The sequence below is a fragment of the Leucobacter sp. OH1287 genome (assembly GCF_003859945.1).
Classification (GTDB): Bacteria; Actinomycetota; Actinomycetes; order Actinomycetales; family Microbacteriaceae; genus Canibacter.
The window spans coordinates 1-57,671 of record NZ_RQYM01000002.1; the positions used below are offsets into that span (position 1 = coordinate 1).

Annotated in this window: 58 protein-coding genes and 1 tRNA gene (1 of these 59 running past the window's edge); 57 read left to right on the forward strand and 2 right to left on the reverse strand. The window is 58.4% G+C overall.

What is annotated here, in order from left to right; genetic code table 11:
* On the forward strand, positions 1-403 hold a 403-nt coding region (locus EII30_RS09010; RefSeq protein WP_233569227.1), incomplete at its 5' end, for a hypothetical protein.
* A 54-nt stretch (positions 404-457) separates the two neighbouring features.
* Here EII30_RS09010 and EII30_RS01045 read toward each other — a convergent pair.
* Positions 458-545 (reverse strand) — tRNA-Ser (locus tag EII30_RS01045).
* A 73-nt stretch (positions 546-618) separates the two neighbouring features.
* Here EII30_RS01045 and radA point away from each other — a divergent pair.
* The 9 genes from radA (at position 619) to EII30_RS01090 (ending at position 13,104) form a co-directional block, all read left to right on the forward strand.
* Entirely contained in the window at positions 619-1,971 is a 1,353-nt protein-coding gene (gene radA / locus EII30_RS01050; RefSeq protein WP_124885486.1) for a DNA repair protein RadA, read from the forward strand.
* 1 nt (position 1,972) lies between these two features.
* Entirely contained in the window at positions 1,973-3,460 is a 1,488-nt protein-coding gene (locus EII30_RS01055) for a malate:quinone oxidoreductase (RefSeq protein ID WP_199731532.1), read from the forward strand.
* Between the two features lie 50 nt (positions 3,461-3,510).
* Positions 3,511-4,470, forward strand: a complete 960-nt coding sequence (locus EII30_RS01060; RefSeq protein ID WP_124885488.1) for a lytic transglycosylase domain-containing protein — start codon at positions 3,511-3,513, stop codon at positions 4,468-4,470.
* A 162-nt stretch (positions 4,471-4,632) separates the two neighbouring features.
* Positions 4,633-6,858, forward strand: a complete 2,226-nt coding sequence (locus EII30_RS01065) for an HtaA domain-containing protein (protein WP_124885489.1) — start codon at positions 4,633-4,635, stop codon at positions 6,856-6,858.
* Positions 6,859-7,214: 356 nt separating this feature from the next.
* Complete coding sequence (gene rpsL, locus EII30_RS01070; RefSeq protein WP_124885490.1) at positions 7,215-7,589, forward strand: 30S ribosomal protein S12; 375 nt, start codon at positions 7,215-7,217, stop codon at positions 7,587-7,589.
* Positions 7,589-8,059, forward strand: coding sequence for a 30S ribosomal protein S7 (gene rpsG, locus EII30_RS01075; protein ID WP_124885491.1), 471 nt, complete (start codon positions 7,589-7,591; stop codon positions 8,057-8,059). Before rpsL ends, rpsG begins: the two co-directional genes overlap by 1 nt.
* A gap of 90 nt (positions 8,060-8,149) precedes the next feature.
* Entirely contained in the window at positions 8,150-10,264 is a 2,115-nt protein-coding gene (fusA, locus tag EII30_RS01080; RefSeq protein WP_124885492.1) for an elongation factor G, read from the forward strand.
* Positions 10,265-10,426: 162 nt separating this feature from the next.
* A complete protein-coding gene (tuf, locus tag EII30_RS01085) occupies positions 10,427-11,620 on the forward strand; it encodes an elongation factor Tu (protein WP_124885493.1) in 1,194 nt (397 codons plus the stop codon).
* A gap of 470 nt (positions 11,621-12,090) precedes the next feature.
* Positions 12,091-13,104 carry an IS1249 family transposase gene (locus EII30_RS01090; RefSeq protein WP_124885494.1) on the forward strand — a complete coding sequence of 338 codons (1,014 nt, stop codon included), beginning with the start codon at positions 12,091-12,093 and terminating at the stop codon, positions 13,102-13,104.
* A gap of 152 nt (positions 13,105-13,256) precedes the next feature.
* Here EII30_RS01090 and EII30_RS01095 read toward each other — a convergent pair whose 3' ends face one another.
* Positions 13,257-13,457, reverse strand: a complete 201-nt coding sequence (locus EII30_RS01095) for an Rv0909 family putative TA system antitoxin (protein ID WP_124885495.1) — start codon at positions 13,455-13,457, stop codon at positions 13,257-13,259.
* A gap of 236 nt (positions 13,458-13,693) precedes the next feature.
* Between EII30_RS01095 and EII30_RS01100 the strand changes: the two genes are divergently transcribed.
* The 47 genes from EII30_RS01100 to rpsI form a co-directional block, all read left to right on the forward strand.
* A complete protein-coding gene (locus tag EII30_RS01100) occupies positions 13,694-15,412 on the forward strand; it encodes a nucleoside-diphosphate sugar epimerase/dehydratase (RefSeq protein ID WP_124885694.1) in 1,719 nt (572 codons plus the stop codon).
* A gap of 4 nt (positions 15,413-15,416) precedes the next feature.
* Positions 15,417-16,532 carry a UDP-phosphate alpha-N-acetyl-D-fucosaminephosphotransferase gene (locus tag EII30_RS01105; protein WP_233569228.1) on the forward strand — a complete coding sequence of 372 codons (1,116 nt, stop codon included), beginning with the start codon at positions 15,417-15,419 and terminating at the stop codon, positions 16,530-16,532.
* Positions 16,533-16,870: 338 nt separating this feature from the next.
* Positions 16,871-17,179, forward strand: a complete 309-nt coding sequence (gene rpsJ / locus EII30_RS01110) for a 30S ribosomal protein S10 (RefSeq protein WP_124885496.1) — start codon at positions 16,871-16,873, stop codon at positions 17,177-17,179.
* Positions 17,180-17,187: 8 nt separating this feature from the next.
* Positions 17,188-17,847 (forward strand): 50S ribosomal protein L3, encoded by a 660-nt coding sequence (gene rplC / locus EII30_RS01115; RefSeq protein ID WP_124885497.1) that lies wholly within the window; start codon positions 17,188-17,190, stop codon positions 17,845-17,847.
* A 2-nt stretch (positions 17,848-17,849) separates the two neighbouring features.
* The gene (rplD, locus tag EII30_RS01120) at positions 17,850-18,497 is read left to right on the forward strand and encodes a 50S ribosomal protein L4 (RefSeq protein WP_124885498.1); all 648 of its coding nucleotides are present in this window, start codon (positions 17,850-17,852) and stop codon (positions 18,495-18,497) included.
* A 3-nt stretch (positions 18,498-18,500) separates the two neighbouring features.
* On the forward strand, positions 18,501-18,797 hold the full coding sequence (gene rplW / locus EII30_RS01125; RefSeq protein WP_124885499.1) for a 50S ribosomal protein L23: 297 nt from the start codon (positions 18,501-18,503) through the stop codon (positions 18,795-18,797).
* Positions 18,798-18,824: 27 nt separating this feature from the next.
* On the forward strand, positions 18,825-19,661 hold the full coding sequence (gene rplB, locus EII30_RS01130; protein WP_124885500.1) for a 50S ribosomal protein L2: 837 nt from the start codon (positions 18,825-18,827) through the stop codon (positions 19,659-19,661).
* Between the two features lie 21 nt (positions 19,662-19,682).
* Positions 19,683-19,964, forward strand: coding sequence for a 30S ribosomal protein S19 (gene rpsS, locus EII30_RS01135; protein WP_124885501.1), 282 nt, complete (start codon positions 19,683-19,685; stop codon positions 19,962-19,964).
* A 27-nt stretch (positions 19,965-19,991) separates the two neighbouring features.
* Entirely contained in the window at positions 19,992-20,375 is a 384-nt protein-coding gene (rplV, locus tag EII30_RS01140) for a 50S ribosomal protein L22 (protein WP_124885502.1), read from the forward strand.
* Positions 20,375-21,136, forward strand: a complete 762-nt coding sequence (gene rpsC / locus EII30_RS01145; RefSeq protein WP_124885503.1) for a 30S ribosomal protein S3 — start codon at positions 20,375-20,377, stop codon at positions 21,134-21,136. Before rplV ends, rpsC begins: the two co-directional genes overlap by 1 nt.
* 2 nt (positions 21,137-21,138) lie before the next feature.
* On the forward strand, positions 21,139-21,558 hold the full coding sequence (gene rplP, locus EII30_RS01150) for a 50S ribosomal protein L16 (RefSeq protein WP_124885504.1): 420 nt from the start codon (positions 21,139-21,141) through the stop codon (positions 21,556-21,558).
* Positions 21,558-21,848: a 50S ribosomal protein L29 gene (rpmC, locus tag EII30_RS01155; RefSeq protein WP_124885505.1), complete on the forward strand. Its 291-nt coding sequence runs from the start codon at positions 21,558-21,560 to the stop codon at positions 21,846-21,848. The genes rplP and rpmC overlap by 1 nt, the downstream gene beginning before the upstream one ends.
* Before the next feature lie 2 nt (positions 21,849-21,850).
* Complete coding sequence (gene rpsQ / locus EII30_RS01160; RefSeq protein WP_124885506.1) at positions 21,851-22,123, forward strand: 30S ribosomal protein S17; 273 nt, start codon at positions 21,851-21,853, stop codon at positions 22,121-22,123.
* A 33-nt stretch (positions 22,124-22,156) separates the two neighbouring features.
* A complete protein-coding gene (gene rplN / locus EII30_RS01165; RefSeq protein WP_124885507.1) occupies positions 22,157-22,525 on the forward strand; it encodes a 50S ribosomal protein L14 in 369 nt (122 codons plus the stop codon).
* Between the two features lie 3 nt (positions 22,526-22,528).
* The gene (gene rplX / locus EII30_RS01170) at positions 22,529-22,903 is read left to right on the forward strand and encodes a 50S ribosomal protein L24 (RefSeq protein ID WP_124885508.1); all 375 of its coding nucleotides are present in this window, start codon (positions 22,529-22,531) and stop codon (positions 22,901-22,903) included.
* Entirely contained in the window at positions 22,893-23,468 is a 576-nt protein-coding gene (gene rplE / locus EII30_RS01175) for a 50S ribosomal protein L5 (protein WP_124885509.1), read from the forward strand. The genes rplX and rplE overlap by 11 nt, the downstream gene beginning before the upstream one ends.
* Positions 23,469-23,632: 164 nt before the next feature.
* Positions 23,633-24,031, forward strand: coding sequence for a 30S ribosomal protein S8 (gene rpsH, locus EII30_RS01180; RefSeq protein ID WP_124885510.1), 399 nt, complete (start codon positions 23,633-23,635; stop codon positions 24,029-24,031).
* Between the two features lie 6 nt (positions 24,032-24,037).
* Complete coding sequence (gene rplF / locus EII30_RS01185; RefSeq protein ID WP_124885511.1) at positions 24,038-24,574, forward strand: 50S ribosomal protein L6; 537 nt, start codon at positions 24,038-24,040, stop codon at positions 24,572-24,574.
* A gap of 2 nt (positions 24,575-24,576) precedes the next feature.
* Positions 24,577-24,951: a 50S ribosomal protein L18 gene (gene rplR / locus EII30_RS01190; protein ID WP_124885512.1), complete on the forward strand. Its 375-nt coding sequence runs from the start codon at positions 24,577-24,579 to the stop codon at positions 24,949-24,951.
* A 23-nt stretch (positions 24,952-24,974) separates the two neighbouring features.
* Positions 24,975-25,652 (forward strand): 30S ribosomal protein S5, encoded by a 678-nt coding sequence (rpsE, locus tag EII30_RS01195; protein ID WP_370266811.1) that lies wholly within the window; start codon positions 24,975-24,977, stop codon positions 25,650-25,652.
* On the forward strand, positions 25,652-25,840 hold the full coding sequence (rpmD, locus tag EII30_RS01200; protein ID WP_124885514.1) for a 50S ribosomal protein L30: 189 nt from the start codon (positions 25,652-25,654) through the stop codon (positions 25,838-25,840). The genes rpsE and rpmD overlap by 1 nt, the downstream gene beginning before the upstream one ends.
* A complete protein-coding gene (gene rplO / locus EII30_RS01205) occupies positions 25,837-26,280 on the forward strand; it encodes a 50S ribosomal protein L15 (RefSeq protein ID WP_124885515.1) in 444 nt (147 codons plus the stop codon). Before rpmD ends, rplO begins: the two co-directional genes overlap by 4 nt.
* Positions 26,281-26,430: 150 nt before the next feature.
* The gene (gene secY, locus EII30_RS01210; RefSeq protein ID WP_124885516.1) at positions 26,431-27,753 is read left to right on the forward strand and encodes a preprotein translocase subunit SecY; all 1,323 of its coding nucleotides are present in this window, start codon (positions 26,431-26,433) and stop codon (positions 27,751-27,753) included.
* Positions 27,753-28,346 (forward strand): adenylate kinase, encoded by a 594-nt coding sequence (locus EII30_RS01215; RefSeq protein ID WP_124885517.1) that lies wholly within the window; start codon positions 27,753-27,755, stop codon positions 28,344-28,346. The genes secY and EII30_RS01215 overlap by 1 nt, the downstream gene beginning before the upstream one ends.
* Before the next feature lie 142 nt (positions 28,347-28,488).
* On the forward strand, positions 28,489-29,325 hold the full coding sequence (gene map / locus EII30_RS01220; RefSeq protein WP_124885518.1) for a type I methionyl aminopeptidase: 837 nt from the start codon (positions 28,489-28,491) through the stop codon (positions 29,323-29,325).
* Positions 29,326-29,396: 71 nt separating this feature from the next.
* Positions 29,397-30,599, forward strand: a complete 1,203-nt coding sequence (locus EII30_RS01225; RefSeq protein ID WP_124885519.1) for a serine/threonine-protein kinase — start codon at positions 29,397-29,399, stop codon at positions 30,597-30,599.
* Positions 30,596-36,640: an Ig-like domain-containing protein gene (locus tag EII30_RS01230; protein WP_124885520.1), complete on the forward strand. Its 6,045-nt coding sequence runs from the start codon at positions 30,596-30,598 to the stop codon at positions 36,638-36,640. Before EII30_RS01225 ends, EII30_RS01230 begins: the two co-directional genes overlap by 4 nt.
* A 93-nt stretch (positions 36,641-36,733) precedes the next feature.
* A complete protein-coding gene (locus EII30_RS01235) occupies positions 36,734-37,696 on the forward strand; it encodes a MoxR family ATPase (RefSeq protein WP_124885521.1) in 963 nt (320 codons plus the stop codon).
* A 6-nt stretch (positions 37,697-37,702) separates the two neighbouring features.
* Positions 37,703-39,034 carry a DUF58 domain-containing protein gene (locus tag EII30_RS01240; RefSeq protein ID WP_124885522.1) on the forward strand — a complete coding sequence of 444 codons (1,332 nt, stop codon included), beginning with the start codon at positions 37,703-37,705 and terminating at the stop codon, positions 39,032-39,034.
* Complete coding sequence (locus EII30_RS01245) at positions 39,034-41,505, forward strand: transglutaminase domain-containing protein (RefSeq protein WP_124885523.1); 2,472 nt, start codon at positions 39,034-39,036, stop codon at positions 41,503-41,505. The genes EII30_RS01240 and EII30_RS01245 overlap by 1 nt, the downstream gene beginning before the upstream one ends.
* Before the next feature lie 48 nt (positions 41,506-41,553).
* A complete protein-coding gene (locus EII30_RS01250) occupies positions 41,554-43,449 on the forward strand; it encodes a DUF5684 domain-containing protein (RefSeq protein WP_124885524.1) in 1,896 nt (631 codons plus the stop codon).
* A gap of 12 nt (positions 43,450-43,461) precedes the next feature.
* Positions 43,462-44,457, forward strand: a complete 996-nt coding sequence (locus EII30_RS01255) for a hypothetical protein (RefSeq protein ID WP_124885525.1) — start codon at positions 43,462-43,464, stop codon at positions 44,455-44,457.
* Between the two features lie 165 nt (positions 44,458-44,622).
* A complete protein-coding gene (locus EII30_RS01260; RefSeq protein WP_124885526.1) occupies positions 44,623-45,123 on the forward strand; it encodes a YbjN domain-containing protein in 501 nt (166 codons plus the stop codon).
* A 51-nt stretch (positions 45,124-45,174) separates the two neighbouring features.
* Positions 45,175-47,037 (forward strand): HSP90 family protein, encoded by a 1,863-nt coding sequence (locus EII30_RS01265; RefSeq protein WP_199731533.1) that lies wholly within the window; start codon positions 45,175-45,177, stop codon positions 47,035-47,037.
* A gap of 23 nt (positions 47,038-47,060) precedes the next feature.
* Complete coding sequence (locus EII30_RS01270; protein ID WP_124885527.1) at positions 47,061-48,947, forward strand: hypothetical protein; 1,887 nt, start codon at positions 47,061-47,063, stop codon at positions 48,945-48,947.
* A gap of 148 nt (positions 48,948-49,095) precedes the next feature.
* On the forward strand, positions 49,096-49,317 hold the full coding sequence (gene infA / locus EII30_RS01275; protein ID WP_124885528.1) for a translation initiation factor IF-1: 222 nt from the start codon (positions 49,096-49,098) through the stop codon (positions 49,315-49,317).
* Positions 49,318-49,384: 67 nt separating this feature from the next.
* The gene (rpmJ, locus tag EII30_RS01280; RefSeq protein ID WP_003998809.1) at positions 49,385-49,498 is read left to right on the forward strand and encodes a 50S ribosomal protein L36; all 114 of its coding nucleotides are present in this window, start codon (positions 49,385-49,387) and stop codon (positions 49,496-49,498) included.
* A 145-nt stretch (positions 49,499-49,643) separates the two neighbouring features.
* Positions 49,644-50,012, forward strand: a complete 369-nt coding sequence (gene rpsM / locus EII30_RS01285; protein ID WP_124885529.1) for a 30S ribosomal protein S13 — start codon at positions 49,644-49,646, stop codon at positions 50,010-50,012.
* Positions 50,013-50,042: 30 nt separating this feature from the next.
* The gene (gene rpsK, locus EII30_RS01290) at positions 50,043-50,441 is read left to right on the forward strand and encodes a 30S ribosomal protein S11 (protein WP_124885530.1); all 399 of its coding nucleotides are present in this window, start codon (positions 50,043-50,045) and stop codon (positions 50,439-50,441) included.
* 99 nt (positions 50,442-50,540) lie between these two features.
* A complete protein-coding gene (locus EII30_RS01295; RefSeq protein ID WP_124885531.1) occupies positions 50,541-51,524 on the forward strand; it encodes a DNA-directed RNA polymerase subunit alpha in 984 nt (327 codons plus the stop codon).
* Positions 51,525-51,546: 22 nt separating this feature from the next.
* Complete coding sequence (rplQ, locus tag EII30_RS01300) at positions 51,547-52,071, forward strand: 50S ribosomal protein L17 (protein ID WP_124885532.1); 525 nt, start codon at positions 51,547-51,549, stop codon at positions 52,069-52,071.
* Between the two features lie 179 nt (positions 52,072-52,250).
* The gene (locus EII30_RS01305) at positions 52,251-53,111 is read left to right on the forward strand and encodes a tRNA pseudouridine(38-40) synthase TruA (protein ID WP_124885533.1); all 861 of its coding nucleotides are present in this window, start codon (positions 52,251-52,253) and stop codon (positions 53,109-53,111) included.
* A gap of 65 nt (positions 53,112-53,176) precedes the next feature.
* Positions 53,177-53,755, forward strand: a complete 579-nt coding sequence (locus EII30_RS01310; RefSeq protein ID WP_124885534.1) for a lipoprotein LpqH — start codon at positions 53,177-53,179, stop codon at positions 53,753-53,755.
* A gap of 201 nt (positions 53,756-53,956) precedes the next feature.
* The gene (locus tag EII30_RS01315; protein ID WP_124885535.1) at positions 53,957-55,288 is read left to right on the forward strand and encodes an MFS transporter; all 1,332 of its coding nucleotides are present in this window, start codon (positions 53,957-53,959) and stop codon (positions 55,286-55,288) included.
* 11 nt (positions 55,289-55,299) lie between these two features.
* Complete coding sequence (locus EII30_RS01320) at positions 55,300-56,985, forward strand: amidohydrolase (protein ID WP_233569229.1); 1,686 nt, start codon at positions 55,300-55,302, stop codon at positions 56,983-56,985.
* A 172-nt stretch (positions 56,986-57,157) separates the two neighbouring features.
* The gene (rplM, locus tag EII30_RS01325; RefSeq protein ID WP_124885536.1) at positions 57,158-57,604 is read left to right on the forward strand and encodes a 50S ribosomal protein L13; all 447 of its coding nucleotides are present in this window, start codon (positions 57,158-57,160) and stop codon (positions 57,602-57,604) included.
* Positions 57,605-57,634: 30 nt separating this feature from the next.
* Positions 57,635-57,671 carry the 5' portion of a 30S ribosomal protein S9 gene (rpsI, locus tag EII30_RS01330; RefSeq protein ID WP_124885537.1) on the forward strand. The gene runs 440 nt beyond the window's last position, so 37 of the gene's 477 nt are visible here — the first part of the coding sequence; its start codon is at positions 57,635-57,637; the stop codon falls past the right edge of the window.

Here is a 57,671-nt window from a genome sequence, read left to right on the forward strand (position 1 = left end):
GTTGAGTCGCCGGAACTTTAACCCCTCTACAGGGCATGGAAACACTGGGAAGCAGCGGAAGAAATGCCACACAATCTGTCCACTTACCCAAAAAGCGCTGCAGCACTCGTCAACGGTTAATGCTGCACGAGAATCAGCCGCTGAAATATATTTGCTGCGAACCGGTTTAGAAGAGCTATTTGCCAGCGATCTGGATGATAAAACACCGCTAGCTCTTATCTCGGGCGCTTTAACTATGCCGGGTGAGAGTAAAAAAATGCGCGGTATTATTCAGCGTGCGCACGAGCAGGCTGTTGCAAACCACGCGGGTTCTCGCTTTATAACGGCAGAGCGCTCAGGTCATAATGTTCCCATCACGGAACCCGCGGTGGTAGCAGAATCGGTTATGCGGTTCTTCAAATAGATACGGCTAATGTCCCACTACTTTTATAAACAGTGTAGTGGGACATTACAAGAGCGGTGGCGGTGGGATTTGAACCCACGGTGCAGGGTTACTACACACGACTTTTCGAGAGTCGCACCTTCGGCCGCTCGGACACGCCACCCTAACAAACCATTATATTGGGTGAAACCTGAATCGGTACCAAAACGTCCCTAGCTTCACCTATTCTGTTATACATGGCTAAACAGCGAGCTTCTTATGTTTGTGGTGACTGCGGTTACAAGGCTGCTAAGTGGATCGGCCGCTGCGCATCCTGCGGTGCGTGGGGCTCGATGGCTGCTGAGCAGGCTACGACGCAGCTCTCCTCGGGCGTGCGTACGCGGGCGGCAACTCCGCCGAGTGTGACGGCTGCCAGGCTGCGAGATGTTCCCGCGAGCACGGTGATGCGACGCCAGACCGGCATCGCCGAGTTCGATCGGGTGCTCGGCGGCGGTGTTGTTCCGGGCGCTGCAATCCTGCTGTCGGGGGAGCCGGGTGTTGGCAAGTCGACGTTGCTTTTGCGCGCCGCCGCGAGTGTTGCCGAGACAGGTGCGAGCGTGCTGTATATCAGCGGTGAGGAGTCGGCGGGGCAGATTCGGCTTCGGGCTGAGCGCACCGGCTGCCTGGCAGAGAACCTGTTTTGCGCATCCGAGACAGACCTGTCTGTTGCGCTCGGTTATATAGAGTCGGCGGATCCTGATTTTATTATTGTCGACTCGGTGCAGACGCTCGCAAGCCCCGACGTTGAGGGCATCGCGGGCGGGCCCGCGCAGGTACGCGAGGTTGCCTCGGTGCTGGTGCGGGTTGCAAAAAATCGCGGCACACCGATTATTATCGTCGGCCACGTCACTAAAGACGGCGCGGTCGCAGGCCCCCGCACACTCGAACACCTGGTTGATGTTGTCTGCCACTTCGAGGGCGACAAACAGACAACGCTGCGCTTCCTACGAACCCTCAAAAACCGCTTCGGCGCAACCGACGAGATCGGCTGCTTCGAGATGCGAGAAACCGGCATCGTCGAGGTGACGGATCCAAGCGAACTGTTCATCAGCGGCACCAACGCCGAGGTGAGCGGCACCTGCGTCGCCCTCGCAATCGAGGGGCGACGTGCAATCCCTGTCGAGGTGCAGGCGCTTGTCGCACCCAGCTCCGGGCCAAACCCGCGACGAGTCACCAGCGGGGTGGATCCAGCCAGGCTCGCCATGATTCTCGCGATCCTCGAAAAACGGGTTGGCATTAAACTGCACACACTAGACGTCTACGTCAGCACCGTCGGCGGGGTTAAACTGCTTGACCCGGGGGCGGATCTTGCAATCGCGCTCGCAATCGTCAGTGCGGCCTACGATTCCCCGCTGCCGCCCACCGTCGCCGCGGCAGGCGAGCTCAGTCTCGCCGGTGAGATTAGGGCGGTTATCGCCAAACACCAGCGCAAAAAAGAGGCCGAGCGGTTAGGGTATAAACACTTCATCGACCATACGGCGAGCACCCTCCAAGCAGCGTGCCAGCGGATCGCAAAATTAAAGACAGCAGGGCAGCCCGGAGAGGAGTAGAATGGCTAGAGTGAGTACAAAGACAGTTGATGTAGTATTAGTCGGTGGCGGAATCATGAGTGCAACACTCAGCGCCCTAATCAAAGACCTTGAACCAACCTGGTCAGTAGCGCTCCTAGAGTCACAGGGAGAAGTCGCAACAGAAAGCTCAAACGCGTGGAACAACGCGGGCACAGGGCACGCGGCACTCTGCGAGCTCAACTACATGCCAGAGGGTCAAGACGGCAGCCTCAATGCAGACAAAGCAATCGGAATTAACGAACAGTACACACTATCGCGCCAGTGGTGGGCACACCAGGTAAAGGCCGGTAAACTCAAAAACCCGAAAACTTTCATCAACACAATCCCGCACCTCACCTTCGTTGAGGGCGAAGCAAACGTCGACTATCTGCGTCGCCGCTACGAGATCCTGAAAAACGAGCCGCTGTTCGCAGACATGGAATACAGCGAAGACCCCGATCAGATCGCAGGGTGGGCTCCGCTGCTCATCGACCGTCGAGACAAAAGCCAAAAAATCGCGGCAACCCGCTCAATCAGCGGCACAGACGTGAACTTCGGTGAGATCACCCGGCAGCTGGTAGACAACCTCGCAGCCGAGGGCGGCGAAGTGTTCCTCAATTCACGAGTAAAAAAGGTTAAGCGCACAACAGATGGTAACTGGGAGTTGACAGTCGCAGACGCTTCCGGCGCTAAAAAAACCACACTGCGCGCCAAGTTCGTGTTCGTTGGAGCAGGCGGTGGTGCCCTCGCGCTGCTGCAGTCTGCAGGAATCCCTGAGATTTCAGGTTTCGGCGGCTTTCCGATCAGTGGTAAATTCCTGCGCTGCACCAACCCCGAGGTGATTAAACAGCACCGCGCCAAGGTCTACGGCAAAGCAAAAGTGGGCGCACCGCCAATGTCAGTTCCGCACCTTGATACCCGAATCATTGACGGCAAAGAAAGCCTACTGTTTGGCCCATACGCAGGCTTCAGCCCGAACTTCCTAAAAAATGGATCATATCTTGACCTGTTCAAATCCATTCGGGCACACAACCTCGGCCCGATGCTCAAAGTCGGCCTCACCCAGTGGTCACTCGAGAAATATCTGCTCGGTGAGTTGCTTGCCAGCAGGCAAAAACAGATCGAGACACTGCGTGACTACTTCCCTGCAGCAGACGCTGACGATTGGGAGATGATCACCGCCGGTCAGCGTGTACAGGTAATGAAAAAGGACCCAAACAAGGGCGGCATCCTACAGTTCGGCACCGAAATCGTCTCCAGCCAAGACGGCACAATCGCCGGTTTGCTCGGCGCATCACCGGGAGCATCAACCGCGGTTCACGCGATGCTTGACGTGCTCAAACGCTGCTTCCCGAACGAGTTCAACGGCAAATGGCAGAGCGCAATCCAAAAACAGGCCAGTGTTTACGGCGCAAACATCAACAGCAGCGCCGAAAAAACCGAGGCTGTGCTGGCAGAAACCGCTGCAGTGCTCGGGCTAGAAAGATAAAACGCTAACCCCACCAAAAACCAAGCAGGTAAACCGCCAACAACCAAGAAATGACACAGCCGCCGTCACCAGAAAACGCTCAGACCCCGACCAGCAAGCGACAACCAGCAGAAGCCAAAGGCTTCAACGCGCTAATCGCCGACGCAACAGCGTTAACCGGTGACGGTGGCTCTCAAGCACCAGCAGATAAAACCGAGACAGCAAAACCCTCAAAATACGCGAAACTCGCTATCGGCGTCACACTCGCCGTCGGTATCGCCGCAACCGGATACGCCGCATACGAAATCAACAACAACCTGCGCAGCCAAGCCGAAGCCGAACAGGCACTAGAAAAAGCACAAAAAGCCGCCGCCGTAAAAGCACAACAGCAGCAGCCACAGCCGGAAGTGCTGCCAGTAACCGAACCAGAACGGCCAGCGGGGGCGATTAAACGCAAACCGTTTATCGCGGTGATCGCGGATCCACAGTGGATCAAAGACACTGCCGCCGCAACCGGAGTGCCTGAGCGAGCCCTGCAAGCATACGCGGCAGCAACACTCACCGTAAACAAAGAACAGCCCGCGTGCGAGATGGGATGGAACACTCTAGCGGCGGTCGGTGCCGTAGAAACCCACCACGGCACTATCTCCGGCACGGCATTGAATCAGAAAGGCCAGGCGCTGCCACGCATCATCGGCGAACCACTCACCGGTGAACAGTTCATCGCCGCAAAAGACACTGACGGTGGCCTACTAGACGGCAACCCCGAATGGGATCACGCAGTCGGTCCACTACAGTTCATTCCCGAAACCTGGCGGCAATACGCGAGAGACGCCGACGGAGACGGCTGGGCAGACATCGACAGCATCGACGACCAGGCACTATCAGCCGCAACACTGCTGTGCGAAGCAGGCGGCACACTCACTCAGGCAAGCAACTGGATAACCGCGATCAAAGCCTACAACCCGAGCATCGACTACAACAACGATGTGGCGGCCGTAGCGGACCAGTATGCCGCCCGCGTTAGATAACTCACGCCGTAAGACCGCGAGAAAAAAATCAGAGAAAAACACAGGTTACGCGCTGTGTCTTAAAGCAATTGACCTTTCTGCGCAAGTAGTCCAAAATGGATTGAAGGTAAGTAATACCTTAGCTTAATCTGTTCGCGCGAAAACACAGAAAATAGGAGAGCAATGTCTCAAACAGCTAACAGCCCTAAAAAGCGGCTGCTGAGCGCTCTCGTTGCTGCGTCAGTTGCCTTCACCGGTGCAATCTTCTTGCCCAGCCAGGCAGCAGCCGCAGAGAACGAGAACGTTGCAGAAGCAACGCTTGAATGGGGAATCAAAGACTCCTTCCGCAACTATATTACCGGTGGAGCAAAGGGTAAAGTTGATACCATTGGAACGACAACCATCGGGACTGATGCCTACAATTGGAAAGGCGGTACCGGAACGGTTGCTGCTGACGGAAGCTCAGCCGATGTCAGCTTCACCGGCGGAGTTCACATGACTGGCCATAGTGGCTTGCTCGACCTGACAATCACCAACCCTCGTTTCGAGGCAACCACCTCAACCGCCGGAAATCTCTATGTGGATGTTCGTAGCCGTGTCCTGGCTACGGGCGATTACATCGAGCAAAAGGGTGTACTGTTTTCTAACCTCACTCTTGCTCAGCCTCAGGTAACAGATAAAAGTGTCAGCTATGTTGTTACCAAGAGTGCTATCACAGAAGAAGGCGCTAAAGGTTTTGCAGGATATTGGTCTCCAGGCACAGTGCTTGAAGCGAAATTCAATGTCACCCTGCCAATCAAAAAGGCAGTTGAGACCAACACAGCCCTCGCTGTTGACAAGGCAGATATTAAGTCAAACGAGTCTGCTGCTCTGACTGCAACCGTGACCCCCGCTGAGGCAGTTGGTACGGTGCAGCTGAAAGAGGGTGACAAGATCGTCGCCAGCGAGGCTGTAAACAACGGCACCGCTAAGTTCAACGTTTCTGGCCTCTCGGTTGGCGCGCACAACCTGGTTGCTGTTTTCGTTCCAACAGACACTAAGAACTTCAAGCAGTCTGCTCCATCAGCTGCTGTCACCGTAAACGTTGCCGAGGCTCCGCCAGCGGTTGTTTACACACCAAGGCTTGAGGTATTCAAGGCTGACGGCTCAACCCCGCTGGGTGACAGCGTGGTAAACCCTGGCGACACCATCGTTGTTAAGGGATCCGGCTTCGACCCAGAGGGAATCAAGGGCACCCGCCCACCACTCGCTGGCCAGCCAGCTGGTGCATACGTTGCATTCGGCCAGTTCGCTGAGCAGTGGAAGCCATCAACAGGTGCAGCAGCTGAGACACGCCCAGCTGAGCAGGTTCGCTGGGCTCTCACCGACGCAGCGTTTAACGCACTGTCAGCTGACCTGAAGCCACGCTTCCAGGGTCAGCGCATCACACTGGGCACCGACGGAACCTTCTCCTGGACCCTCACCGCACCTGAGATCACCAAGGGTGTAGAGGGCGGCAAGATCGGTGTATACACCTACCCAGCATCAGGCGCTGTTGCTCCGCAGCAGGAACTGTTCGTGCCGGTAAACCTGGTTAAGCCGGTTCCACCAGCCGCTGAGACAACCACCACCGTCACCGTTCCAGAAACCGCTGAGGAAGGATCGAACGTTGTTATCAAGGTAGCAGTGAAGCCAGTACAGGCACTCGGCACCGTTGAGATCTTCGTTGACGGCACCTCAATTGGCAACGCTGTTTTCGACAACGCTGATGGATACGAGCTGACAACCAACGCCCTCAAGGCTGGCGAGCACTCAGTGGTTGCCAAGTTCAAGCCGCTTGACGACACAAAGTACCTGGCATCGGAGAGCGCAGCCGCCAAGGTTACAGTAACCGCGAAGCCAGCAACCCCTGCTGAGCCAAGCACCCCTGCAAACCCTGCAACACCGGTGCCTGCGGCAGCGCTGAAGCTTTCAGTGAGCGAGGCTGTTGTTGGTGACACCGTTGAGGCGAAGGTTACCGGGCTGGTTCCAGGCACCGAGGTTGCGTTCGAACTGCACTCAACCCCTGTTGCCCTGGGCAAGGTAAAGGCTGACGCCAACGGCGTTGCAACCTTCAGCTTCAAGGTTCCAGAGAACACAACCGCTGGCACACACACTGTTGTCGCCAGGGCAGCTGCTCTGGAGCTGAAGCAGCAGCTCGTTGTTCGCGCTAAAGCAGCCGCTAGCGTTGTTCCTGGCATCACCGGTAACACCGGCGCTGACCAGAAGCAGCCTGCAGCTGGCGCACCAGCTGCAGGCGGTGCTAAGCAGCTGGCTAAGACCGGTTCAGAAACCCCAGCGTTTGGAGCGATTGCTGCGCTGGCGCTGATGCTCGCCGGTGCTGTTGTGATTACCCGTCGCCGCAGCGCGGGCGTTAGCGAAAACAGCTAAAGCTAAACGGTAAAACACCACAACAGAGGGCGGTCACCTAAAAGGGGCCGCCCTCTTGGTTTATCTTCTTGGTGTATCTGCTTGGAATATCTGTAGGGGAGTGTCACAGCTACTCGGCTTGCATTGCCGGTCAACAACCAGTAGGCTAGATAACGGTGAATTCTGCCAATGTTTTGTGGTGCATACGTATCACAAGCCACCTGAGTTTTCATCAGGGTCACTGACTCAAAGAGTTACACCCCCACGGCATACCTGCACCAGTTTGTTTTGCAAACAGCAGGTTGCAACTGCAAGCAGTTGCACGCTGAAATATTCAGTACAAGCTGTCACCGTGCAGCACTAACAAGGAGAACAAGTTGCCTACAATTCAGCAGCTGGTTCGCAAAGGCCGTAAGCCAAAGGTCTCAAAGACCAAGGCTCCCGCGCTGAAAGCGAACCCTCAGCAGCGTGGCGTATGCACCCGTGTGTACACCACAACCCCGAAGAAGCCTAACTCAGCTATGCGCAAGGTAGCTCGTGTGAAGCTTTCAAACGGAACCGAGGTTACCGCCTACATCCCTGGTGAGGGCCACAACCTGCAGGAGCACTCAATGGTGCTCGTGCGCGGTGGTCGTGTGAAGGACCTCCCGGGTGTGCGTTACCGCATTGTGCGTGGCGCGCTTGATACACAGGCTGTGAAGGGCCGCCAGCAGGCTCGCAGCCACTACGGTGCAAAGAAGGAGAAGAAGTAATGCCACGTAAAGGCCCTGCTCCAAAGCGCCAGGTAGTAGCTGATCCGGTTTACGGTTCACCGGTTGTGAGCCAGCTCGTAAACAAGATCCTGCTTGACGGCAAAAAAGGACTGGCAGAGCGCATCGTTTACGGTGCACTCGAAGCTGTAGCAGAGAAGACCGGTCAGGACGCTGTTAGCGTGCTCAAGAAGGCGCTCGACAACGTTCGTCCAACCCTGGAGGTTAGGTCACGCCGCGTTGGTGGTAGCACCTACCAGGTTCCGGTTGAGGTTAAGCCACACCGCGCTAACACTCTGGCGCTGCGCTGGCTGACCAGCTACGCAAAAGCACGTCGCGAGCACACCATGACTGAGCGTCTTACCAACGAGATCCTCGACGCATCAAACGGCCTCGGTGCCGCTGTGAAGCGCCGTGAAGACACTCACAAGATGGCTGAGTCAAACCGCGCGTTTGCTCACTACCGCTGGTAATCACTGTGACGGGGCGTCGTCACAAGCGGCGCCCCAGCAGGATCCACCAGCTAATCTAAAAACTTTCACTTCCAAAAAGAGGAGTACCCCGTGGCACAAGACGTGCTCACCGACCTGAATAAGGTCCGCAACATTGGCATCATGGCTCACATTGATGCCGGTAAGACCACAACAACCGAACGTATCCTGTTCTACACAGGTGTTAACCACAAGCTCGGTGAGACCCACGACGGTGCGTCAACAACCGACTGGATGGAGCAGGAGAAAGAGCGTGGTATCACCATCACTTCTGCTGCTGTTACCTGTTTCTGGAACGGCAACCAGGTTAACATCATTGACACCCCTGGCCACGTTGACTTCACCGTTGAGGTGGAGCGTTCACTGCGCGTCCTTGACGGCGCAGTGGCTGTGTTCGACGGTAAAGAGGGTGTAGAGCCACAGTCTGAGACAGTGTGGCGTCAGGCAGACAAGTACGAGGTTCCTCGTATCTGCTTCGTTAACAAAATGGACAAGATGGGCGCCGATTTCTACTTCACAGTAGACACAATCGTTAGCCGTCTTGGTGCAAAGCCACTGGTTATGCAGCTGCCAATCGGTGCAGAGGCTGACTTTGTTGGTGTTGTCGACCTGCTCTCAATGAAGGCCTTCGTTTGGCCAGGCGACGCCAAGGGTGACGTAACCCTCGGCGCCGAGTACGAGGTGCAGGAGATCCCAGCGGATCTCAAAGAGAAGGCCGAAGAATACCGCGCCCAGCTCGTTGAGACTGTTGCTGAGAGTGACGAAGCACTGCTTGAGAAGTACTTTGACGGTCAGGAACTGACAATCGACGAAATCAAGGGTGCGATCCGCAAGCTCGTTGTGAAGAACGAAATCTTCCCAGTGTTCTGTGGATCAGCGTTCAAGAACCGCGGCATCCAGCCAATGCTTGACGCGGTTGTCGATTACCTGCCTAACCCGCTTGATATCGGATCCATCCAGGCGCACGATGTGCGTGACGAGGAGAAGGTTATCGAGCGCAAGCCAGCAGCTGACGAGCCATTCTCTGCGCTCGCCTTCAAGGTTGCTGTGCACCCGTTCTTCGGTCGTCTCACCTATGTGCGTGTTTACTCAGGTAAAGCTGAGTCAGGTGCGCAGGTTGTTAACTCAACCAAGGGTAAGAAAGAGCGTATCGGTAAAATCTTCCAGATGCACGCCAACAAGGAGAACCCTGTTGACGAGCTGACCGCTGGTAACATCTACGCGGTTATCGGTCTGAAAGACACAACAACCGGTGACACCCTGTGTGATCCAAACAACCAGGTTGTGCTTGAGTCAATGACCTTCCCAGAGCCTGTTATCGAGGTTGCTGTGGAGCCAAAGACCAAGGGCGACCAGGAGAAGATGTCAACCGCGATCCAGAAGCTCGCGGAAGAGGATCCAACATTCCGCGTCAGCCTGAACGCAGAAACCGGCCAGACCGTTATCGCGGGTATGGGCGAGCTGCACCTCGACATTATTGTTGACCGCATGAAGCGCGAGTTCAAGGTTGAGGCAAACGTTGGTAAGCCACAGGTTGCCTACCGTGAAACCATTCGCGGCACCGTTGACAAGCACGAATACACTCACAAGAAGCAGACCGGTGGATCCGGTCAGTTCGCGAAGGTACAGATCGCGATCGAGCCACTTGAGGTAGAGGGTGACAACATCTACACCTTCGAAGACAAGGTGACCGGTGGTCGTGTGCCACGTGAGTACATCCCATCAGTTGACGCTGGTATCCAGGACGCAATGGAGTACGGTATTCTCGCCGGATTCCCAGTCGTTGGCGTGAAAGCAACCCTGCTTGACGGTCAGTACCACGACGTTGACTCATCTGAAATGGCCTTCAAGATCGCCGGCTCAATGGCGTTCAAAGAGGCAGCCCGCAAAGCAAACCCTGTTCTGCTCGAGCCAGTAATGGCTGTTGAGGTTCGTACCCCAGAGGAGTACATGGGTGACGTTATCGGCGACCTGAACTCACGTCGTGGTCAGGTGCAGTCGATGGAAGACGCATCGGGTGTTAAGGTAGTGCGCGCGCTTGTGCCACTGTCTGAAATGTTTGGTTACATTGGTGATCTCCGCTCAAAGACCAGTGGTCGTGCGGTGTTCTCAATGGTGTTTGACTCATACGCTGAGGTTCCAAAGAACGTTGCGGATGAGATCATTCAGAAAGCTCAGGGCGCTTAACCATCGCCCGGAAGCTGTGTGCCAGGTTAATTTTCCCTGGCACACAGCGGCTCTGTTGGCAATCGGCTGGCAGAGTTAGTATCATAAATACAAAATGCTGCATCGTTCCCGCGAAATCCGTCGTGGGGTGGCGATGCACGAGATGTCCTGAGGAGGACCATAGTGGCGAAGGCTAAGTTCGAGCGCACAAAGCCGCACGTAAACATCGGTACCATCGGTCACGTTGACCACGGTAAGACCACCCTGACTGCGGCTATCTCTAAGGTACTTGCTGACAAGTTCCCATCAGAGACCAACGTACAGCGCGACTTCAATACCATTGACTCAGCTCCGGAGGAGCGCCAGCGTGGTATTACCATTAACATTTCTCACGTAGAGTACGAGACCGAGAAGCGTCACTACGCACACGTTGACGCTCCAGGTCACGCTGACTACATCAAGAACATGATCACCGGTGCTGCTCAGATGGACGGCGCAATCCTCGTGGTTGCTGCAACCGACGGTCTGATGGCACAGTCAAAGGAGCACATCCTGCTCGCTAAGCAGGTTGGTGTTCCATACCTGCTCGTTGCACTCAACAAGTGTGACATGGTAGATGACGAGGAGATGCTCGAGCTCGTTGAGATGGAGGTTCGTGAAGAGCTTTCAAAGAACGGCTTCGACGGTGACAACGCTCCTGTAGTTCGCGTATCAGGCTTCCAGGCACTCGAGGGTGACGAGAAGTGGACCGAGTCAATTCTCGAGCTCATGAACGCTGTTGACGAGAGCATTCCTGACCCAGTACGTGACAAAGACAAGCCATTCCTCATGCCAATTGAGGACGTATTCACAATCACCGGTCGTGGAACTGTTGTTACCGGCCGTGCCGAGCGTGGTACCCTGGCTATCAACTCTGAGGTTGAGATCGTAGGTCTGCGTCCAACCCAGAAGACCACCGTTACTGGTATCGAGATGTTCCACAAGCAGCTCGACGAGGCTTGGGCTGGCGAGAACTGTGGTCTGCTGCTCCGCGGAACCAAGCGTGAAGATGTAGAGCGTGGCCAGGTTGTTGTACAGCCAGGCTCAATCACCCCTCACACCAACTTCGAGGGCAGCGCATACATCCTGAAGAAGGAAGAGGGCGGACGCCACAACCCATTCTTCACCAACTACCGTCCACAGTTCTACTTCCGTACCACTGACGTAACCGGTGTTATCTCACTCCCAGAGGGAACCGAGATGGTTATGCCTGGTGACACCACCGACATGAGCGTTGAGCTGATCCAGCCAATCGCTATGGAGGAGGGCCTCGGCTTCGCTATCCGTGAGGGTGGCCGTACCGTAGGTGCTGGTACCGTAACCAAGATCATCAAGTAAGGTCACTTACCCAAGATCTGAACTGTCAGGTTCATAAAAAGGGCTCCGTGCTTCGGCACGGAGCCCTTTCGCTATCCACTGGCGGGGCTGGGGTGTTAGCTGTCAGCGTGTGTGAGCTGCACGATAAGCTTTGGGATTAGTGTCATAAAGTGTGGCATAAATCCCGGTTCTGCCCTGTAATCACAAGCGAAACCAGGGGTGAATAATAGCCGAACCATTATTCAACGACTATTCAACACCAATAAGCGTTTTTATGCTAGTGACATTCTGACACCGTTAGAGGGTGACAACTAACCGACCTAAGAGCGATATCTGCAGCAAACCAATGCACAAAAACGGGGTACACCCAACAACGAAACGCACTCGTTGGACATGCCGAATCTGCGGCGCTTCAACCATACGCAGAAGAACAGACAAATCCTCTGCAGTCTTGTTTCAACTGTTTATAACCTGGATCAGTAAGAAAGCCCTTGCTTAACGAGCTAGCTGCAGCATCCGGCGTCTCACGCAGCACCCTTGCCCGTAAGTTCCAAATGTTTTGGTTTGTTACACCACCACGTCCCTTACAGACCGGTGAGATCTATGACCAAGTGATGATTGACGGCACCTATTTCGGTCGTTCTGACTGCCTGCTTATCGCCCGTAACAGTGAGCATGTGCTTGCCTGGCAGTGGTGTAAGCGTGAAAACAAGCTCAACTATCAACGACTGTTAGGCAGGATTGTTCCACCGGTGATGGTGATTACCGACGGTAACTATGGTGCTTTACGGGCTTTAGAAACTGATATGCCAGAGGTTGTAATACAACGTTGCTTGTTCCATATAAGAAGCCGGGTAACCCAGCTGGTAACGTTACGGCCTAGAACTCAGGCTGGCCGTGATCTGCAAAAGCTTGCCCGCTATCTGCTTCATATAACCACAATCGAGCAGGCTCAGGCATGGGAAATAGAGTTCAGGCGCGCCTACCATAAACACGCCAAATGGTTAAACGAGCGTACTTACCGTAACCAGGTGCGCAGGGAGGAAGTACCAAGATATGTTCGCAGTGATCAAAGGTGGTGGTTTACTCACAAGAACACGCGTGATGCATATAACTCGGTGATGACTCCGTTGAAAAGGGGGCATCTGTTCAAGTATTTACTGTTTGACAGGCAAGACAGTCCAGCAGCGGCGGCTAGTACTACAAACAGTGTTGAGAGTCTTAACTCGCTTATCAAACTGTTTAATCGTTTGCACCGGGGAAGAACGCCCGAGCATCGAAGGCGGGCTGCGGAATGGTTGCTTTACCTGCACACTGAGGGGTGTGAGGATCCGGTAGTAATCGCTGCTCGGCAGAACTACGGGAAAGACGCATACGAGCGGGCACGCGCGTTAGGTAAGCAGGAAGCGAAGAAAACCGAGCAAAAGTTAACAGTCCAGCACTTCCAGGACGAGGCGATGTTTGAAGAGGGTATTTGGGTTAGAAAAGGGTGGGCCGGGCGTTAGACACGCCCGGCCGATGCCACACATTTTGACACTTAACCCTAATTCGCGGGTGGATCCGGGGATCCACACACAAAAAGGCCCCGAGGTGTTAACCGCCCCGGAGCCTAAAGCCTCACCGATAGCTGGCAACTGATGCCAGCCAAACAGTTAGATTACTCGCCGATCTTGTCGTCGAGGTTCTTGCGAACGTCCTCGATTTTATCCTCGAACTTGCCGCCGGTAACCTTGTTAGCCAGGTTAGCTGCGCCGTCAAGCACGCTGTCAGAAACAGACTCTGCCTTGTCGCTCTTCAGCGCATCCTTACCCTTCTCGGTGAGGTCGCCAATCTTGCCTTTAATCTCTTCCAGACCCATAAGAGCCCCCCTTTCTCGTAGTGTGCCGCACCCAATTTGAGTGCCTAACACAGTGTGGGCACGCAAGCTTGCGTGATCCACCCACAAAACATTATTCCGCATAAACCCGGGTCTGCACCTAAATACAAGCTGAAAGCGCTAACATCTATAGGGTAAGGAAACCGGAGAGAAAAGTAGTGGCAACATTTAAACCCTCAGCACCGCCACCCGGTGCTGCGCGCAGCGGCGCACTATTTATGCTGGTAGACAGCGTTGCCTGGGCGCTAGCTATCTTTGTCGCACTAATTTTGCGCTTTGACTTTGATTTCGGGCGGATCAACCCACAGTGGACGGCGCTGGTAATCGGCGCTGCCGTGCTGCTACAGCTCGGGCTCGGTTGGCTGTTCTGGCTCTATCGTAGACGCTACGCGGTGTCGAGCTTCGACGAGGTGCGGGCGCTTGTGCTCTGCACGACAGCGGTGATGGTGCCAACCTGGGTGCTCGCCTACGCGGTCGGTTACGGGCACGGGATCCCGCGTAGCACCGTCATAATCGCGGCGCCGGTAGCCTGCAGCATTATGGGCTTCGTGCGCTACCTCACCCGCATTAACCACGAAAACCGGTTAAAGCCGGGCGCTGAGGCGGAACGCACCCTCGTCTACGGCGCCGGATACGCCGGCAGTATCACCGCTCGGAGGCTGCTCACCGACCAGGTTGCCGCCTACCTGCCGGTCGGCTTCCTCGACGACAGTGACACCCAAAAGAACGTTGAGGTGCGCGGTGTGCGCGTGCTCGGCAAACTGGAGGACGTAGCCGAGGTCGCAAACAAGTATCGTGCTTCAAAACTGATCGTCTGTATCGGAGACGCCGACGCTGCGATGCTCAGGCGCGTCAGCAACTACTGTGACGCGGCGGGCGTTGACGTCATGGTGATGCCGCCGGTGGACCAGATCCTCAACGGCACAAAAGCGTTCGAGGACGTGCGCGCGCTATCAATCGAGGATCTGATCGGCAGACACCCGGTGAGGCTCGAAACCTCCTCAATCGCGCACTACCTGCAGGGTAAGCGGGTGCTGGTGACGGGGGCGGGTGGATCCATCGGTTCTGAACTCTGCAGGCAGCTCACCCAGTTTGCTCCCTCCGAACTGATTATGCTTGACCGCGATGAGAGTGCGTTGCAGACGACCCAGATTTCAATCCGCGGTAACGGTCTGCTCGACACCAAAGAAGTTGTGCTCAACGATATACGTGACGCTGAAGCGCTTGAACAGATCTTCTTAGAGCGCCGCCCGGAGGTTGTGTTCCACGCGGCCGCGCTGAAACACCTGCCGATGCTTGAACAGTACCCGGAGGAGGCTTGGAAAACCAACATCCAGGGCACCCTCAACGTGCTGCGTGCAGCCCGCGCCGCCGGCGTTAAAACCTTCGTCAACATTTCAACCGACAAGGCCGCCAACCCGACAAGCGTGCTCGGGCATTCAAAGCGCGTCGCCGAGAAACTAACCGCCTGGATGGCCGGTGAAACCGGCGAGCGATACCTGTCGGTGCGCTTCGGCAACGTTATCGGCAGTCGCGGATCCATGCTCCCCACCTTCGAGAAACTCATCGCCTCGGGTGGTCCGATCACGGTGACCCACCCGGAGGTGACCAGGTTCTTTATGACCATCCCGGAGGCGTGTCAGCTGGTGATCCAGGCGGGCGGTATCGGGCGACCAGCTGAGGTGCTGATCCTCGACATGGGGGAGCCGGTGAAGATCCTCGACGTTGCTAAGCGGATGATCGCGCAGTCCGGCAAAGACATTGAGATCGTGTTCACTGGCCTGCGCGAGGGCGAAAAACTGCACGAGGAACTGGTTGGCCGCGGCGAGGGCGACGAGCGCCCCTTCCACCCGAAGATTTCACACGCTAAGGTTAAGTCCATAACCCCCGAGGTGCTCGACCACGACGGCTGGTTTGAGCGACTACAAAAGGCATAACACCGTGACCGCATCACTAACCACACCAACGCTGCTAACCGCCGCCGGCACGCTGATAATCAGCGCGCTGCTAACACCGGTTGTGCGGGCGCTGCTGGTGCGGTTCCGGGTGTTTGATGTGCCAAACGCGCGCTCCTCACACACCGTCACGGTTGTTCGCGGTCTCGGCATCGCGGTGTGGGCGGCGATGCTAATCGCCTCACTCGCGGTGATCGGCGCGGGACTGCTCAACATCGGGGTGTTCGGCGCGGTGTTCGGTGCGGTGTTTAGCACTGCGGGGTCAGGCGCCAGTGCCGCGGGTGGATCCTGGCTCCTCGCCGCCACGCTGTTTGCGGTGTTAAACCTCACCGTTGTGCTCGGCCTAATCGAGGACCTGCGCGGCCTCAGCGTGAAATCCCGCTCGGCGCTGCAGCTGCTCGCCGCGATTCTTATCGCTGTGTTACTGGTTGCGCTCGCGAGCCCGCCGCCGCTCGCCGCGATCCTGACGGTGCTGTTCGGAATCCCGTTCATCTCCAGTTTTATTAACGTCGCCAACTTCATGGACGGCCTCAACGGAATCAGCGCCCTGCACGGCATTATCGGCGGCGTCTGCTTCTGGCTGCTCGGCACCCACCTGCACAGCCCCGCGCTCGCAATCGCCGGCGCAATCACCGCCGCCGCGTTCCTCGGCTTCCTGCCGTGGAACCTGCTCGGCTACGGCTTCCTCGGCGACGTCGGCAGCTACCTCCTGGGAACCGTGCTGGTGAGCCTCAGCTTCGCGGCCCTGCTCGCCGGATCCCCGCTGCTCGCTGCAATCTCGCCGCTGGTGATCTACTTTGGTGACGTCGGATGGACGCTGGTGAGACGGATCCGCCGCGGCGCCAAATGGCATGAGGCACACCGTGAGCACGCCTACCAGCGCCTACAGCAGCTCGGCATGAGTCACCTTACCGCATCCGCGATCACCGCCGGGTTTACCGCGGCCGCCGTTGCGCTCGGTCTGCTCAGCGCCGTCTGGCAGGGGCCGCTTGCCTTTGCGGTGCTTTTGGCGGGTGGATCCGTGATCCTGCTGTGCTATCTCAACCTGCCGCGCCTGCTGCCCGCTGCGCTGCCAGCAGTGTTCCCGAAAAAACAGCGCTAGCAGCCGAAAAGTGGGCGACACGCCCGGGTTGCAAAGAAGCTTAAAGTTGTGGGAGAATAGCTAAGTTCAGTACTTCTGCGCCTGAATTTCTTTGGTGCGCTTGAATCACTGTGAGTTTGTGCGCTTTTTGTGCCGCTCGCAGCGGACGATGCCGCCCACGGGTAGACGCGCCAGGCAGCTGTTAATTTAACGGCCTGCTTGTTGCTGTGCTCGCGCGGCGGTCCGTGCCAGTCACGGATTGACAGAATCGGCTAGTTGCATAACGCAGCCAGCTGCCGTAAGACGTCCAATGCCACGCCCACAAGCGATGGTATGACGCGATAGAAAGAGAGAGTCACATGGCGGGACAAAAAATCCGCATTCGACTAAAGTCATATGACCACGAGGTCATTGACAGCTCTGCACGCAAGATCGTTGACACGGTTACCCGTGCCGGAGCTACTGTGATCGGCCCTGTGCCACTTCCAACAGAGAAGAACGTGATCGCAGTTATTCGTTCACCACACAAATACAAGGACAGCCGCGAGCACTTCGAAAAGCGCACACACAAGCGCGTGATCGACATCGTCGATCCAACCCCGAAGGCTGTTGATTCGCTGATGCGTCTCGACCTGCCGGCTGACGTCAACATCGAGATCAAGCTATAAGAGGAATCATGTCTGCAGTAACCAACAAGACTGTTAAAGGTCTGCTGGGCACAAAGCTTGGCATGACCCAGGTGTGGGATGAGAACGGCGCTGTTGTACCAGTGACCGTTATTGAGGTAGCTCCGAACGTGGTTACCCAGATCCGCACCCCAGAACTCGACGGCTACAGCGCTATTCAGATCGCTGCCGGCCAGATTGACCCACGCAAGGTAACCAAGCCAGCGGCTGGTCACTTTGCTAAGGCAGGCGTTACCCCGCGTCGCCACCTCACCGAGGTGCGCACCGCTGACGCTGCCGACTACGAGCTCGGTCAGGAACTGACCGTTGCTGAAACATTTGAGGCCGGCCAGAAGATCGACGTTGTCGGAACTTCAAAGGGCAAGGGCTTCGCTGGCACCATGAAGCGCCACAACTTCAAGGGCGTGGGCGCATCACACGGTCAGCACCGTAACCACCGTAAGCCTGGTTCTATTGGTGGCGCGTCCTTCCCAGGTCGCGTTTTCAAGGGACAGCGCATGGCTGGTCGTATGGGTGGCGAGCGAGTCACCGTACAGAACCTCACCGTTCACGCGGTTGACGCTGATAAGAACGTCATCCTGGTTAAGGGTGCTGTTCCGGGCCCGCGTGGTCGTCTCGTATTTGTCCGCAACGCTGTGAAGGGAGCCTAACTATGGCAACCGTATCAAAGCTTGACGTTCTTGACGCTGCGGGCAAGAAGGCCGGCGAGGTTTCGCTGCCTGAGAGCCTGTTCAACGTTGAGACTAACGTTCCACTTATCCACCAGGTCGTAACCGCGCAGCTCGCTGCGGCACGCCAGGGTACACACAAGACCAAGACTCGCGGTGAGGTTTCTGGCTCAGGCCGTAAACCGTTCAAGCAGAAGGGCACCGGTCGTTCCCGTCAGGGTTCTATCCGTCAGCCTGAGCACCGCGGCGGTGGTGTTGTGCACGGTCCAGTGCCACGTGATTACTCACAGCGCACACCTAAGAAGATGATCGCTGCTGCTCTCAACGGCGTACTGTCTGACCGCGTTCGCGGCGGCCGTCTGCACGTTGTTGACAGCTTCGGAATCGACGACAAGCCAAGCACTAAAACAGCTCGCGAGTACCTGCAGAACGTAACTGTTGGTCGTCGTGTGCTCGTGGTTGTTGAGCGCTCAGAGGACAACACTGTGCTGTCTGTGCGCAACCTGCCAAACGTGCACGTGCTGGCGTTCGATCAGCTCAACGCGTATGACGTGGTTGTGAGCGATGATCTCGTGTTCACCAAGGCTGCATTCGACGGTTTCGTTGCAGCGCGTGCTGCGAAGGAGGCGTAACCCATGAGCCTGAACAAGAATCCGCACGACGTAATCATTCGTCCAATTCTGACCGAAAAAAGCTACGGCCTGATTGACCGCAACGGTCAGTACACCTTCGAGGTGCAGCCAACAGCTAACAAAACAGAGATTAAGCTCGCGATTGAGTCAATCTTCAACGTAAAAGTTGACAAGATTAACACCCTCAACCGCCAGGGTAAAGCTCGCCGCACCCGTTTCGGAATCGGCAAGCGCAAAGACACCAAGCGTGCGATTGTTACCCTGAAGAGCGGATCCATCGACGTCTTTAGCGCGTCGTAATAGGTCGAAAGCGAACAAGGAAAAACTATGGCTATTCGAAAGTACAAACCGACGACTCCTGGTCGTCGTGGTTCGAGCGTTGCCGATTTCGCTGAGATCACCCGCTCAACCCCAGAAAAATCACTGCTGCGTCCGCTGCCAAAAACCGGTGGTCGTAACAACCAGGGTCGCATTACAACCCGTCACATCGGTGGTGGCCACAAGCGCCAGTACCGCGTGATCGACTTCCGTCGTCACGACAAGGACGGTGTAAACGCTAAGGTTGCTCACATTGAGTACGACCCGAACCGTACCGCTCGCATTGCGCTGCTGCACTATGTTGACGGCACCAAGCGCTACATCATCGCTCCTAACAAGCTGAAGCAGGGCGATATCGTAGAGTCTGGCGCTGGCGCTGACATCAAGCCAGGCAACAACATGCCGCTGCGCAACATCCCAACCGGTACCGTGATCCACGCGATCGAACTGCGCCCGGGCGGCGGAGCTAAGCTCGCCCGCTCAGCAGGCACCTCAGTTCGTCTCGTTGCGAAAGACGGTCCATACGCACAGCTGCGCTTGCCATCAGGTGAGATCCGCAACGTTGATGCACGCTGCCGCGCAACCATCGGTGAGGTGGGCAACGCTGAGCAGTCAAACATCAACTGGGGTAAAGCTGGCCGTATGCGCTGGAAGGGTGTACGCCCAACCGTTCGTGGTGTTGTAATGAACCCTGTTGACCACCCACACGGTGGTGGTGAAGGCCGCACCTCAGGTGGTCGTCACCCGGTTAGCCCGTGGGGTCAGAAAGAGGGACGTACCCGTCGCCCGAACAAAGAGAGCGATAAGTACATCGTCCGCCGCCGTCCAACTGGCAAGAAACGCTAATCAAGTAGGTAGGAGAATAAAATGCCTCGCAGTCTAAAGAAGGGTCCCTTCGTTGACAATCACCTGCTTGACAAGGTAATTGCACAGAACGAAGCCGGCACCAACAACGTCATCAAAACATGGTCACGCCGCTCAATGATTGTGCCAGCTATGCTCGGCCACACCATTGCAGTGCACGACGGCCGCAAGCACATTCCTGTGTTTGTTACCGAGACCATGGTCGGTCACAAGCTGGGTGAGTTCGCTCCAACACGAACTTTCCGCGGTCACGTGAAAGACGACAAGAAGGGCCGTCGCCGCTAATCGCGGTGACGTGAAGGAGGAAGAAAAATGGTGGAGTCGATCGCACGCGTGCGTCATATCCGCGTTACACCTCAGAAAGCCCGCCGCGTCGTGAACCTGATCCGTGGCAAGAACGCTCAAGAAGCACTCGCCATCCTCAAGTTCGCGCCGCAGGCAGCGTCTGAGCCAATCTACAAGCTTGTTGCCTCTGCTGTTGCTAACGCACGGGTAAAAGCTGATAACGAAAACCTGCGTCTCAACGAGGACGAGCTGGTAGTGGCTCGCGCCTTCGTTGACGAGGGAGCAACGCTGAAGCGTTTCCGCCCTCGTGCACAGGGACGGGCTTTCCGCATCAACAAGCGCACCAGCCACATCACAGTGGTTCTGGCAACTCCAGAATCAGCTGATGCAGCGAAGAAGGGAGCCAAATAATGGGCCAGAAAATTCATCCCTATGGCTTCCGCCTCGGGGTAACAACAGACCACGTTTCACGCTGGTTCTCTGACTCAACAAAGCCAGGACAGCGCTACGCTGATTACCTCGCAGAGGACGCTAAGATCCGTCAGCACCTTTCAAACACACTTGATCGTGCTGGTGTTAGCCGAATCCAGATCGAGCGCACCCGTGACCGTGTTCGTGTTGATATTCACTCAGCACGTCCGGGTATCGTTATCGGTCGCCGCGGCGCTGAGGCTGAGCGCGTTCGTGCTCAGCTGGAGAAGCTGACCGGCAAGCAGATTCAGCTCAACATCCTCGAGGTGAAAAACCCAGAGGCAGACGCACAGCTCGTTGCGCAGGGCATCGCAGAGCAGCTCGCTGCTCGTGTTGCATTCCGTCGCGCAATGCGTAAGGGTCTGCAGGGTGCTCAGCGCGCAGGTGCCAAGGGTATTCGTATCCAGGTGTCTGGCCGTCTCGGCGGCGCTGAGATGAGCCGTTCTGAGTTCTACCGTGAAGGTCGTGTGCCGCTGCATACTCTGCGCGCCAACATCGACTACGGTTTCTATGAAGCAAAAACTACCTTCGGCCGCATCGGTGTGAAGGTTTGGATCTACAAGGGTGACATCACCAACAAGGAGCTCGCACGTGAAGAGGCTGCTAAGAAGCCTTCGCGCGAGCGCGGTGATCGCCGTCGCGGACCTCGTCGTGAGAACGCGAAGAACGCTGCGCCTGCCGCAGCAGGAGCGGAGAACTAAGCATGCTGATTCCCCGTCGAGTCAAGTACCGTAAACAGCACCACCCAAAGCGCTCAGGCGCTGCCAAGGGTGGCACCAAGGTCAACTTCGGTGAGCTTGGAATCCAGGCACTTACCCCAGCCTATGTGACCAACCGTCAGATCGAGTCAGCTCGTATCGCGATGACACGTCACATCAAGCGTGGCGGTAAGGTGTGGATCAACATCTACCCAGACACCCCGCTGACCAAGAAGCCAGCTGAAACCCGTATGGGTTCCGGTAAGGGTTCACCAGAGTGGTGGGTAGCAAATGTTAAACCAGGTCGCGTGTTGTTTGAGGTGGCCGGTGTAGATGAGCAGCTCGCTCGCGAGGCTCTCACCCGCGCAATCCACAAGCTGCCGCTGAAAGCACGCATTATCAAGCGTGAGGAGGGTGATGCGTAATGGCTATCGGTAGCAAAGATCTCGCAATCACCGAGCTCGATACTTTCGAGAACGAGCGTCTGACCGAAGAACTGAAAAAAGCCAAGGCTGAGCTCTTCAACCTGCGTTTCCAGTCAGCGACTGGCCAGCTTGAGCACCACGGCCGAGTACGTCAGGTAAAGCGTGACATTGCACGCATTTACACCGTGCTCAACGAGCGTAAGCTTGGGATCCGTGCAACCCCTGGCGCAGTTACAGAAACCAAAACCAAAAAGCAGGCGGACGACGCCGCTGAGACGAAGGAGGCCTAAAGATGGCTGATGTCGCACAGGAACAGCGCCCGTACCGTAAATCGCTTCGCGGTTACGTGGTTAGCGACAAAATGGATAAAACCATTGTTGTAGAGGTTGAAGACCGCAAGAAGCACCCACTGTACGGCAAGGTTATGCGCACCACCAAAAAGGTGAAGGCACATGACGAAGCCAACACAGCAGGTATTGGCGATCTCGTGCTCATTCACGAGACCCGTCCGCTCAGTGCAACCAAGCACTGGCGACTGGTTGAAATCCTCGAGAAGGCGAAGTAAGCTTTAGGGCTTGCTCAATAAAGGAGTAACAAAGTGATTCAACAGGAATCCCGACTTAGGGTTGCCGATAACACCGGCGCTAAAGAGTTGCTCACCATTCGCGTACTCGGGGGATCAAGCCGCCGCTACGCAGGTCTTGGCGACACCATCGTTGCAACTGTTAAAGATGCAATCCCAGGTGGCAACGTCAAGAAGGGTGAGGTTGTGAAAGCTGTTGTTGTACGTGCCAAGAAGGCGACTCGTCGCCCAGACGGCTCATACATCAGCTTTGATGAAAACGCCGCCGTTATCTTGAAGAATGACGGCGAGCCACGCGGAACTCGTATCTTCGGCCCGGTTGGCCGTGAGCTTCGTGACAAGAAGTTCATGAAGATCGTTTCGCTCGCACCGGAGGTGATCTAACCCATGGCAAGTAAGATTCGCAAGGGCGATCTGGTTGAGGTTATTACCGGCGCTTCTAAGGAGCGCGGCGGTGACCGTGGCAAGCAGGGTCGTGTTATCGAGGTTCTGACCGAGAGCAACCGTGTGGTTGTTGAGGGCATCAACCTCGTTACCAAGCACAACCGTGTTGGCCAGTCAGACCGCGGCAGCAAAGAGGGTGGCATCGAGACCGTTGAGGCCCCGATTCACGTCTCAAACGTTGCCGTTGTAGACCCAGAAACAAAGAAGCCAACCCGCGTTGGTTTCCGCGAAGAAGTGGTTGAGCGAAACGGCGTTAAGAAGACCGTTCGCGTCCGCTACGCAAAGAAATCTGGAAAGGACATCCCGAATGAGCACTGATACAGCTGCTGCAAAAGTCCAGCCTCGTCTGAAGCAGAAGTACCGCAGCGAAATCATCGCTCAGCTCACCGAAAAGTTCGGCTACGCTAACCCACACCAGGTTCCAGGCCTTGTAAAGGTTGTTGTGAACACCGGTGTTGGTGACGCAGCTCGTGACGGTAAGGTGATTGAGGGCGCTGTCGCTGACCTGACCAAGATCACCGGTCAGAAGCCTCAGATCAACCGTGCACGCAAGTCAATTGCGCAGTTCAAACTGCGTGAGGGCCAAGCAATTGGTGCTCACGTGACACTGCGCGGTGACCGTGCGTGGGAATTCCTTGATCGTCTCATCAACCTGGCACTGCCTCGTATCCGTGACTTCCGTGGACTCAGCCCAAAGCAGTTCGACGGAAACGGCAACTACACCTTCGGTTTGACCGAGCAGAGTGTGTTCCACGAGATCGATGTTGATAAGATTGATCGAGTGCGTGGTTTTGACATTACAGTTGTAACCACCGCAAAGACCGACGACGAGGGCCGTGAACTGCTTCGCGCATTCGGCTTCCCGTTCAAGGCTGACGCATAAATAAATATCCAACGTTGGGCTGGGGTCACACAAAAACTGTTTTGTGTGACGCCAGCGTCAGCGTGTTTACGGGGTTAAACCCGTAGATTCGCCCCAGCTCCAACGACACACCAAGGTCGCCGACCGTGCACGGTCAGGCGAAACCAGGCGAGAAAGAAGAAACTATGACGATGACAGATCCGGTCGCAGATATGCTGACCAGACTGCGCAACGCCAACTCGGCACACCACGAGTCAGTTTCTCTGCCAGGCTCAAAACTAAAAGAGGGCATCGCAGATATTCTGAAGCGTGAGGGTTACATTGCTGATTGGAAGGTAGCTGACGCTCGTGTTGGCACCGAGATCACTCTGACCCTGAAATACGGACCTAACCGTGAACGCTCAATTGAGGGCATCAAGCGTGTATCAAAGCCAGGTCTGCGCGTTTACGCACGCTCAACCGAACTGCCAAAGGTACTTGGCGGCCTCGGTATTGCTATCCTGTCCACTTCCTCTGGTCTTTTGACTGACCGTGAGGCCGAGCAGAAGGGCGTAGGCGGCGAAGTTCTCGCTTACGTTTGGTAATCCGTTATGTCACGTATTGGAAAGCTTCCTATTGCTGTGCCAGCTAGTGTGACCGTTACCGTCAACGGCCAGCAGGTAGCAGTAAAAGGTCCGAAGGGTGAGCTCGTACTCAACGTTGCATCACCTATCGCAGTATCACTTGAAGACGGTCAGGTGCTGGTAACTCGTCCAAACGACGAGCGTGACTCTCGTGCGCTGCACGGTCTCACCCGCACCCTGATCGCTAACAACATCATCGGCGTCACCGAGGGCTACTCAAAGTCACTCGAGGTTGTTGGCACCGGTTACCGTGTGCAGCAGAAGGGAACAGGCCTTGAGCTTGCTCTCGGATTCTCACACCCGGTTGCTTTCGAGGCGCCTGAGGGTGTTACCCTGCAGGTTGAGGGCAGCAACAAGATCACAGTCTCAGGCATTGACAAGCAGGCTGTTGGTGAGGTTGCCGCTAATATTCGCAAGCTGAAGAAGCCAGAGCCATACAAGGGCAAGGGTATTCGTTACGCTGGCGAGGTTGTACGCCGCAAGGCTGGAAAGGCTGGTAAGTAACCATGGCCGTAGCAAAAACCCGTGCAAAGGGTCGTTCGGCAGCTCGTATCCGCCGTCACGCACGCCTGCGCAAGCGTATCGTTGGCACTGCAGAGCGTCCACGTCTCTCAGTAACTCGTTCAAACCGTCACGTGTTTGTCCAGGTCATTGATGACACCAAGGGTCACACCCTGGTATCAGGATCCACCATGGAAGCGGATTTGCGCGCCTTTGAGGGCGACAAAACCGCTCAGGCTCGTAAGGTTGGCGAGCTCGTAGCTGAACGCGCAAAGAGCGCAGGCGTAACCGCGGTTGTGTTTGACCGTGGTGGCAGCAAGTACGCGGGTCGCGTCGCTGCCGTAGCCGAGGGTGCTCGTGAGGCAGGTCTGAGCCTGTGAGCAACGAAACGAAGGAGCAGGAAGTGTCTGCAGAGGTCAAAACTGCTGAGCAGGGTGAAACCCAGCAGCAGGAGAACCGCGGTGACTCACGCGAGTCACGCGGTGGTCGTGAGCGTGGTCAGCGTGGTCAGCGCGGTGGCAACCGTGAGCGCACCGAAAGTCAGTTCCTCGAGCGCGTAGTTACCATCAACCGTGTTTCTAAGGTTGTTAAGGGTGGACGTCGCTTCAGCTTTACAGCACTCGTTGTTGTTGGCGATGGTGACGGCACCGTTGGCGTAGGCTACGGTAAGGCTAAAGAGGTTCCACTTGCAATCTCAAAGGGCGTAGAAGAGGCTAAGAAGAACTTCTTCCGCGTTCCGCGCGTTGGCAAGACCATTCCTCACCCTGTGCAGGGTGAGGCAGCCGCTGGCGTAGTGCTGCTGCGTCCGGCATCAGCTGGTACCGGTGTTATCGCCGGTGGTCCTGTGCGTGCCGTGCTTGAGTGCGCAGGTATTCACGACGTACTCAGTAAATCACTGGGTTCATCAAACACTCTTAACATCGTGCACGCAACCGTTGCTGCGCTGCGCCAGCTAGAAGAGCCACGCTCTGTTGCTGCGCGTCGCGGCCTCGACTTTGATCAGGTAGCCCCTGCTCACATCGTGCGCGCTGAGGCAGAAGCGGCAGCAGCAGCTGCCGCTGCGAAGAAGGCAGGTGCCTAATGGCAAAGAGCCTAAAGATTACGCAAGTAAAGTCAAAAATCAGCGAAAAACAAAACCAGCGTGACACCCTGCGCAGTCTCGGTCTGAAGCGTATCGGCCAGACCGTTGTGCGTGAGGACAACAAGCAGAACCGTGGCTACGTGCACACAGTTCGTCACCTGGTTACTGTTGAGGAGGTGGACGCGTGAGCGATCAGATTCTGAAGGCACACCACCTGCGTCCAGCCCCGGGTGCTAAAAAAGCTAAGACCCGTGTTGGTCGTGGTGAAGCATCCAAGGGTAAAACCGCGGGCCGCGGTACCAAGGGTACCAAGGCACGCTACCAGGTAAAGGCCGGCTTCGAGGGTGGGCAGATGCCACTGCACATGCGCACCCCAAAGCTGCGTGGATTCAAGAATCCATTCCGCACCGAATACCAGGTGGTAAACGTCGCAAAGCTTACAGAGCTTTACCCGAACGGTGGCGAGGTTACAACAACTGACCTCGTTGCTAAGGGTGCAGTCCGCAAGAACCAGCCGGTTAAGGTGCTGGGCGATGGCGACCTTAAGGTGAAACTTGTTGTGTCTGTAGACAAAGTGTCTGCAAGCGCTAAAAGCAAGATCGAAGCAGCCGGCGGCGAGGTTAAATAGCCTCTAGCCTGGAAGCTACTTCGGGGGCTGTGCGCAGAGAGTGCGCACAGCCCCCATTTTTATGTTTTATTTTTTAGCCGAAACAGTGTAGGCTATATAGGTTGATTCGTGTTATCACACACTATTGAACCCCACCTCGGAGGCACAGATTTGTTTAGCGCACTTGGCCGTATCTTCCGGACACCAGACCTGAGACGGAAGATCCTATTCACGCTCGCTATTATGATGCTGTTCAGGCTAGGGTCTGTCACCCCGGCGCCGTATGTGAACTACAACAATGTCAGGGCCTGTCTGGTAGACAGCAGTGACGCATCAGGGCTCTACCAGATGATTAACCTGTTCTCGGGTGGCGCGCTGCTGCAGCTGTCGGTGTTTGCGCTGGGTATTATGCCCTACATCACCGCGTCGATTATCATCCAGCTGCTCCGGGTTGTGATTCCACACTTCGAGACTCTCCACAAAGAGGGCCAGGCTGGTCAGTCGAAGCTGACACAGTACACCCGCTACCTGACAATCGGTCTGGCGATCCTGCAGTCAACAACCCTGCTGGTTACCGCGCGATCCGGTCTGCTGTTCGGCTTTAGCGGATCCGCTGCCTGTGAAAACCTCGTGTCACCAGAGTGGTGGGCGATGGTGATTCAGATCATCACACTGACAGCCGGCACCGGCCTGGTGATGTGGTTCGGTGAGATGATCACCGAGCGTGGCGTTGGTAACGGTATGTCACTGCTGATCTTCACCTCTATCGCGGCAGGCTTCCCGAGCGCGTTGTGGGCGATCCAGCAGTCACAGGGCTGGGAGCTGTTCCTGTTCATCATCGGTGTTGGTCTGCTCGTGATCCTCGCGGTTGTTTTCGTTGAGCAGTCACAGCGTCGCATTCCGGTGCAGTACGCAAAGCGCGTGGTCGGTCGCCGCACCTACGGCGGTAGCAGTACCTACATCCCAATCAAGGTGAACATGGCCGGTGTTATCCCGGTAATCTTCGCCTCATCGATTCTGTTCCTGCCAATGTTGGTGACCCAGTTCAACCAGCCAGCCCCGGGAGAAGAGCCTAAAGAGTGGGTTGTGTGGATCCAGAACAACCTGATGCAGGGTGACCAGCCGCTCTACATGATCGTGTTCTTCCTGCTGGTTATCGCGTTCGCGTTCTTCTACGTCAACATCACCTTCAACCCTGAAGAGGTTGCTGACAACATGAAGAAGTACGGCGGCTTCATCCCGGGCATCCGCGCGGGTCGTCCAACCGCTGACTACCTCGCCTACGTGATCACCCGTATCACCAGCGCAGGCTCGCTCTACCTCGGTATTATCGCGCTGTTGCCGCTGATCGCGCTGTCACTGTTTGGTGCAAACCAGAACTTCCCGTTCGGCGGCGCCTCAATTCTGATTATCGTTGGCGTTGGTCTTGAGACCGTCAAGCAGATTGATGCGCAGCTGCAACAGCGTCACTACGAAGGGCTCCTGAAGAAATAATGACTGACAGAAAAGCAACACACCTTCTGATTGTTGGCCCCCCGGGCGCGGGCAAGGGCACCCAAGCTGGCAAGATCGCGGAACGCTACGGCATCCCGGCGATTTCAACCGGCGACATCTTCCGCGAGAACATCAAGAACGGCACCCCGCTCGGCGTGGAGGTGCAGCAGATTATTGAGCGCGGCGAGCTGGTTCCTGACGAGCTAACCAACAAGATTGTTGCTGAGCGGATCGCGCAGCCCGACGCCGCAGCAGGTTTCCTGCTTGATGGCTACCCACGCACGGTTGAGCAGGTTGCGGCGCTTGACGCTGAGCTCGCGAAGTCGGGGGAGGCGCTTGAGGCGGCTGTGCTGCTTGAGGCGGACACCGACGAGGTGGTTGCCCGGCTGCTGAAGCGAGCAGCTGAGCAGGGGCGCGCGGATGACACCGAGGACGTGATCCGCCACCGCCAAACCGTTTACGCGGAGCAGACCGCGCCGTTGATTGAGCTGTTTGAAAAGCGCGATATTCTGGTGCGCGTTGACGGCCTCGGTGAGGTTGACGCGATTGCGGAGCGCATCGGTAAGGCGCTCGACAGCAAACTCGGCAGCTAGGCCAGTCCCTGTAAACAGTCGAACCCTGCTTTTGGGGTTAGGCTGGTCGGCCGGGCGTGAGTGGCTCCGGCGCGGGGTTTTTACGGCCCCGACCCCCGATTTAACCGCTGTCGAGCAATCGACAACTATCTAGGTGCGAAAAATGCGTAAGCTTCACAGGTCAATCTATAAGTCACCGGCGCAGCTCAAGCTGATGCTGGAGCCGAACCGTATCACCGCGCTGGCGCTTGCGGAGGCGAAGAAAGCAGCCGTCGCCGGCACCAGCCTGCTGGAGCTTGACGCGATCGCCGAGCAGACCATTCGTGACATGGGAGCTGAACCAAACTTTATGCTCGAACCCGGATACCGGCACACCATTTGCGCAAACGTAAATGACGTGGTTGTGCACGGTGTGCCAACCGACTATGTGCTGCAGCCGGGCGACATTATCTCAATCGACTGTGGCGCAATCTACAAGGGCTGGAACGGCGACTCCGCTGTGACGGTGGTTGTGCCGGATCCAGACCGCCCAGAACTGCAGCAGCAGCGGGAGGCGCTGAGCTACCACACCGAACAGTCAATGTGGCACGGGATCGCGAGCCTTGCGCGGACACAGTACCTCAACCAGGTTGGCGCGGACATCGAAAAATACATTGTGGAAAACTCCAAATACAGCATTGTGCAGGAGTATATTGGACACGGTATTGGGCGTTCGATGCACGAGGATCCACCGGTTTATAACTACGCGGTGGCGCGTAAAGGGCCGGAGGTTAAACCCGGCCTGGTTGTCGCGATTGAACCGATTATTGCCGCCGGTCGCAACGACACAACGGTTGACGCGAGCGACGGCTGGACAGTGAGAATGGCTGACGGACAAGACAGCTGTCAGTGGGAGCACAGCGTTGCCGTGCACAAGGACGGAATCTGGGTGCTGACCGCCGCAGACGGCGGTGCTGCGGGGCTGAAGCCGTTCGGGATCACACCGACACCGATCGCCTAACACCCACCTGCCCGGCGCTGCTATTATTGCTAGGTAGTGTCTTTGTAAAAGCTGTTTGAAAGGCGGAATTTGTGGATAATAGCCTCAAATTGACGCAGCCGGGTGATGCCCCGCTGAGTGCTCCGCCGCTACCCGGATTCAGCAACCCCGTCTGTATCGGGAAGGGTGGCAACGCTGAGGTTTACCGCTATCAACAGCACAGTCCGCGCCGCGCGGTAGCGATTAAGTTTATTCGCACGAAGCTGCCAAAAACCAACCTGCAGCAGGCGTCCATTTTCGGCGTTGAGGCCGATATGATGGCGCAGCTCAGCGACCACCCCTCGGTAGTTAACCTTCACGGCTCGGGTGTTGCGCCCGACGGCAGACCATACCTGATTATGGAGTACTGTCAGCGCTCCTTCGGCGACATTGTGAAACAGCAGGCGCTGCCGGTCGCCCAGGTGCTCGACACCGGTGTGAAAATCGCGGCGGCGCTGCAGTCCGCACATGACATCGGGATCCTGCACCGCGATATTAAACCGAGCAACCTGCTTGAGGGCGCAACCGGTGCGCCACTGCTGACCGACTTTGGTATCGCGGATCTGCTGCGCGCCGACGGCGACAGTGGCGCCGCCATCACGATGTCGGTGCCGTGGGCCGCGCCCGAGGTGATTCAAAAGCGCACAACCGGCACCGTGCAGTCTGAGGTGTGGTCGCTTGGCGCTACCCTCTACACGCTCGTCACCGGCAAACAGCCGTTCCCGCGCCCAACCGATCGCACCATGCCGCGCAACAAGCGACTGCAGAAACAGCAGCGCCTGATTATCGCCGCGAAGTATCTGCGAATCGAGCTGGAGGGCGACTGTGAGGCACTAAACCGGGTGCTAGAGCGGTCGATGCGCAAAAACCCGGCTGAGCGGTATGCCAACATGCGGGAGTTCGCCGTTGCCCTGCAACAGGCGCAGCTCGCCTATGGTTTGCAGCCGACCGCGTTTGATCCGATCCGCGCCAACAACCAAAAGTTTAAGAAAGCACCGAGCCAGCTCGCTGACCCGCGAATGCAGATTAGCGGTTTCCAAAGCAGGCAGGCGCAGGCGGAAGCGGTGCAGCAGCTGGAGGAGCAGCACACGGGCGACCGCTGGCAGCAGCGCGAAGAAGCCCACGGGGAAACCTGCTCGGGTGACACGGCCGAGGGTGGATCCCATGCCTGGCGCACAGTTTTGATCAGCGGCGCGGTCACCGCGGCGGTGCTGATTGCCGGGTTCCTGATCGCGAGATGGGGTGGTCTCTTGTGAGAAACAACAAGCGACGCACGAACCTGTTCGCGGCAATCGGCGGAGCGCTGGTTGTTGCGCTGGTGACAACCATCGCGATTGTTGCGAACGGTTTTGAGATGCGGCAAACCCCGCTCGAGGCGGTCTCCATCTGGACCTGGCGCGACACAGGTGCCGGATCCCAGTACGCGCGCGTTAACACCGTCACCGGTGAAATCGACACGGTGCGCGACGTTGAATCGCCGAGCGGCATTGTGCAGTACGCCGACGATGTGGCGCTGCTCGCGAAGGGTGACCGTGAGGTCTGGCAGGTAAACACCGCAAACCCGCAAAACATCAGCGACGCAGCATCACAGGCGAGTGCCGCAGCAGCCGCGGCAGCAACATCGACCGATGCGGCGGGCACCGAGTCCGGTGACGCCGCTGCGGGGGAGCAGGGTGGATCCACCCAACCCGCCGCGAGGCAGGTTGCGCAGCAGCTCCCCGCCGGCACCAAGAACGTTTTTGTCTCGGGCAACTGGGCGCTTGTGATCACCGAGTCGAATGAGGCCTTCGTCGCCGACCTGTCGCGCGGTGAAATCGCCTCTGCCCTGGCGCTGGCGCAGAAGATCGACTTTACTGAGGTGGCAACCGAGTCATCAAACCCGGAGTCGCAGAGCACCGCAGCGGTCGGTGACGGCGAAGAGGCGGCGGACGCTGACTCGGCTCCGGGCGCAACCGTGACGATCACCGCGGGCGCAATCGACGAGCGCGGTCGCGGCGTTATCTATTCGGCTGCGAGCAACCAGGTGTTCCGGTTTGACGCAAAAACCATGAAGGTGCGCCAGGCCGCTGAAGAAACCCCGCGTGTGCAGGACGCAACCAGCAGTGCGCAGCTCGCGCTGGTCGACAACAACTGGGCGATCCTCACCGATAACGGGCAGTTCCTGCACCAGGGCAGCGACCGGGCTATCACGGTGAAAACCGGGGCGAACCCGCTGCTGACTGCGAGCACCGCGGCGGCTGTGCCGGTTGCGATTGCCGACAGTGACGGTCTGCTGCTGCTCGCCGACGGCGAGTTTAACCGCCAGATTGAGGCGGACGGTGTGCCGTCTCGGCCGCGCGTGGTTGGTGAGCGGATGTTCACCGCCTGGGCGGGCCCGAACGGTGGCACGCTCTGGAAAGCGGATGTTGGATCCGTCGCACAAACAACCACCTCGCACCCGCTGCAGTACCCGAACAGCATCGGCGATTTGGCGGATCCGCAGCTGCGCATTCTCTACAACGGCAATCGCGCAATCCTCAGCGAGGCCAGCACCGGTATGCTGTGGACGCTGCCGGAGGGCAACATGATCCCGATCGAGCAGTGGGATCTGTTTGACACCCCGCGCGACAACACGGGAACCGTTGTGGTCTCCGATGTCACCGAGGCGGAGCCGCCGGCTGCGGTCGCAGACGAGTTTGGTGTGCGCGCGAGCGACAGCACTCAGCTGCAGGTGCTGCTCAACGACCACGACCCGAACAAGCGCGATATTTTAACGATTGATCCGGCCAGCATTGGTGGCCTGCCAGAGGATTTCGGCCGGATCGAGCTGCTGCCTGACGGGCAGACGCTGATGTTCTACCCGCAGCCGTCCGCAACCGGATCCGCGAGTTTCGACTACCGGATAACCGACGGTGCACTGAGCAGCAACGTCGCCTCTGTGACGCTCACCGTCGCACCCGAGAACGTTAACACAGCGCCCGAGTGGTGCCCGGTTAACGGCTGCCAGCGAACTTGGCCGGTCGCCGAGATTACCCCGGGCGGCACAACGGTTATGTCACTGCTCGATGCCTGGGTGGATCCGCAGGGCGACCCGCTGGTGATCACCGCCGCAGCGGTTGCGGACCCTGACACCCCGGTGCGCGCGGTTGTTTCAGACGATGACCGGGTTGCTGTGCAGCACACCCAGCCGGGTGTTGAAGGCGACTACACGGTGAAACTGACCGTCACTGACGCGCGCGGCGAGTCAACCCAGCGTGACCTGCGCGTGCACGCGGTCGCTGACGCGCAGCTGCGGTTTGAGGACGCGGCCCGCACCGCGACGGTTAACAAAAAGAGCAGTTTTAGTCCGCTGTCGCGTGTGGTTGGTGGATCCGGCTCCTACAGCCTGGTCTCGGCAACCAGCACCGTCGAGTGGATGAAGGCGGAGGCGAAAAGCACCTCCGAAACAGTTGACGTGATCGCGGATCGCGCGGGCAGCGGCATGGTCACGGTCACCGTTAAAGACAATGTCACCGAGGCGGAGGTGACCGGTAATATCCGGGTCACCGCAACAGATTCTGAGGGTGCGCTAACGCTCGGTCCGCTGAGGGCTTTTGTGCGCAGCAGCCAGGACACAACCCTGGATATTTTGGCGACCCTGCCGGGTGCGAGCAACCGCACACTGACGCTCAGCAGCGCTGAGGCAACACCGGCCGCGGGCGCGCAGTTGTACACCGACATTGTTGAGTATTCGAAGCTTAGGATTTCCGGATCCGCCAGCAACGGCACCTTCGGCAGGCTCGGCACGGTCGCCGTCACCGTCACCGAGGGGGATCGCAGCGCGAGCGGTTTTGTCACCGTCTATCAGGTGCCGTCGGGCACGCCTTCGGCGGCGATCGCGGTCGCGGACGGAGCTAAGGTGCGCGCGGGCGCGGTTGTTGATATTCCGGTTTTGCGCAACGATATTGCCCCGCCGGGTGACCGGCTCGTTTTGAACCCGGAGATTGTGGCAACCGAGAGCGACGGCGAGCTTGCTTTCGCGTCTGGCAGCACCCTGCGCTATCTGGCGCCAAAGAAGCCGGGTATTTATATGCTGCGCTACACAACCTCGGGTGCGAGCTCGCCCGAGCACAGTGACAGCGCTGACGTTATCGTCAACGTTGTGTCACCGGAGGGTAACCAGAACCCGCAGCCGGTTGCGCAGGTTGTGCGCATGGCGCCGGGCGATAAAACCACGCTGAATATTCCGCTGTCCGGCATTGACCCGGACGGCGACCGGGTGCGCATTGTCGGCGTTAACTCGGCGAGCAACGGCGATGTCACCTCGGTGCTCACCCGCAACGGCATCAAACTTGAGGCGGCAACCAGCGCCAAACGCGGGGTTGTGACGCTGCAGTACACGGTGCGCGATAATCTCGGCGGCGAGGGTGTTGCAGAGCTTCGGGTTGTGATTGTGGATCGCACATCCGGCGCCCCAATCGTCTACAGCGACTATATTCGCGCGACGCTCGAGGCGAAGGAGCCGGTGACGGTGCGACCGCTGGAGAACGATATTGACCCGCGCGGCGGCGAGCTGGAGCTTTTGAGCGTGGAACCGCAGCTGCAGGGCGGGGAGGAGCATCCGCTCTACCAGTCGCTGAAATCGAAGCTCGATTTGAAACAGCGCAAGGACGGCACGGTGAAGATCGCGCCTATCGGCGATGCCGGTTCGGTTTCGTTCCGCTACACGGTGCGCTCAAAAGAGAGCAAGAGCACCAGTGACGGCCTGATTGTTGTGCAAACCTCAAACCGCGTGCAGACGCAGGCGCCGGTTGTTACCGACACGGTTTTGTCGGTTGCGGATCGCGCAGACCTCGAAACATCGGGCATCGACGTTGTCACCCACAATGTGCGCTGGGCTTCGGGGGATCCATCAACGCTGCAGCTGAGCATGTGGGGCTCAAGCGCTGAACGCTACACCACCAGCGGGCAGAAGATTAAGGGTAAATACCGAGCAAACGGTGACGTTGCGGTTTTTAAGCTGAGCGGTGTTGGCGCGCAGGGTGAGCCGATTGAGACCTACGGCCTGATGATTGTGCCGCCGCTTGATGAGCTGCGGGTGACGCTAGCGGCCGGCTTTAACGGCCTCACAGTGGACGAAAACAGCTCGGTTAGCGCGCCAATTGACAGGGTTTTTGCGGTCGGTAAAACCGACAAACTAGAGTTTGCCGAGACGAAACTGCAGACTGTGCGCAGCAACGCCAGCTGCGAAATCTCGGGTGAGCATATCCGCTACACGGCAGGCGCCGGAGAACCGTGGCAGGATCGCTGCCTAACCCGCGTCAGAATCGCCGGTCAGGAAAGCTACACGGCGATTGCGGTGCCGGTGACAGTGCACCCGGACGTGCCAAAGGCGAAGCTAAATAACCTGACGCGGACGCTCGCACCGGGCGGCGCCGAGGATATTAAACTCACCGACATGGTCAGCTGGGAGGGTAACCGTGAGGGCAGGCTCGCGGACCTGCGCTTCACAATTGGCCAGGGCGACAGCAGAATCTCTGTCACCCAGCAGGGGTCGGTAGCGAAGGTTTCGGTTGCCGCTGATGCGCAGCCGGGCTCGCAGCTAAACATTCCGGTGACGGTTAACGACGACGCAACCGGGCAGCTGATTATCCGCGTCGGTAACGCGCCAGAGAGTGCGCCGCGCGGCGGCACCGTCACCCTGAAGTGCACCGTTGATACGCCGTGCGCGGGCAAAGCGGTTGGCATCCCGGGTGAGTACGATCCGTTCGCGGGCAGCAGCGGCGCGGGGCTGGAACTGCAGAGCGTCAGCTCCGGCACCTGTGACACCTACGGTAGCTTCAGCGTCAGCGGCGACCGGGTTGTTTTCACCGCGAAACAGAACGGCGCAGGCGGTCAGTGCAGCGCCGGTTTCACCGTCGTTGACGCCCAGGATCGCACCGGTTCAGGCATCATCGAGCTGGATCTGCAGGGCCGGCCAAGCGCCCCAACCAGCATCTCACAGGTGGCTTACGGCCCAAGCAACGTGGTTATCGGTGTTGAGCTCGGCGGCGGCCGCTCCTACCCGGAGGTTAACCGGGTGCGGATCACCAGCGACCTCGGCGCGAGCGCCAACTGCACCGCTGTTACCGCGATCAGTTACCGCTGTGAGGTTGGCGGGCTCGAAAACGGTGTAAAGCACACCTTCAGCGCAATCGCCTCCAACAGTGTCGGCGATTCCGCCCGCTCACCAGAGTTGGTTGCGTGGGCGTATCGCGCACCAAACGCGCCAACGCTGTTCACCGCGAAACAGATCGAGCGTGCCGCCGACTCTGGCCGCGTTGAAGTGCAGATCGAGGGCGGCGATGACGTTGACAGCTACGAGCTGAACATCGGCGGCAGTGTTGTTCGGGTTTCGGGCCCGAACTACCGGGGTATCCACGATGTGCCGGTGGGTCTACAGCAGCTGACCGCAACACCGCACAGCCGGTTTACGGCTCCGCAGGCTGCGGGCGGATCCGCCAGTGACAACACAGCAACCGCCACCGTGCAGGTTAACGGCCGCATCACGGCGGTTAACGCAACCGGTGTTGAGCGCGATGCGGCTGGCACCTCCGCAACCGTTACTATGCAGGCGGTTGGCGGAGCCGGGCAAACCCTCCGTTACGGCGCGGCAGCCTCGGGTGACTGTGTGCCATCGTCAGCAACCCCGACGGTCACCGTCACAGGTCTCGACAAGTACCGTGACGCGCTGATCAGCGTCTGTGTTAGCGGTTCACTGCCGGACGGATCCGGTGACTCCGTCGCCGGTGAGGCGATTCTGTCGCCGCGTGCGCCGGTTGCTGCCCCGCAAAACATCAGCTTTAGGATCACCCCGGAGGAGGTCGCTGGCCGCGGCTTCACCCTGCAGGCGAGATACACAATCGTTGAGGGCGAGCACGGCTGCCCTGGCACGCTGCAGTACCGGGCCGGATCCGGCAACTGGGGCACCAAGGAGCAGGCGCAGCAGGTGATTAACGGCGGCGATATTCTGTCGCTCTCGGTGCGCTGCATGGTTAATGAGGACGCTATCTCGGATCAGATCGCGGTTGGCGCGGCACCCGACAGTGCGACCGTGATGTACACCCTGTTTATCCCGGAGGCGGTGCAGACAATCAGCAGCGTTGACGAGATCCACACCCAGTCGGGAGTGAACATTAAACCGGCTTCGGGTGTGTTCCGGTTCAGTGTCTACCGTGGCCGGCTCGCGGTGCAGGTGCACGGATCCGACAGGATTTTTGTGACGCACGTGGAGATTCGGGAACCGCGGCCGCAGACGCAAACTGATAATGATCAGCGGCAGTCAACAGGAACCGAGTAGCGGGCTTTGCGCAAATAACTATAAAATAGTCTGGCTATAAAATAGATAGGATGCGGCCAAGAGTCGCTTAAACCTCGGATCAGGACGTTATATATGAATGCACCCCGGCTAAGCCAAAACCAGGTTGACTGGTGCCGTAACCGCTTTGATGCGATTGTTAGTGAGATCTCTGGATCCCTGATTGGCAAGCGGCCCGTCATCGAGTATGTTGTGGCGACGGTTATTGCGGGCGGGCACGTGCTGCTGGAGGATGTGCCGGGAACGGGTAAAACCGCGCTCGCTCGCGACCTGGCGACGGTTATCGGCGGTGAACACACCCGTGTGCAGTTCACGCCAGACCTGCTGCCGAGCGACATCACGGGAACGCTCGTGTTCGACCAGCGCAATGGCAGCTTCCGATTCCACAAAGGGCCGGTTTTCACCAATATTTTGTTGGCGGACGAGATCAACCGCGCCAGCCCGAAAACCCAGTCTGCGCTGCTGCAGGTGATGGAGGAGCACGAGGTTACGGTTGACGGTGTCAACCACGAGATCGGTAAGATCTTCACCGTTATCGCAACCCAGAACCCGATTGAGCAGGCGGGAACCTACCGGCTACCGGAAGCGCAGCTTGACCGGTTTATGATTAAAACCTCAATCGGCCGGGTTGAACAGAACGTGCTCATCCAGATTATTGGCGGTGTTGCCGTCAGCGAGGTCAGCCCCGACCTGATCGACCTGCGCTCACTCGAGAGTATGCAGCGGGTGGTTTCTGAGGTGACCGTTTCGGAGCCGGTTGCAGGCTACATCTCCGCGCTGGTTGAGGCGAGCCACAACAGCGAGTTTGTGCGGCTGGGTGTGAGCGTGCGTGGCGCGCTCGCGCTAACTCAGCTGGCTCGCACCTGGGCGCTTGTGCACGGCCGTGACTTTGTTGTGCCGCAGGACGTCAGCGATATGCTGCCGCTTGTGTTCGGTCACCGCATTCTGCTGCAGGCCGAGGCGGAGTTCGACGGTTTGACGGTTGACCGGGTGATTGCCGAGATCCTCGCCGCTGTGCCTGTTCCGCAGGGAGCCTAAAACCCAGTGAACAACACCCAGACCGATACGCGCTCGCGCACCCGCACTAAACCCCGGTTGCAGTCCATTGCCAGCCGGAAACAGCTGCTGGGTGTTGCCAGGCTGCGCGCGGAACGGTCGTGGGGGCAGTTCAAAACGCAGCGGGTTATCACCGGTTTCGGCATCGCGGTTGTGGCGATGACGGCGCTGTCGCTGCTCGCGGCTGTTTTCGGGCGGATCGCGGAAGCCTGGGTGCTCAGCTGCGTCGGCCTCGCACTGATTATCTGTGCGCTGCCGTGGCTTGTGGGCAAGCGCAGTCTCGCGGTTGACCTGCAGCTGTCGCGGGACCGGGTGACGGTCGGCGACGAAGCAACCGTTTCGGTGCTGATTAAAAACACCGGTCTGGCGCCTGCGCTGCCCGCTGACGCGGAGATTCAGGTGGGTGCCGCGATCCAGTCGACGAAGCTGCCGATTCTGCTGCCGGGCGCGAAGCGACGGGTTGAGTACGCGATTGACACGGCAAAGCGGGGAGTCTACACGATCGGGCCGTTTGCGGTGGTGAGGCGGGATCCGCTAGAGATTTTTCGCCGGGAAACCAACTGGGAGGCGAGCTACGAGTGCTATGTTTGGCCGTATGTTGCGAGAATGCCCGAGCACACAGCCGGTCTGGTGCAGGACCTGGAGGGGCAGACATCACGCCGGATCGTCAGCAACGATATTGCGTTCCACGCGGTGCGCGAGTACGAGTACGGCGATGAGCAGCGGCATATCGACTGGAAGGCAACCGCGAAAACCGGTCGCCCGATGGTTCGCCAGTACGAGCAGACGGAGACGGCGCGAGCCGCGATTCTGTTGGATGTGATCCCGGAGAGTTACGGCGATGACAGCGCCTCCGAGTACCGTTTTGAGACGGCGGTTTCTGCCGCGGCGAGCTTCGCGATGCAGGCGGTTTTGGAGGGGCGTGAGCGCTGCGTTGCCAGCGGCTTCCCGCTGCCGGGTAAACCGCCGAAGCAGAACGGTCTGCAGGAGCTTGCCGCGCACACCCCGAAGCAGCTGCTCGATAATCTTTCACGGGTGCAGGAGTTTCGGGAGGCGCCGCGCCTGCCGGAGCTGGTTAGGGCGCTGCTTGACGGGCAGCCGAACCTCACCCGCGCGGTGATTGTTACCGGTGACAGGCTGCCGCTTGACCAGTTGAAGCAGACGGTTGCGCAGCTTAACACCGTCGCAGATGTCACGGTTGTGCGCACAACCGCGCTGAATGTGCCGTTGACAACCCGCTCTATCTGGGGTGCCCGCGTTTGCACGATTGCCGCGCCAGCCGACGTTGCCGGCCTGCTTTTGAAGCGAGGTGTTAACTAGTGCAGCAGAAACTGAAACAGCACGGTTTAGCACTGCTGTTTGTTTTCGCGATCGTCGCCACCGGATGCTATCTTGCCTGGCCGATCTACCAAACCTGGTACGCGATTGTTGTGGCGGCGGCTGCGGCGCTTTTGGGTGCTGCGATCCAGACGCTTTTCCTGCTGAAAAAACTGCCTGTGATGGTGCGGATCCTGGTGGTGCTGCTCGGTCTTTTGTTGCTTGTGCCGATCAGCATGCCGGCGCTCTGGCAGCACCTGCCGGAGAGCTTCACAACCGGGATGCTTGACGGTATTGCCGCGCTGGTGCTCGGCTGGAAACAGCTGCTGACGCTCAGCCTGCCGGTTGGCGAGTATCAGACCGTGCTCGTTCCGCTCGCCGTTGTTAGCTACCTGACCGCCTTCCTTGTCTGCCTGCTGGCGACCACAAAACGCCCTTACACGGCGGCGTTCCCGGCGCTGCTGCCGCTGCTTTTCGCAACCTTCTTCGGGCAGGTTTTCGCCTCCCCGTCGGTTGGCTACAGCGTGTTTATTCTGCCCGCGCCATACGAGTTTATTGGCTGGCTGATCACCGCAACGCTGCTGGCGCTGTGGGTGCGTTTAACAGCGGATCGTGAGCGGCGACTGCGGCTTCGCCGTGGTGCAAAGCTGGCGCAGCGTGGATCCACCAGCGACGCCGCTGAGAACACCGCCGCCGAACAGACCGTGAAACCGGTTGAGAAAAAGCGCGGTGGGGCAATTGGCGGCATCCTGTTCATGGTTGTTTCGGCGATTCTCGTGACCGCGCTCGCAGCCCCCTACGCGAACGGTTTTGACCGTCGCAGCCCGCGCCAGGCGATAACCCCGGAGGTGCTCGATCAGCTGCAGCTGAATCTGCTGTCTGCCTACCGCAGCAGTAAAACCGACACGGGTCTAAAGACTGAACTGTTTAGGGTTGAGAGCAACGATAAACTGCCGGAGCGGATGCGGCTCGCGGTGCTCAACGAGTACACGGGAACTGATTTTCGGATTTCGGCGGACACAAACTTTGGGCGCTTCCCGAGCGGGGTTGGTGCCTTCGACAGCACCCAGGTGACGGTGACCATGGGATCCGCCTACAGCGGTGTTTGGGCGCCAATTTCGCCGCCGCTCGGCAGCACCCCGAGCTTTGACGGGCCGAACGCGACCGCGCTGAGTAAGAGTTTCTACAGCGACGGTGAACTGGGTGCGGCGCTCGCAATCGGTGACGGTGCCGGGTTAACGCGCGGTGACTCGTACACGATCCGCATGTCGCACCGCACCGACACCGAGAAGGAGCTGGTGGCGGATCCGCGCAATGCGAAGCGTCTCGACGATAAAGAGTATCCTGAGCTGATCAGCTGGATTGCTGACCAGGAGCAGCCCGCGAACGGCGCTGGCTACACGGAGCTGCTGCAGCGTTTGCGCGCCCGCGGCTATCTCAGCCACGCGCTGCAAAACACGGACGGCAGCGATGACTGGCTGAACCTGAACGGCACTGAGCTGCAGTTCTATTCGAGCCCGGCGGGACACTCGGCGGCGCGTGTTGAGAAACTATTTGAGCAGCTTAACGATCAGGCGTCGAGCCTGCCTGAGAACGCACCGGCCGCGCAGTATGTGGCTGCGATCGGTGACGATGAACAGTTTGCAACCGCTGCGGCGCTGATCGCGCAGGCGCTCGGTTATGACGCCAGGGTTGTTATCGGCACCCGGTTGAGCGGCGCTGACACCGCGGTTCCGAGCTGTGACAACGGTGTTTGCACGGGCGCGAACCTTGCCGCCTGGGTTGAGGTGAGCGGCGTTGACGGTAAGTGGGTGAGCTTCGATGTCACCCCGCAGACCGATAACCCGCCGATGGAGCTGAGCCTCGGCCAGCAGTTCCCGGAGTTCCCGACGGTTCCGGAGGAGCGCAACGCCGACCAGGTTGAACCGCCGCTCGGCAACACCGATGAGCAGGAGAACAACGAGGAGGCCGCCGCCGACACCTTCGTGGATGTGGCGCTGCCGTATCTGAGGGCCGCCTCGCTCGCGCTGCTCGGGATTCTGCTGCTGCTTTTGCCGCTGCTGTTTATTCCGACGATTAAGCGTCTGACGCGCCGCAAACGCAAGCGTGAGGAGGTGCCGTCGTACGCGGCTATCGCTGCCTGGGATGAGCTGCGGGATCGCGCAATCGACGCCGGAGTGATCGCCGACGACAACACCACCCGGCCAACACAGGCGGCAGCGATCGGCACCCCGACCGCCGTCTATTTGGCCGCGGTTGCAGACTGGGCCGCGTTTGCAAAACAGCGGGTGACAAAGCAAAACGCCGAGGTTGCGTGGCAGATCGCGGAGAAAGAGCTGAGCGAGCGTGACCGGGAGATCGGGCGCTGGCAGCGACTCAAAGAGGCCTACAGTCTTCGCCGCTTCAAACAGCTGAAAACCCTGAAAACAGGTGTGAAAGCCGCTTTTCAAAAGCAAAGGGGCAAGCGCGGTTAGCCGTTTAGGCTGTAGAGTTATAGGAACAGGTTTTAGTGTGGAGGAAATGTGCAGCTAACAACAATAATCGGGATTCTGTTTGGGAGCCTCGGTATAGCGCTGTACGTTTGGTATGCCCTCGCCCTCTCGAAACTGTTCCCGGTCTTCGGTATCGAAAACTGGAAGGGTTATATCCCGTTCTACAACACCGCGCTGCTTTTCAAGCTCGCGGCCTACAACCCGCTCTTTGTGCTGATCGGACTGGTGCCGTTTGTTGGTATTACCGCGGTCTGGGTTATTCAGGTGCTGGCGATGCGCAAACTCGCCTCGCACTACTGGCGTGACGACACCGAGACCCTGCTGCTCGCGATCTTCCTACCGCCGCTTTGGGTGCAGCGTTTCACCCAGGTGCTAACCGGCGCTGCAGGGGGTGGATCCAGGGCAAAGCAGCCGGCGCACGCCGCGCCGCAGGCAGCCGCCGCCGTCAACGGCGCTGGTTCGAACGGCGCTGTTGCAAACGGCGCTGCGCTGACCGACCCGCGGAGGAGCGGCGGTCCACAAACCCAAAAACCACAGGCTTCACCCCCTCACACCTCGGACTCAGAAGCCCCAGCTCAGCAGGTGAAAACCGGGCATCTGAACGGTTCACAGGCAGCGACCTCGCAGCCGAGCGCCGTTGCTGCTACTGTTGTATCATCTGGCAGTCCGCAAACCACCCCGCAGCCCGCAGCCGCGGGGTCGAGCACGGCGCCGTACCGCGCAAAGCGTGCGCAGTTTGATCCGCAAACAGAATTACTATCTCAATCGCAACCCCCGCAGGCCGCGGTAGCTCCCGCTGCGGCAGAAATTAGAAGGACAGGGCAGATGCAAAACACCAGCGACTCAGATAGCTTCGCAGACCAGTCGATGACCTCGTCAGACTCATCGCTGGTGATGTCAGTCGGTACCGCAGCGGTTGTTGAGGCACAGCTTGCGGCGCTTGACGCTGCAGCGCTCGCCGCAGAAACCGACCCAACCGGCACCTACACTCAGAGCCAACTGATTACTGACGCTGCCCCCGATGAGAGCCACAGCGTGGCTCGGGATGATGATGAGGGTGAGCACTCACACGTTGGTGACGTAGCAACCTCGCACATCGCTCCTGCTGCTCCTGCGCACGCCGCGGTGGATCCGGCAGCGGCCTCCAAGTCAGCTCCGGCCGCTTCTGGCCTGCGCGAGCCTAAGACCGTGACCGGTGAGAATGCGACCCCGGCGCACGCTGCACCGGAGCACGCCGCCTCGGAGCGCGCCGCTGATGAGGACGCTGAGCAGGCAGCAGCCGAGCTGGCCGCAGCTGAGCGTGCCGCAGACTACGCAGCTGCTGAGCAGGCAGCTGAGCGTGCCGCCGCCGAGGAAGCACTCGCGCGCGCCGCTGTTGCCGAGGAGGAGATTGACGACTCCGCTGTTGCCGGTGAGGCACCAGCCTCAGCCGCTGCCGCTGCGCCGATTTCGGCCGCCGCAGCGCTGGTTACCACTGTGCCGGTTGCGAGCGAACAGCACGCTGCTGTGCAGCAGGATGAGGCTGCGCAGGACGGTGACGGACTGTTCCACGAGCTTGACCACACCGACGACAGCACCGTGGTTGTGCCGCGCGAGGACGAACGCCCAGAGTGGGAGATTGTGCTCGCTGACGGCACCGCTTTCACCCTGCAGGGCGATGATATTGTGGTTGGCCGTGATCCTAAAACCGCTGGCGCGAAGCTGAAGCTGCCAGACGTTACAAAAACTCTCTCCCGCTCACACGCGCGTTTCACCTACGTTGAGTCGGAGGACAGCTGGCAGATCGAGGATCTTGGCTCACAGAACGGCACGGTTATCTACCCGCCGGGTGTTGTTGAGCACGAACTGACCGCGGGTGTGAAGGAGACAGCAACCTCCCAGATGCTGCTGGGCACCCTCCCGGTAACGCTGCGCCACAAAGACTAAGAGCGGCTCTGTATGCTTGCGCACGCAGAGTCTGCTGACGACACAACCCCGGGGTCGGACGACACCGTCTCCGTTGTGGACGAGACGGCGGACGAAACCGCTGATGTCGCCGACGAGACGATCGCTCCGGCTGATGAGACTGTCGCGCCGGTTGATGAGACGGTTGCTGTGGGGGATCTCACCGTACCGGTGTCGCGCTATTTCTTCTTCGCCGATGACCAGACCTCCCACGTCTCTGAAGACACCGTTTCGGTGCTCGATGAAACCATCGCGGTCGCCGATGAAACCATCGCGGTCGCCGATGAAACCATCGCGGTATCTGACGAGACGGTCGCGGTATCTGACGAGACGGTTGCAGTCTCGGATCTGACCGTTGCTGTTTCTGATGAAACCATCGCTGTCTTTGACGAGACCGTCGCCGCTCCCGGCAAACGGGCCGCCACCGCCGGGGTCAGCCAAAAAGCGAGCGACAAGGCCGAGTCTGACGCTGCCGAGCAGGCAGAGAGCGCCGCAGCAGACCGGGACGGCGGTGACACCGGATCCATTAGCGACGCCGATCACGGATCCATTAGCGACGTAGACCTGGGAGCGATCGACCGCAGCGGCTCCAGCAGCATGGACGATGACGAGTCGGACGACTTCACAACCGCAATGCCGAAGCGCGGCAACCTGCTGTCAACCGCGACACTGGAGAAGCGCTTCCGCGACAGCAACTCCGCAAAGGGCTCAACACTCGACGAACTCGCGGTGTTCTCTGCCCGCGATATTCCGGCGGTTTGGAGTGTGCGAGAGCTGGTTGACCTGGGAGGTGACAGCGCCGCAGCCGCAGCCCCGAAGCTTAGCCCGTTCCCCGAGATTAACGAGGGTCTGATCCCGCTGCAACAGCTGGAAGAACTGCCCGCGCGCAAAACCCCAGCACCGCTGCGTAGCCTGGTTATCGCGGGTCAGATCGCAATCACCGCGGTTGCCGGGCTGGGTATCTACTGGGTGCTGGGCGAGCTGCTTTAGCGGGCGGATCCACCCAGAACAACCCCAAACCTGATACACAATTCAGCACCAGCAACTATAGTTGAGAGTGGTACTGCCGAGCGTTCAGCCTGTGTGGTACCAAAGTGTCCCGACCACTTTATATGCTGATACCGTCAAGCTGTACAACAACAAGAAAGAAGTATCATGGGATTTTTTAGCAATTCAGACCCCGGTCTTACTCCACCCGCTGAGGAGCTCGCACCGGTTAGCTACGATCGGTTGAAGAGCGTGCTCGAGTCCCATGAGTGGAACTACTCGCAGCAGGAGGATGGTGCGCTCGTCGCTAACTGGGATCACGCACACCACTTCTTCCTGATTTTCGGTGAGAGTGACGAGATGTGTGCAATCCGTGGTATCTGGTCAAAGAAGCTGACCAACCCGGAGCGTTTCTCAGAGCTGCTGCTGCACATCAACGAGTGGAACAAGACTAAGCTCTTCCCAAAGGCTTACCTGCTCGATGATGACGAGCCAAGCGCGACGGTCGGGTTTGAGTGCGTAATAGACTATGAGTTTGGGGTCACCGAGAAGCAGCTTGACCTGCTGGTGCGGCAGACCCTGGTGACCGGCCACCAGCTCTGTGAGCAGCTGGACGGGGCATTCCCCGACGCTGTTTCACAGATCGAAGAGCCTAAAGAACAGAGCTAGGGTCTAAACAAACCCGAATCGTAAAACAACAACCAAACAACTGGAGTTAGTGTGACTACTGAAACCGAGCTGACCGCGGCTGGTCGTGAGCGATTCCAGGTTGATCTGTCGGGAATGATCGACCTGCTATCAAAGCACCTCTACTCTGGCCCGCAGGTCTATATTAGAGAGCTGCTGCAGAACGGTGTTGACGCGATCACCGCTCGCAGAGCACTCGAACCAGACTGCGCAGCGCAGGTGCGGCTTTCCGTTGACGAGTCAGGTGAGCTGCCGGTTCTGACAATGTTTGACACCGGGATCGGGCTAACCGCCGACGAGGCGAGGTCACTGCTCGCAACAATCGGTCGCTCCTCCAAAAAAGACGCAGACCTCGGGGTCGGCCGCGCCGAGTATCTCGGCCAGTTCGGCATTGGTCTGCTGTCGGCGTTCCTGGTTGCAGACAAGATCGAGGTTTGGTCTAAGAGCGTTAAGGGCGGGCCGGCGATTCACTGGGTTGGCGAGTCGGAGGGCACCTTCGCGGTTTCAGAGCTCTCCGACAGTGAGATCCCGGAGGGGATTAAAGACGGCGGCACAATGGTGCGGCTCGGTGGCCGCTACGACAGCTCACAGTGGGTTTCGTTCCAGACCGTGAAACGCCTCACCGAAGAGTATGGCTCAATGTTGCCGCTAGAGGTGCTGCTAGAAACACCGGTCGGGGAGAACGACAAAATCTGGTCGCGCGTTACCGTGCCGGCCCTGCCGTGGAAGCAGGAATACCCAGACCAGCAGACCCGCAAACGGGCGCTGTCACAGCACTGCGAAAAGGTTTTCGGGATCACCCCGCTCGATGTTATTGACCTGAGCGTGCCAGCGCTCGGCATCACCGGTGCGGCGTTTGTGCTCCCGCAGGCGGTGGCTCCGGGATCCGGCCAGCACCACGTCTACCTGAAGCAGATGCTGCTCGGCGCCAGAATCGAGAACATCCTGCCAGACTGGGCGTTCTTTGTGCGCGCAATTATTGACACCGACAGTCTGCACCCAACCGCCAGCCGTGAGCAGCTGCACGAGGATCAGTCACTGCTGATCGCGCGTGAGACCATGGGTGAGCAGTTGAAGGCGTGGATCACGTCAACCCTCAGCGAGTACAACTCACTGTCGCGCAACTTCGTGCAGGCGCACAACCTGGCGTTGCGCGCCGCGGCTGTCACCGACACCGCGCTGCTTGAGCTTGTCGCAAAAACTATGCCGTATGAGACAACGCTTGGGCTTTTGACGCTGGAGGAGGCTCGCAAAGACGGGCAGCTGCTCTACGCAACAACGGTTGAGGCATATCGGCGGATCTCGAACGTCGCCAGGGTCGCAGGTATCTGCGTTGTTAACGCGGGCTACGCCTACGACACCGAACTGATCCAAAAGCTCGCGCTGAAACCGGACTGGTCGGCGCGCGAGCTGCAGGTTGAAGACATCACCAAGGTGCTAGAAACCCCGTCGGCGGAGCGTGAGTTGGCAACCGCCGCAGCGATCTCGGACGCGAGACAGCTGCTCGCAGACTCTGACAGTGATGTTCTGCTGCGCAACTTTGAGCCGGCAACACTGCCCGCGGTTGTGCTGCTCGACCCAGACAAGCTGCACAAGGAGCGCCTCAACGAACAGCTAGAACAGGAAGACGATATGTGGTCTGGGCTGTTAGAGAGTATCTCGCTCGACGGCACAACCAGGTCACGCACGCTCGTGCTCAACGACCAGTCAAGTGTTATCCGCCAGCTGCTCAGCTCACCCTCGGCAGAACTGTTTAACGCGGGTCTGATCGCTGTGTTCCTGTCCGCTGTCTCACAGTCGGGGGAGTACCTGCACGAGCACGAGGCGGAGGCACTCGGATCCTCCCTGGAGCTGCTTATGCAGGCCGCATTCACAAACGAAAAATACCAGTCATAGGCTAGATAGTCCGAAGAGGTCTCGTGGCAGATAGCAAAATACACGAACTACACCAGCTGAAACAGTGGCCGTTTGGGCGAGCAAGAACCGCGGCTACTGAGCAGGTTGTTGCCAAAATCGAGCAGGAAGGCCCCGAGCATGAACTGCCGATCGCACTGCTAAACCTCGTAGAAGCCTACGAGTTCAGCGACAACGGCCGCAAATCAATTGTTGCCTTCGCGAAAATCCTGCGACTCTGGGACACCAAACCAGAACTGTTTGACAGCGATGACGAACAGCTGATGTTCTGGCAGTACAAGTGGATAGCTGACGCGGTCTACCTCTATCCGGAGGTGACACTCGAACAGGGCAAAGCGTTCCTCGACGACATGTACCGCCGCTTCAACGCTGCGGCCAAGGGTGTGCGAGCCCCGCTCGTCGCCAAGTTCGCCTGGGTTTCTGCAACCGGCTGCGGCGACCTGGAAGCGGCAAGACTCGCCTGGGCGAGCTCCCCGAGCGACGAATACGACGACTGCGCCGCCTGCCAGGTGGGTATGCAGGTGATCCACTATGCGAGCCGAAAAGAATGGCAGCGGGTGCTGGATGTTGCCGCGACAATGCGTGAGGGCTGCAACATCGAACCGGTAAACACCCACCACGCCTGTATGCTCGCGGCAATGCAGCTCGGCGATGTGAAAGCCGCAACCAAGTATTTTGAACTGGCAATCACCGGGCTGGAAGACAGCCTCAGCGGCGACGGCTTCAAAGGGATCCGCGCAACCATGCTGGAGGCGCTAGCGCTCGGAGGAGCAGACCGCACCTTCCGACAGCACCTTGTTGAGCGAGACTCCGAGCACCTGCGCGGCCTCACCGAAAAACTCTCTGACCTCCGGTTCGCGCAGAGCCTGCTAACCTCGCTTGTGCTGCTCGGCGGAAACGGCGAAAACGCCGAAACCCGCACCGGCTTTAGCGAACCCGAGTGGGAAACCTACGGCAAACTCTTCAACTACCTTAACGAGTTCGTCGAAAAACTGAGCAAGCGCTTCGACGACCGCAACGGCAACAACCGCTACACGGAACGCTACCGCAAGTCGCTGCAGGTTAAACAGGTTGACGCGAAACTCGACGACGACTACCTCTACAACTACGGCCGCGCCCTGAAAACCGGCTCCGCCGTGCCCGCCTCCGCGCCCGCTTCCGGCTCCGCCGATGCTGCCCGGGTGGATCACACTGGCACCGTGCCGACCGACTCCGCCGCCGTAAGCACCCCCGCCGTAAGCGCCCCCGCCGAGGGCGCTCCCGCAACGGCAGCCCCGAGCGGTGCCGCTGCCGCCGGGACTGGCTCTCACGAGGGTGCTGCCGGATCCACCCCCGCGCCCGCGGTTAGTGAGTGTGACCAGGCGCTGCTGCACGCGGAGCGACTCAGTATCGAGCTGAAGAGCCAGCCGATCGCCGTGAAGAACGCCTACCTGCAGGGCGCCGAACTGGCGCTGCACGAGAACCGGCTCGACCGCGCAGGCGCCGCCTACGCCGAGGCTGCCCAGTGGGCTGTGATCGCGGGTGAGAGTGATGTTGCGAGCACCCTGTTTGCTAAGTCCATCGACTTCCTCAGCGCCGGTGGTGGATCCATGACGATGCAGGCGATGATTATGCAGGCGTGGCAGCAGCTCAGCAGCAACCTGTCAGACATTGCTCTCTACCAGAAATACAATGACCGACTGCTTGCGCAGCTGACGGAGGCGCTTGAACAGGAGATGCTGCTGCGGCGCTCCGGTTACACCCACACCGACCTGATGGCGATCCGCGAGGCGGGCAGAACCGCCGAGCTAATCCCCGGTGCGTCAGACGACGCGAAGCTGATCGGCAAGGCAGCGTTCACCGACTACAGTGAGGCGTTTAAGCGTCTGACCGGGAAATACTGGGACGGCTAATACCACAGCCAGCACCCCCGGTTAGACAAAACACCGTCTTTCAGGTTAATATAGTTATTTGGTGCTTTGTCTGCGCTGCCTTTTTTTGGTTGCGTTGTCACAGCATTCGCATGAGTAGAGCTCAAATAGCGAAGCAAAAGTTGAGGATATGGCTAAAAAAGAAGGCGTAATTGAGATGGAAGGCCGCGTTATCGAGGCCTTGCGCAATGCTCAGTTCCGAGTGGAGCTGACAAACGGGCACGTTGTGCTCGCGCAGATCTCAGGCAAGATGCGTAAAAACTACATTAGAATCCTGCCGGAAGACAGGGTTGTGGTTGAGCTGACCCCGTATGACCTGACACGCGGTCGTATCAGCTACCGCTACAAGTAAGAGCTCTGCAAAGTAACGACTTGCGGCATCCCGCAAGTACGAGGACAGCGATTAAGAAAGACACATCATGAAGGTAAAACCGAGCGTTAAGAAGATCTGCGACAAGTGCAGGGTGATCCGTCGCCACGGTCGAGTCATGGTGATTTGCGAGAACCCACGCCACAAGCAGCGTCAGGGCTAAAACCCCGACGCTAAGGTTCTTGCAACACTGTAACTAAATAAGAAATCAGCGTATCGAAGTACCCGGCTTGCTGGGGAACACCTTGAGACGGAGGCTCAGGCACCCGATACGCTCCACACCTCCGCATACAACAAGGAGAAGCCTTATGGCACGTCTCGCCGGAGTCGATATTCCACGCGAAAAACGCGTTGAGATTGCACTCACCTACATCTATGGCGTTGGGCGCACCCGCGCTCTGAAAACACTCGCTGATACCGGCATCGACGGTAACACCCGAGTGAAGGATCTGAACGACGATCAGCTCGTTGCTCTGCGTGACTACATTGAGGGTAACTTCAAGGTAGAGGGTGACCTGCGTCGTGAGGTTGCAGCAGATATTCGCCGCAAAGTTGAAATTGGAAGCTACCAGGGTCTGCGTCACCGCAAGGGCCTGCCAGTTCATGGTCAGCGCACCAAGACTAACGCTCGTACCCGTAAGGGCCCGAAGCGCACCGTTGCTGGTAAGAAGAAGTAACCGATTTAAAGAAGCTTTCAGGAGAATTTCATGGCTGCACCAAAGGCTGGCGCTCGGAAACCGCGCCGCAAAGACAAAAAGAATGTTGTTGCCGGCCAGGCACACATCAAATCAACTTTTAACAACACCATTGTTTCTATTACCGACTCAACCGGCGCAGTAATCAGCTGGGCATCATCCGGTGGAGTAGGTTTTAAGGGATCACGTAAGTCAACCCCGTTCGCTGCGCAGCTGGCTGCCGAGAGCGCTGCTAAGAAGGCGCAGGAGCACGGCATGAAGAAGGTTGACATTTTCGTTAAAGGGCCAGGATCAGGTCGCGAGACCGCGATCCGTTCGCTCCAGGCCGCAGGTCTTGAGGTTGGTTCAATCACTGACGTAACCCCACAGGCTCACAACGGCTGCCGTCCACCTAAGCGCCGCCGCGTCTAAGGTGAGCACAAGATGCGAGTGCTAAACCCGCATCTCTCTTTCTAACCCTGTTAAACGCATGAGTCATATAGTGGACTCTGACGCGAGAGGAAATAACCCGTGCTCATCGCACAGCGACCAACACTTACTGAAGATGTAATATCTGAGTACCGTTCGCGCTTTGTTATCGAACCGCTGGAGCCAGGCTTCGGCTACACCCTCGGTAACTCGCTGCGCCGGACCCTGCTCTCTTCAATCCCCGGAGCGGCTGTTACCAGCGTTCGCTTCGAGGGCGTAGCACACGAGTTTACAACCATTCCTGGCGTTGTTGAGGACGTTACCGAAATCATCCTCAACATTAAGGATCTGGTTATCTCGAGTGAGAATGACGAGCCGATCACTGCCTACCTGCGCAAGAACAGCGCCGGAGAGGTTACCGCGGCAGACATCTCTGCACCGCAGGATGTCGAGATCCACAACCCAGAACTCGTTATCGCAACCCTTGGTGAGGGAGCTCAGATTGAGCTTGACCTGACCATCGAGCGCGGTCGTGGCTATGTTTCTGCGCAGCAGAACCGCAACGAGGACGCAGAGGTTGGGCGGATTCCGGTGGACTCAATCTACTCACCGGTTTTGAAGGTGACATACAAGGTTGAGGCAACCCGTGCTGGGGAGCGCACCGACTTTGATCGTCTCATTGTTGACGTAGAAACCAAGCCAGCAATCACCCCGCGCGACGCGATTGCGTCAGCTGGATCTACGCTGGTTGAGCTGTTCGGTCTTGCCCGTGAACTCAACACCGCCGCAGAGGGTGTTGAAATCGGTCAGGCACCTATTGAGGCAGTTGCTGACAGCGAGCTCGCTATTCCTATCGAGGATCTTGATCTCTCGGTACGCAGCTACAACTGCCTGAAGCGTGAGGGAATCAATACGGTTAGCGAACTTGTTGCACTCTCAGAGGCACAGCTGATGAACATCCGAAACTTCGGACAGAAGTCAGTGTTTGAGGTGCGCGACAAGCTGATCGAGATGGGTCTGTCACTCAAGGATGCCGTTCCAGGCTTCGACGGAACTAACTTCTACAGCTACGAAGAAGACAACTAAAGATTTTTTGGAGTAACACAAAATGCCAAGACCAAACAAAGGCCCACGCCTCGGAGGTGGCCCAACCCACGAGCGTCTGATGCTCAACCAGATGGCTGCGCAGCTCTTCGAGCACAAGCGGATCCAGACAACCGAGACCAAAGCAAAGCGTCTGCAGCCGGTGGCTGAGCGCCTGGTAACCTTCGCAAAGCGCGGTGACCTGCACGCTCGCCGTCGCGTAATGCGCCAGATCCTCGACAAGTCAGTAGTGCACGAGCTCTTCACCGAGATCGCACCACTAGTAGAGGAGCGCGAGGGCGGCTACACCCGCATCATCAAAACCGGTTTCCGCAAGGGCGACAACGCACCAATGGCGGTAATCGAGCTCGTACTCGAGCCAGTTACCAAGAAGCAGCGTGCCGCAAAGCCAGCTGCGGAAGAGGTTGCTGCTGAGGAGCCAGCTGCTGAGGAAACTCCAGCTGAGGAAGCTCCAGCAGAAGAGGTGACTGAAGATGCTGCTGCTGAGGAAGCACCAGCTGAGGAAGCTGCTGAGGAGAAGGCTGAGTAGTCAGCGCTCGTAAGTAACTTTACCCTGATGTAGCCCCGGCGTAATCGCCGGGGCTACATTCATTTGCGGGAAACGCTGCTGTCTAAACACTGGCAGAAGCAGTAGCTGACCGCACTAGCTGGGGGAAACCCAGCGAAAACCGGGTGCGGCTAATAAGCACTTCGCTAGGATAGAAACCTATGGACTCACAGCGCTTAAAACTCGTGCTCGGCTATGACGGCACCGCCTTTCACGGCTGGGCTGAACAGCCTGGTTTGCGGACGGTGCAGACGGAGCTGCAGGCGGCAATTGACACCCTGCTGCGGCGCCCGGCGGGAACAACCAGGCTAACCGTTGGCGGCCGCACCGACGCCGGTGTGCACGCACGCGGTCAGGTTGCGCACTTTGATGTGACCGGTGAAGAGTATGCGAAACTGCTTGGACGAGCAGCGGGCAGCGAGGCGGAGCTTGCCTATGCCCGCGCCCGCAAAATAAACGGGGTTCTACACCGTGCGGGAGCAAACGATGTGGCGGTGTCGGCGGTAACTCCGGCGCCACAGGAATTTGATGCCCGATTTGGCGCGATCCACCGCCGATATGAGTACCGCCTAAAGCACGGCTATATTGACCCGCTGCAACGTTTTTATACCGCGCAGGTGAAGCGGCCGATTGATTTTACGGTGCTGCAGCAGGTGAGCGGTGAGCTGACTGGGCTGAGAGATTTCACAACCTTTTGTAAAGCCAGGGAGGGGGCAACCGCTGTGCGAAACCTCACCCATTTCGAGTGGCGTGAACTGGCTGACGGCACCTGTGTTGCCAGGATTAAGGCGGACGCATTCTGCCACAGCATGGTGAGGGCGCTGGTTGGTGGGGCGGTTGCGGCGGCGACGGGGCGGATCCGCCCAGCAGAGCTGGCGGAGCTGGCAGACCTGCGAGAGCGTTCCACGCGGTTTGCGGTGATGCCGGCATTGGGGTTGAGCCTGGAAGAGATCGCGTATCCGCCGGACAAGGAATTGGCTGCACGGGCGCAGCAGACCCGGGCGAGACGCGAAGCAGTTTAAACAACCTGCCAGGGTAATCGCTGGTTTTTAGTGCCCGTCAGGGTTATATCAACTAGAATAGAAGCATGAACATCAACCTTGCTAAACCCAAAGCTTTTATTGCGGTGCTTGTCTGCGGTGCGGCGGTGACGTTGACCGGCTGTGTGGGTGTTGACGACATTGTGAACGACGCTTTCGTTGATGCCGCGCAAGATCTCTCGGCCGAGGGTGATGCGAGCGCAGACAAGGCGCTCGCGGACGCTAAAAACGTGGTTGAAGATACTGTGAAGGTTGGTGGATCCGCAAGCGCGACCGTTGACGGTAAAACCGTTGAGTTGGGTGACGCAGTTGTGACCTGTGCGGTGTCAGGTGAGCAGATTAACATCGGGATTGTTGGTAAAGACGGCGGTTCCTTTTTGCCCGGCGGCATTGGTGCGGTGCTAAAGGGCGGTAAGGTTGAATCCGTGGGGATTGCAACGGCTGACTTCAGTAATAATGTGGCGTTTAAGGAGTCAGGTGGTGTGGGCAAAGCCCAGGTTGAGGTTAACGGTAAAACCTATCGCATCTTTGGCGAGGGAGCGACAACCGCGATAGACACAAGTGATCCGCTTAAGGCAATAAACTCGCTGACCGTGCCGTTTGAGCTGATCGTCACCTGCCCATAGCGGAGTGAGGTTGGGTGGTGAAGACTCTGACGGCTGCGGGCAACCGTGAAGTCAGCTGCTGCGGCCTGCGATAAGCCAGCAGCGGAACTGTGCAAATGCACTGTGTCGCCCGCGAAACTGGTTGAAAATACCCAACGCGCGAGCCTTGAAACCGTGCCATTCTGTATCACAAGGTACTGAATCCTGTGATCGGAGTGGATAATGTCAGAATCAACCTCAACCTATGCAATCGAGTACGGCACAACGCAGAAACTCAGCACGGCAGACGCAAACCGGGTCGCGGTCGGCGCCCTCATCGGAACCGCTATGGAGTGGTACGACTTCTTCCTGTTTAGTGCCGCCGCGGCGATTGTTTTTAATGTTCAGTTCTTCGCTAGCGAAAACGCCACCGCTGCAGCGCTTGCCTCGTTTGCAACATTCGGTGTTGGACTCGCGGCAAGACCAATCGGTGGCCTAATCTTCGGTCACCTCGGCGATAAAATCGGTCGCCGGAAAACCCTGATGATCACAATCGTCGGAATCGGCGCTGTCACCGGCATGATCGGCCTGCTGCCAACCTACGCGGCGATAGGCATCGCGGCACCGATTCTGCTGGTGCTTTTGCGTATCGCACAGGGGCTGTTCGTCGGCGGTGAATGGTCGGGTGCGATGACGATTGTGGTTGAGAACGCGCCGCTCCACCGCCGCTCCATTTACGCGGCCATCCCACAAATAGGCTCCCCAATCGGCACAATCCTCTCGTCAGGTGGCTTCTTTCTGCTGAGTCTCTGGCTCACCAAAGACAGCTTCGATGCCTGGGGCTGGCGGATCCCGTTCCTGATCGCGATCCCGATGCTGCTGATCGCTCTCTACATCAGGTCGAAGCTGGATGAGTCACCGGTGTTTGAGGAGCTGCAGCAGCAGGGAGCAACCGAGAAAAGTCCGATCCTGGCGACCGTCACCGGCTACTGGAAGCACATTATTATCGGAATGGCCGCGGGTCTGCTCGGCATCGGCGGCTTCTACCTGGTGACCGCTTTTGTTGTCTGGTACGGCGTTAACACACTCGAGTACAGCAGGGAACTGATGCTGCTCGGCGGTATAGTCGCGGCGGTTGTTGAGATCCCGGTTTTGGTGATCGCCGGATACGCGGGCGCGAAATATGGTGCCTCACGGATTATCCTCTGGGGAGGCATTGTTTCGGCGCTGCTCGCTTACCCCTGCTTCCTGCTCATCGAGTCAGCAAACCCGTTGTTCGTTGTCGCCGGTATGACCATCGCGGTTGCCGCACTGTCAGTGCCATACGCGGTTTCTGGAACCGTGCTCACCGGACTATTCCCGGCACGCACCCGCTACACCGGTGTTGGGCTCGCACAAAACATTGCGGGCATGGTTTCCGGGTTTATCCCGTTGATGGCAACGGGTTTCGTCGCTTCGGCAGCAAACCACTGGTGGCCGGCGGCCGCAATGCTGGTTTTCCTGTCACTGTTTACCGCCGCATCAGCGCTCATCTCACCGCGGCTGAGTGTGAAACTGCCCGGCTTTAAACACTAGGGAGTTTAGCCGTGTTGGATCTGTTGGTTTACGCAAAAGAGATCATAACCCTCGACAGTGAGCGGCAGAGCGCCTCCGTGATGGGAGTGTTTGCGGGAAAAATCGTCGGCTTTGACGAGGATGTTACGCAGCTGCCCGCGGCGCAGGAGCTCGACTTTGGTGACGCCGTTATCACGCCCGGTTTCATCGACTCGCACTGCCACGCAACCTGGTGGGGGCTCGGTCTAAACGCGATCCAGCTGGACACCGCTCGCGGCCTCACCAAGCTCTACGACATGATCGCTGAAGCGGCAGCGCAGCTCCCTGACAGCGGCGAGGTGTGGATCCACGGCACCGGATTTAATCAGAAGCATCACGGCGGATCCTTCCCCGACATCGGTGTGCTCGACAAAATCACCGGTCAGCGGCGGCTGTATCTGCGTCACACCTCCGGGCACGCGGCAATCACCAACACCGCGACGCTGCAACGGCTCGGCGCACTAGATCCCGGTTTTGTAGACCCGGTCGGTGGCTGGATAGTGCGAGACGGTGACGGCAACCCGACCGGGCTGGTTGAGGAGTCAGCGCAGGGACTACTGCAGGCAATGCTGCTGCCGTACCCAACCAGTGAGATAACGGCGGCGCTGGAGAGCGCAACCGCGCGGTTTGCGGCGCGAGGCATAACCAGTTTCGTTGAGGCGGGTGTTGGCGGCGGGTGGATCGGCCACAGTCCGATCGAGGTTGCCGCCTATCTGCGGGCAGCAAACACGGCGAGGCTGAAAGCGCGAGCGATTGTGATGCCAGCGATCGACTCGCTCGAACAGCTGCGCGGTGCAGACCAGGATTTTTGTGGCGAGGGATCCGGCCTCGGCGTCGGCCTCGGCATCGGCTTCGGGTTCGGCACCGAGACGGTGCGGCTCGGGCACGTAAAAGCGTTTATGGACGGCTCACTGCTCGGCGAGACCGCCGCGGTAACAGCGGAGTATTGCCAGCACCATACGAAGCACCAGGGCTCTGGCGGATCCACCCACCCCCAAACAGCGGGGGTTAGGGCGGGGTACCTGCTTGACACCCCGGAAAACTACCGCGAGGCGGTCCGTGCTGTCTACCGCGGTGGCTGGCCGGTCGCCTTGCACGCGATCGGGGACGCCGCAATTGATCTGGCGCTGGAGCTGATCGCGCAGTGCCAAACAGACTACGGTAAACAGGCGGCGCCGAACCGGATCGAACACTTCGGGATTGCCCGACCCGATCAGGTTGCGCTCGCCGCCCAGCTCGGGATTGCGGTGACACCGCAGGCCGGGTTTATTGGTCCGCTCGGGGACCAGTTTATGGCGAAGCTCGGGCCCGAACGGCAGTCGTGGATCTATCGGGGGCAGAGCATCGTCGACGCGGGCGCAATTTTGGCTGGGTCAAGTGACCTGCCGGTTGCCGACAACAACATTCTGCGGGCGATGCAGTCCGCCGTTGACCGCCGCACCGAGAGCGGCGCGAAGCTCGCACCCGCCGAGGCGCTGAGCCCGCTTGATGCGCTGCGCAGCTACACCTGCTGGGCCGCCAGGGCGAACGGGGTTGCTGATCAGCGCGGCACCCTGCGGCGCGGCTGCAACGCAGACTTCGTGGTTTTGAGCGGATCCCCGCTGACCGCCGAAAATATTGCCGAGCTGCGGGTGCTCGCAACCTATCTCGGCGGTGAGTGCAGCTTCAGCGCAGAGTAGACGGGGAAGCCCCGGCGCGATTGTTGTGTCCGCAGATTCTGTGGTAGATTAGATATTTGGTGCGCATCAGACGCGCACCCGAATGTGAGCCCTCCACAGTCGCCAGCGCTTAGCGAAGCGGCACGGAGCGGGATCCACGAACGACTCCATTTCGACAGAAAGCAGCACTAGAGTGACTCGTACATACTCACCGAAGGCAGCTGACCAGCAGCATGACTGGCTCGTTATCGACGCCACCGATGTTGTGCTTGGTCGGCTTGCAGCACAGGCCGCAGCTCTGCTCCGCGGCAAGCACAAAACCACCTTTGCCCCTCACATGGACATGGGTGACCACGTAATCATTATCAACGCAGACAAGGTTGTGCTTACCAACGGTAAGGCAGCCAAGAAGCTTGCTTACCGCCACTCAGGTTACCCAGGTGGCCTGCGTGCAACCAGCTACACTGAGCTGCTTGAGAAGAACCCAGAGCGCGCAGTTGAGAAGGCGATCCGCGGTATGCTGCCAAAGAACTCACTTGGTCGCGACCAGTTCCGTAAGCTCAAGGTTTACGCAGGTGCTGAGCACCCACACGCTGCACAGCAGCCAACCGTTTACAAAATCGATCAGGTCGCACAGTAACGGCCCCGGTAAGCAGAGTAAGGACTTAAAGTGACCGAAGAGAATGTAGCAGTAGAGAGCTACACAA

Bases quoted from the DNA above. Each gene is read 5' to 3' on its own strand.
- radA (WP_124885486.1), top strand. From the start codon at position 619: ATGGCTAAACAGCGAGCTTCTTATGTTTGTGGTGACTGCGGTTACAAG.
- EII30_RS01055 (WP_199731532.1), top strand. From the start codon at position 1,973: ATGGCTAGAGTGAGTACAAAGACAGTTGATGTAGTATTAGTCGGTGGC.
- EII30_RS01060 (WP_124885488.1), top strand. From the start codon at position 3,511: ATGACACAGCCGCCGTCACCAGAAAACGCTCAGACCCCGACCAGCAAG.
- EII30_RS01065 (WP_124885489.1), top strand. From the start codon at position 4,633: ATGTCTCAAACAGCTAACAGCCCTAAAAAGCGGCTGCTGAGCGCTCTC.
- rpsG (WP_124885491.1), top strand. From the start codon at position 7,589: ATGCCACGTAAAGGCCCTGCTCCAAAGCGCCAGGTAGTAGCTGATCCG.
- EII30_RS01095 (WP_124885495.1), bottom strand. From the start codon at position 13,457: ATGGGTCTGGAAGAGATTAAAGGCAAGATTGGCGACCTCACCGAGAAG.
- EII30_RS01100 (WP_124885694.1), top strand. From the start codon at position 13,694: ATGCTGGTAGACAGCGTTGCCTGGGCGCTAGCTATCTTTGTCGCACTA.
- rpsJ (WP_124885496.1), top strand. From the start codon at position 16,871: ATGGCGGGACAAAAAATCCGCATTCGACTAAAGTCATATGACCACGAG.
- rplC (WP_124885497.1), top strand. From the start codon at position 17,188: ATGTCTGCAGTAACCAACAAGACTGTTAAAGGTCTGCTGGGCACAAAG.
- rplD (WP_124885498.1), top strand. From the start codon at position 17,850: ATGGCAACCGTATCAAAGCTTGACGTTCTTGACGCTGCGGGCAAGAAG.
- rplW (WP_124885499.1), top strand. From the start codon at position 18,501: ATGAGCCTGAACAAGAATCCGCACGACGTAATCATTCGTCCAATTCTG.
- rplB (WP_124885500.1), top strand. From the start codon at position 18,825: ATGGCTATTCGAAAGTACAAACCGACGACTCCTGGTCGTCGTGGTTCG.
- rpsS (WP_124885501.1), top strand. From the start codon at position 19,683: ATGCCTCGCAGTCTAAAGAAGGGTCCCTTCGTTGACAATCACCTGCTT.
- rplV (WP_124885502.1), top strand. From the start codon at position 19,992: ATGGTGGAGTCGATCGCACGCGTGCGTCATATCCGCGTTACACCTCAG.
- rpsC (WP_124885503.1), top strand. From the start codon at position 20,375: ATGGGCCAGAAAATTCATCCCTATGGCTTCCGCCTCGGGGTAACAACA.
- rplP (WP_124885504.1), top strand. From the start codon at position 21,139: ATGCTGATTCCCCGTCGAGTCAAGTACCGTAAACAGCACCACCCAAAG.
- rpmC (WP_124885505.1), top strand. From the start codon at position 21,558: ATGGCTATCGGTAGCAAAGATCTCGCAATCACCGAGCTCGATACTTTC.
- rpsQ (WP_124885506.1), top strand. From the start codon at position 21,851: ATGGCTGATGTCGCACAGGAACAGCGCCCGTACCGTAAATCGCTTCGC.
- rplX (WP_124885508.1), top strand. From the start codon at position 22,529: ATGGCAAGTAAGATTCGCAAGGGCGATCTGGTTGAGGTTATTACCGGC.
- rplE (WP_124885509.1), top strand. From the start codon at position 22,893: ATGAGCACTGATACAGCTGCTGCAAAAGTCCAGCCTCGTCTGAAGCAG.
- rpsH (WP_124885510.1), top strand. From the start codon at position 23,633: ATGACGATGACAGATCCGGTCGCAGATATGCTGACCAGACTGCGCAAC.
- rplF (WP_124885511.1), top strand. From the start codon at position 24,038: ATGTCACGTATTGGAAAGCTTCCTATTGCTGTGCCAGCTAGTGTGACC.
- rplR (WP_124885512.1), top strand. From the start codon at position 24,577: ATGGCCGTAGCAAAAACCCGTGCAAAGGGTCGTTCGGCAGCTCGTATC.
- rpmD (WP_124885514.1), top strand. From the start codon at position 25,652: ATGGCAAAGAGCCTAAAGATTACGCAAGTAAAGTCAAAAATCAGCGAA.
- EII30_RS01215 (WP_124885517.1), top strand. From the start codon at position 27,753: ATGACTGACAGAAAAGCAACACACCTTCTGATTGTTGGCCCCCCGGGC.
- map (WP_124885518.1), top strand. From the start codon at position 28,489: ATGCGTAAGCTTCACAGGTCAATCTATAAGTCACCGGCGCAGCTCAAG.
- EII30_RS01235 (WP_124885521.1), top strand. From the start codon at position 36,734: ATGAATGCACCCCGGCTAAGCCAAAACCAGGTTGACTGGTGCCGTAAC.
- EII30_RS01255 (WP_124885525.1), top strand. From the start codon at position 43,462: ATGCTTGCGCACGCAGAGTCTGCTGACGACACAACCCCGGGGTCGGAC.
- EII30_RS01260 (WP_124885526.1), top strand. From the start codon at position 44,623: ATGGGATTTTTTAGCAATTCAGACCCCGGTCTTACTCCACCCGCTGAG.
- infA (WP_124885528.1), top strand. From the start codon at position 49,096: ATGGCTAAAAAAGAAGGCGTAATTGAGATGGAAGGCCGCGTTATCGAG.
- rpmJ (WP_003998809.1), top strand. From the start codon at position 49,385: ATGAAGGTAAAACCGAGCGTTAAGAAGATCTGCGACAAGTGCAGGGTG.
- rpsM (WP_124885529.1), top strand. From the start codon at position 49,644: ATGGCACGTCTCGCCGGAGTCGATATTCCACGCGAAAAACGCGTTGAG.
- rpsK (WP_124885530.1), top strand. From the start codon at position 50,043: ATGGCTGCACCAAAGGCTGGCGCTCGGAAACCGCGCCGCAAAGACAAA.
- rplQ (WP_124885532.1), top strand. From the start codon at position 51,547: ATGCCAAGACCAAACAAAGGCCCACGCCTCGGAGGTGGCCCAACCCAC.
- EII30_RS01305 (WP_124885533.1), top strand. From the start codon at position 52,251: ATGGACTCACAGCGCTTAAAACTCGTGCTCGGCTATGACGGCACCGCC.
- EII30_RS01310 (WP_124885534.1), top strand. From the start codon at position 53,177: ATGAACATCAACCTTGCTAAACCCAAAGCTTTTATTGCGGTGCTTGTC.
- EII30_RS01315 (WP_124885535.1), top strand. From the start codon at position 53,957: ATGTCAGAATCAACCTCAACCTATGCAATCGAGTACGGCACAACGCAG.